Origin of the sequence: Paraburkholderia sp. SG-MS1, assembly GCF_012275575.1 — a bacterium.
Taxonomy (GTDB): domain Bacteria; phylum Pseudomonadota; class Gammaproteobacteria; order Burkholderiales; family Burkholderiaceae; genus Paraburkholderia.
In genome coordinates, this window is sequence record NZ_NPIH01000219.1 from 1 (window position 1) to 43,517 (window position 43,517).

The 43,517-nt window shown below is 62.7% G+C and carries 40 protein-coding genes and 1 tRNA gene; 26 read left to right on the forward strand and 15 right to left on the reverse strand.

The genetic code is table 11. The features are described 5' to 3' along the window. The 9 genes from ftsW to lpxC form a co-directional block, all read left to right on the forward strand. Positions 1-1,219 (forward strand): putative lipid II flippase FtsW (gene ftsW / locus CIC12_RS18810; RefSeq protein ID WP_168665828.1); only part of this gene is annotated, 1,219 nt, incomplete at its 5' end. Beyond that, positions 1,216-2,334, forward strand: coding sequence for an undecaprenyldiphospho-muramoylpentapeptide beta-N-acetylglucosaminyltransferase (gene murG, locus CIC12_RS18815; RefSeq protein WP_168665830.1), 1,119 nt, complete (start codon positions 1,216-1,218; stop codon positions 2,332-2,334). The genes ftsW and murG, both read left to right, overlap by 4 nt. Continuing rightward, on the forward strand, positions 2,331-3,734 hold the full coding sequence (murC, locus tag CIC12_RS18820; protein WP_168665832.1) for a UDP-N-acetylmuramate--L-alanine ligase: 1,404 nt from the start codon (positions 2,331-2,333) through the stop codon (positions 3,732-3,734). Before murG ends, murC begins: the two co-directional genes overlap by 4 nt. Position 3,735: 1 nt before the next feature. Further along, positions 3,736-4,677 carry a D-alanine--D-alanine ligase gene (locus CIC12_RS18825; RefSeq protein ID WP_168665834.1) on the forward strand — a complete coding sequence of 314 codons (942 nt, stop codon included), beginning with the start codon at positions 3,736-3,738 and terminating at the stop codon, positions 4,675-4,677. A 24-nt stretch (positions 4,678-4,701) separates the two neighbouring features. Beyond that, positions 4,702-5,454, forward strand: a complete 753-nt coding sequence (locus CIC12_RS18830; RefSeq protein WP_168665836.1) for a cell division protein FtsQ/DivIB — start codon at positions 4,702-4,704, stop codon at positions 5,452-5,454. 27 nt (positions 5,455-5,481) lie between these two features. Then, entirely contained in the window at positions 5,482-6,714 is a 1,233-nt protein-coding gene (gene ftsA / locus CIC12_RS18835) for a cell division protein FtsA (protein WP_168665838.1), read from the forward strand. Between the two features lie 157 nt (positions 6,715-6,871). Beyond that, positions 6,872-8,074 carry a cell division protein FtsZ gene (gene ftsZ / locus CIC12_RS18840; RefSeq protein ID WP_168665840.1) on the forward strand — a complete coding sequence of 401 codons (1,203 nt, stop codon included), beginning with the start codon at positions 6,872-6,874 and terminating at the stop codon, positions 8,072-8,074. 266 nt (positions 8,075-8,340) lie between these two features. Then, entirely contained in the window at positions 8,341-8,844 is a 504-nt protein-coding gene (locus CIC12_RS18845; RefSeq protein ID WP_168665842.1) for a peroxiredoxin, read from the forward strand. 290 nt (positions 8,845-9,134) lie between these two features. Continuing rightward, on the forward strand, positions 9,135-10,052 hold the full coding sequence (gene lpxC / locus CIC12_RS18850; protein WP_168665844.1) for a UDP-3-O-acyl-N-acetylglucosamine deacetylase: 918 nt from the start codon (positions 9,135-9,137) through the stop codon (positions 10,050-10,052). A gap of 64 nt (positions 10,053-10,116) precedes the next feature. On the opposite strand, the gene CIC12_RS18855 is transcribed toward lpxC, so the two are convergent. Continuing rightward, the gene (locus tag CIC12_RS18855; protein WP_168665846.1) at positions 10,117-10,602 is read right to left on the reverse strand and encodes a DciA family protein; all 486 of its coding nucleotides are present in this window, start codon (positions 10,600-10,602) and stop codon (positions 10,117-10,119) included. A 290-nt stretch (positions 10,603-10,892) separates the two neighbouring features. Between CIC12_RS18855 and secA the strand changes: the two genes are divergently transcribed. From secA to CIC12_RS18875, 4 genes are all read left to right on the forward strand, one after another. Continuing rightward, positions 10,893-13,709, forward strand: coding sequence for a preprotein translocase subunit SecA (gene secA, locus CIC12_RS18860; protein WP_168665847.1), 2,817 nt, complete (start codon positions 10,893-10,895; stop codon positions 13,707-13,709). A 150-nt stretch (positions 13,710-13,859) separates the two neighbouring features. Continuing rightward, a complete protein-coding gene (argJ, locus tag CIC12_RS18865; protein ID WP_168665848.1) occupies positions 13,860-15,101 on the forward strand; it encodes a bifunctional glutamate N-acetyltransferase/amino-acid acetyltransferase ArgJ in 1,242 nt (413 codons plus the stop codon). Between the two features lie 53 nt (positions 15,102-15,154). Continuing rightward, the gene (locus tag CIC12_RS18870) at positions 15,155-16,024 is read left to right on the forward strand and encodes an ATP-binding protein (RefSeq protein ID WP_168665849.1); all 870 of its coding nucleotides are present in this window, start codon (positions 15,155-15,157) and stop codon (positions 16,022-16,024) included. Further along, entirely contained in the window at positions 16,021-16,443 is a 423-nt protein-coding gene (locus CIC12_RS18875) for an NUDIX domain-containing protein (protein ID WP_168665850.1), read from the forward strand. The genes CIC12_RS18870 and CIC12_RS18875 overlap by 4 nt, the downstream gene beginning before the upstream one ends. Positions 16,444-16,502: 59 nt before the next feature. On the opposite strand, the gene yacG is transcribed toward CIC12_RS18875, so the two are convergent. The 9 genes from yacG to CIC12_RS18920 form a co-directional block, all read right to left on the reverse strand. Then, positions 16,503-16,700, reverse strand: coding sequence for a DNA gyrase inhibitor YacG (gene yacG / locus CIC12_RS18880; protein ID WP_168665851.1), 198 nt, complete (start codon positions 16,698-16,700; stop codon positions 16,503-16,505). A 125-nt stretch (positions 16,701-16,825) separates the two neighbouring features. After that, positions 16,826-17,581: a cell division protein ZapD gene (gene zapD, locus CIC12_RS18885; protein WP_168665852.1), complete on the reverse strand. Its 756-nt coding sequence runs from the start codon at positions 17,579-17,581 to the stop codon at positions 16,826-16,828. A gap of 239 nt (positions 17,582-17,820) precedes the next feature. Continuing rightward, positions 17,821-18,423 (reverse strand): dephospho-CoA kinase, encoded by a 603-nt coding sequence (coaE, locus tag CIC12_RS18890; protein ID WP_168665853.1) that lies wholly within the window; start codon positions 18,421-18,423, stop codon positions 17,821-17,823. Positions 18,424-18,426: 3 nt separating this feature from the next. Then, a complete protein-coding gene (locus tag CIC12_RS18895) occupies positions 18,427-19,368 on the reverse strand; it encodes a prepilin peptidase (RefSeq protein ID WP_168665855.1) in 942 nt (313 codons plus the stop codon). 28 nt (positions 19,369-19,396) lie between these two features. Then, complete coding sequence (locus CIC12_RS18900) at positions 19,397-20,626, reverse strand: type II secretion system F family protein (protein ID WP_168665857.1); 1,230 nt, start codon at positions 20,624-20,626, stop codon at positions 19,397-19,399. Next, positions 20,623-21,909, reverse strand: a complete 1,287-nt coding sequence (locus tag CIC12_RS18905; RefSeq protein ID WP_168665859.1) for a GspE/PulE family protein — start codon at positions 21,907-21,909, stop codon at positions 20,623-20,625. The genes CIC12_RS18900 and CIC12_RS18905 overlap by 4 nt, the downstream gene beginning before the upstream one ends. A 152-nt stretch (positions 21,910-22,061) precedes the next feature. Further along, positions 22,062-23,360 carry an HlyC/CorC family transporter gene (locus tag CIC12_RS18910; protein ID WP_342030551.1) on the reverse strand — a complete coding sequence of 433 codons (1,299 nt, stop codon included), beginning with the start codon at positions 23,358-23,360 and terminating at the stop codon, positions 22,062-22,064. Between the two features lie 192 nt (positions 23,361-23,552). Continuing rightward, positions 23,553-23,629: transfer RNA gene (locus tag CIC12_RS18915), tRNA-Pro, on the reverse strand. Positions 23,630-23,677: 48 nt separating this feature from the next. Beyond that, positions 23,678-24,670 (reverse strand): polyprenyl synthetase family protein, encoded by a 993-nt coding sequence (locus CIC12_RS18920; protein ID WP_168665861.1) that lies wholly within the window; start codon positions 24,668-24,670, stop codon positions 23,678-23,680. Between CIC12_RS18920 and CIC12_RS18925 the strand changes: the two genes are divergently transcribed. The 5 genes from CIC12_RS18925 to proB all read left to right on the forward strand — a co-directional run bounded on the left by CIC12_RS18925 (position 24,654) and on the right by proB (position 28,051). Next, on the forward strand, positions 24,654-24,902 hold the full coding sequence (locus CIC12_RS18925) for a hypothetical protein (protein WP_168665863.1): 249 nt from the start codon (positions 24,654-24,656) through the stop codon (positions 24,900-24,902). The two genes, CIC12_RS18920 and CIC12_RS18925, sit on opposite strands and share 17 nt — an antisense overlap. An 8-nt stretch (positions 24,903-24,910) precedes the next feature. Beyond that, a complete protein-coding gene (rplU, locus tag CIC12_RS18930) occupies positions 24,911-25,222 on the forward strand; it encodes a 50S ribosomal protein L21 (protein ID WP_007180329.1) in 312 nt (103 codons plus the stop codon). Positions 25,223-25,247: 25 nt separating this feature from the next. After that, a complete protein-coding gene (gene rpmA / locus CIC12_RS18935) occupies positions 25,248-25,511 on the forward strand; it encodes a 50S ribosomal protein L27 (protein WP_020071242.1) in 264 nt (87 codons plus the stop codon). 227 nt (positions 25,512-25,738) lie between these two features. Next, positions 25,739-26,857 (forward strand): Obg family GTPase CgtA, encoded by a 1,119-nt coding sequence (cgtA, locus tag CIC12_RS18940; protein ID WP_168665866.1) that lies wholly within the window; start codon positions 25,739-25,741, stop codon positions 26,855-26,857. A gap of 75 nt (positions 26,858-26,932) precedes the next feature. After that, a complete protein-coding gene (gene proB / locus CIC12_RS18945; RefSeq protein WP_168665868.1) occupies positions 26,933-28,051 on the forward strand; it encodes a glutamate 5-kinase in 1,119 nt (372 codons plus the stop codon). A gap of 122 nt (positions 28,052-28,173) precedes the next feature. Here the strand turns inward: proB and CIC12_RS18950 are convergent, their stop codons facing one another. Together CIC12_RS18950 and CIC12_RS18955 are read right to left on the reverse strand one after the other, a co-directional pair. Beyond that, entirely contained in the window at positions 28,174-28,731 is a 558-nt protein-coding gene (locus CIC12_RS18950) for a CNP1-like family protein (protein WP_168665870.1), read from the reverse strand. A gap of 76 nt (positions 28,732-28,807) precedes the next feature. Next, the gene (locus tag CIC12_RS18955) at positions 28,808-29,548 is read right to left on the reverse strand and encodes an RNA pyrophosphohydrolase (protein WP_168665872.1); all 741 of its coding nucleotides are present in this window, start codon (positions 29,546-29,548) and stop codon (positions 28,808-28,810) included. 292 nt (positions 29,549-29,840) lie between these two features. Between CIC12_RS18955 and CIC12_RS18960 the strand changes: the two genes are divergently transcribed. Both CIC12_RS18960 and CIC12_RS18965 read left to right on the forward strand, forming a co-directional pair. Continuing rightward, positions 29,841-31,577: a proline--tRNA ligase gene (locus CIC12_RS18960; protein ID WP_168665874.1), complete on the forward strand. Its 1,737-nt coding sequence runs from the start codon at positions 29,841-29,843 to the stop codon at positions 31,575-31,577. A 12-nt stretch (positions 31,578-31,589) separates the two neighbouring features. Then, a complete protein-coding gene (locus CIC12_RS18965) occupies positions 31,590-32,189 on the forward strand; it encodes a MarC family protein (RefSeq protein ID WP_168665876.1) in 600 nt (199 codons plus the stop codon). Between the two features lie 165 nt (positions 32,190-32,354). Here the strand turns inward: CIC12_RS18965 and CIC12_RS18970 are convergent, their stop codons facing one another. Both CIC12_RS18970 and ffh read right to left on the reverse strand, forming a co-directional pair. Further along, positions 32,355-32,906: a hypoxanthine-guanine phosphoribosyltransferase gene (locus CIC12_RS18970; protein ID WP_042320806.1), complete on the reverse strand. Its 552-nt coding sequence runs from the start codon at positions 32,904-32,906 to the stop codon at positions 32,355-32,357. A gap of 163 nt (positions 32,907-33,069) precedes the next feature. Beyond that, a complete protein-coding gene (gene ffh / locus CIC12_RS18975; protein ID WP_168665878.1) occupies positions 33,070-34,437 on the reverse strand; it encodes a signal recognition particle protein in 1,368 nt (455 codons plus the stop codon). An 81-nt stretch (positions 34,438-34,518) separates the two neighbouring features. Here ffh and CIC12_RS18980 point away from each other — a divergent pair, with 81 nt between their 5' ends. From CIC12_RS18980 to CIC12_RS19005, 6 genes are all read left to right on the forward strand, one after another. After that, entirely contained in the window at positions 34,519-35,445 is a 927-nt protein-coding gene (locus CIC12_RS18980) for a cytochrome C assembly family protein (protein WP_168665880.1), read from the forward strand. Positions 35,446-35,455: 10 nt separating this feature from the next. Further along, positions 35,456-35,770, forward strand: a complete 315-nt coding sequence (locus CIC12_RS18985; protein ID WP_168665882.1) for a PP0621 family protein — start codon at positions 35,456-35,458, stop codon at positions 35,768-35,770. Further along, positions 35,767-36,363 carry a 1,6-anhydro-N-acetylmuramyl-L-alanine amidase AmpD gene (gene ampD / locus CIC12_RS18990; protein ID WP_168665884.1) on the forward strand — a complete coding sequence of 199 codons (597 nt, stop codon included), beginning with the start codon at positions 35,767-35,769 and terminating at the stop codon, positions 36,361-36,363. The genes CIC12_RS18985 and ampD overlap by 4 nt, the downstream gene beginning before the upstream one ends. 526 nt (positions 36,364-36,889) lie before the next feature. After that, complete coding sequence (locus tag CIC12_RS18995) at positions 36,890-39,886, forward strand: ribonucleoside-diphosphate reductase subunit alpha (RefSeq protein WP_168665886.1); 2,997 nt, start codon at positions 36,890-36,892, stop codon at positions 39,884-39,886. Positions 39,887-40,016: 130 nt separating this feature from the next. Further along, entirely contained in the window at positions 40,017-41,291 is a 1,275-nt protein-coding gene (locus CIC12_RS19000; protein ID WP_168665888.1) for a tyrosine-type recombinase/integrase, read from the forward strand. A gap of 85 nt (positions 41,292-41,376) precedes the next feature. Beyond that, positions 41,377-42,213, forward strand: a complete 837-nt coding sequence (locus tag CIC12_RS19005) for a hypothetical protein (protein WP_168665889.1) — start codon at positions 41,377-41,379, stop codon at positions 42,211-42,213. Here CIC12_RS19005 and CIC12_RS19010 read toward each other — a convergent pair. Then, complete coding sequence (locus tag CIC12_RS19010; protein WP_168665893.1) at positions 42,206-43,459, reverse strand: IS256 family transposase; 1,254 nt, start codon at positions 43,457-43,459, stop codon at positions 42,206-42,208. The two genes, CIC12_RS19005 and CIC12_RS19010, sit on opposite strands and share 8 nt — an antisense overlap. Positions 43,460-43,517 lie beyond the last annotated feature (58 nt).

Genomic DNA, 43,517 nt, shown 5'->3' on the forward strand with positions numbered 1-43,517 from the left:
GGGGGGGGCGGCGCGCATGGCGGGCCGCACTGGCGGCAGCGGGCTCGCGAGCGCCGTCAACGGTGTGCGTCCGCTGCGTTCGCGGATGCTCGACTACGATCACTCGCTACTGTGGGTCGTGGTCGCACTGCTCGGACTCGGCGTCGTGATGGTGTACTCGGCGTCGATCGCGATGCCCGATTCGCCAAAGTACGCGTCGTATCGCGATTACGCGTTCCTCGTGCGCCAGATCATTTTCGTGACGATGGGCGCGGTGGTCGGCGTCGTGTCGTTCCGCATCCCGATCTCGACGTGGGACAAGTACGCGCCGAAGCTCTTCCTGATCTCGCTCGTCGCGCTGGTGATCGTGCTGATCCCGCACGTCGGCAAGGGCGTGAACGGTGCGCGCCGCTGGATTCCGCTCGGCATCACGAACATGCAGCCGTCGGAAATCATGAAGCTCGCGGTGACGATCTACGCGGCCAACTACACGGTGCGCAAGCAGGAATACATGCACAGCTTCGCCAAGGGCTTTCTGCCGATGGCGGTCGCGGTCGGTCTCGTCGGCGCGTTGCTGCTGCTCGAACCGGATATGGGCGCGTTCATGGTGATCGCGGCGATCGCGATGGGCGTGCTGTTTCTCGGCGGGGTGAACGGCAAGCTGTTCGGCGGGCTGGTGGCCACTGCGGTGGGCACGTTCAGCTTGCTGGTGTGGGCGTCGCCGTGGCGTCGTGAGCGGATCTTCGCGTACCTCGATCCGTGGGACGACCGTTACGCGCAGGGCAAGGCCTATCAATTGACGCACTCGCTGATCGCGTTCGGACGCGGCGAGTGGTTCGGCGTGGGCCTCGGCGGCAGCGTCGAGAAACTCAACTATCTGCCGGAAGCGCATACCGACTTCATCCTCGCGGTGATCGGCGAGGAACTCGGATTCGTCGGCGTGCTGGTCGTGATCTTGATGTTCTACTGGATCGTGCGCCGCTCGTTCGAGATCGGCCGTCAGGCGCTCGCACTCGATCGCACGTTCGCGGGTCTCGTCGCGAAGGGCGTGGGCATCTGGTTCGGCGCGCAGACGTTCATCAACATGGGTGTGAATCTCGGCTTGCTGCCCACTAAAGGTCTCACGCTGCCGCTCGTCAGCTATGGCGGCTCGGGCATTTTGCTGAACTGTGTCGCGGTCGCTGTGTTGATGCGCGTGGATTACGAGAACCGTGTGCTGATGCGCGGGGGCAAAGTATGACCGCTCTCCACCAACGCACGCTGATGGTGATGGCCGGCGGCACCGGAGGACATGTGTTCCCGGGGCTTGCGGTCGCGCATCTGATGCAGGCGTGGGGCTGGAAGGTGGTATGGCTCGGCAACCCCGCGGGCATGGAAGCGACGCTGGTGCCGAAGCACGGCATCCCGATGGAATACGTGCGCTTCGGCGGACTGCGCGGTAAAGGTCTGAAGACCAAGCTGATGCTGCCGCTGAATCTGCTGCGCGCGTGCACGCAGAGCCTCTCCGTGCTGCGTCGCGTGAAGCCGGACGTGGTGCTCGGCATGGGCGGCTATATCACGTTCCCGGCCGGATTGATGACCGCGTTGAGCGGCCGTCCGCTGGTGCTGCATGAACAGAATTCGATCGCGGGTCTCGCCAACAAGGTGCTCGCGAAACTCGCCAAACGCGTGCTGGTTGCGTTTCCGAATGCGCTGCCGCACGGTGAATGGACCGGCAATCCGATTCGTGAGGAACTTGCGCGCGCGATTGCACCCAAAGCACGCTACGCGCAACGCACGGGTCCGCTGAATCTGCTGGTGGTGGGCGGCAGTCTCGGTGCGGCGGCGTTGAACGAAGTGGTGCCGCGCGCGGTCGCGCTGCTTGGCTCCAACGAACGGCCGCGCATCGTGCATCAGGCGGGTGCGAAGCATATCGAAGCGCTGCGCGAGAACTACGCGGCAGCGGGTCTCCAAAGCGGAGCCGAAGTCGAACTCGTGCCGTTCATCGACGACATGACGAGCGCGTACGCGAAGGCCGACCTCGTGATTTGCCGCTCCGGCGCGATGACGGTGTCGGAGATTTCGGCGGTGGGCGTGGCGGCGTTTTTCGTGCCGTTCCCCTATGCAGTAGACGATCACCAGACCACCAATGCAGCGTTTCTCGCCGATAACGGCGCGGCGCTAGTCGTGCAGCAACGCGATCTGTCGGCGGACACCCTCGCCGACTGGTTGCGCAGCCAGACGCGGGAAAGTCTCGCGGAAATGGCGGAGCGTTCGCGCTCGCTCGCGAAACCCGACGCCACGGAGCAGGTCGCGCAGATTTGCGCGACCGTGGCGGGTTCGATTTCGGGCGCGAGCCCAGAAGGAAAGCAATGAAACATATCGTCAAACACATTCACTTTGTCGGCATCGGCGGTGTCGGCATGAGCGGCATCGCGGAGGTGCTGGTCAACCTGGGCTATCTGGTAAGCGGCTCGGATCTGTCGAGCAACGCGGTCACGGATCGCCTCGCCGCGCTCGGCGCGCGTATCGCGATCGGCCACGCGGCGGAGAACATCGAAGGCGCGAACGCGGTAGTGGTTTCCACGGCGGTGCGCAGCGACAACCCCGAGGTGCTGGCCGCGCGTCATCGCCGCATTCCGATCGTGCCGCGCGCGGTGATGCTCGCGGAACTGATGCGCCTGAAGCAGGGCATTGCGATTGCCGGCACGCACGGCAAGACGACGACCACGTCGCTGGTGGCGAGCGTGCTGGCCGCGGGCGGGCTCGATCCGACCTTCGTGATCGGTGGGCGGCTCATCAGCGCAGGCGCGAATGCGCGACTCGGCACGGGCGACTTCATCGTCGCCGAAGCGGACGAATCAGACGCGTCGTTCCTGAACCTGTTTCCGGTGATCGAGGTCATCACGAACATCGACGCCGATCACATGGACACCTACGGTCACGACTTCGCGCGGCTCAAGCAGGCGTTCATCGAATTCACGCACCGTCTGCCGTTTTACGGCATCGCGGTGCTGTGCGTCGACGATCCGAACGTGAAGGAGATTCTGCCGTTCGTGTCGAAGCCGATCATCCGCTACGGTCTCGCACCGGACGCGCAGGTCCGCGCGGTGAACGTAGAGGCGCGCGACGGCAAGATGCATTTCACGGCGATGCGCGAAGACGCGGCGCCGCTCGACATCGTGTTGAACCTGCCGGGCGAGCACAACGTGCAGAACGCGCTGGCCGCGATTGCGATTGCGACTGAACTTGAAGTGAAAGATGCCGATATCCAGCGAGCGCTCGCGGATTTCAACGGCGTGGGCCGGCGCTTCCAGCGCTATGGCGAAGTACCGGTTGCAGCCGAGGGCAAGGTCGCGGGCGCTTACACGCTGGTCGATGACTACGGTCACCACCCGGTCGAGATGGCGGCCACGGTGGCGGCGGCGCGCGGCGCATTCCCGGGCCGCCGTCTGGTGCTCGCATTCCAGCCGCACCGCTTCACGCGCACGCGCGATTGCTTCGAGGATTTCGTGAAGGTGTTGTCGACCGTCGATGCGCTCGTGCTGACCGAAGTCTATTCAGCCGGCGAGTCGCCGATCGTCGCCGCGGACGGCCGTGCGTTGGCGCGCGCGCTGCGAGTGGCGGGCAAGGTCGAACCGGTGTTCGTCGATACGGTGGATGAAGTGCCGGGCGCGCTCGCAGCAGTGGTGCGCGACGGGGATGTGGTGATTACGATGGGCGCGGGTTCGATCGGCGGTGTGCCGGGTCGCCTCGCGCAGGAACCGAAGGTGTGAGATGAGCAGTATCGACCCTAAACAATTCGGCAAAGTGGCAGTGCTGCTCGGTGGAGATTCCGCCGAGCGCGAGGTATCGCTCAACTCCGGACGTCTCGTGTTGCAGGGCCTGCGCGACGCCGGCGTCGACGCGCATGCGTTCGATCCGGCCGAGCGTCCGCTCGCCGCGTTGAAAGAAGAAGGCTTCGTGCGCGCGTTCAACGCGCTGCATGGCGGCTACGGCGAGAACGGCCAGATTCAGGGCGCACTCGACTTCTACGGCATCAAGTACACCGGCAGCGGCGTGCTCGGCTCGGCGCTGGGTCTCGACAAGTTCCGCACCAAGCTCGTGTGGCAGCAGCTCGGCATTCCGACGCCGCCGTTCGAAGCGGTGCTGCGCGGTGACGACTACGCAGCGCGCGCGAAGGATATCGTCGCGAAGCTCGGCTTGCCGCTCTTCGTGAAACCGGCGAGCGAAGGGTCGAGCGTCGCGGTGATCAAGGTGAAGAGCGCGGACGCATTGCCCGCCGCGCTGATCGAAGCGGTCAGGTACGACAAGATCGTCGTGGTCGAAAAGAGCATCGAAGGCGGCGGCGAATACACCGCGTGCATTGCCGGGGACCTGGACCTGCCGGTGATCCGCATCGTGCCGGCCGGCGAGTTCTACGACTACCACGCGAAGTACATCGCCAACGACACGCAGTATCTGATTCCGTGCGGTCTGGCGGCGGACGAGGAAGCGCGTTTGAAAGTGCTGGCGCGCCGTGCGTTCGACGTGCTCGGCTGCACCGATTGGGGCCGCGCCGATTTCATGCTCGACGGCGACGGCAATCCGTACTTTCTGGAAGTGAACACGGCGCCTGGCATGACCGATCATTCGCTGCCGCCGAAAGCGGCGCGCGCGGTGGGCATCAGCTATCAGGAACTGGTTGTCGGCGTGTTGGCGCTGACGCTGCAGGATTAACCGGGGCGACCCGAAAGCAACACCATGTGGAACAACGTTCGCCAGCTCAATCTCGCCACCAATGCATTGCATGTGTTGCTGGTGCTCGTGCTGCTGGCGGCGGGCGGTTACTGGCTGATCCAGCGCCCGAATTTCGCGCTGCGCGAAATCCAGATCGACGGCGACACCGAGCACATCAATTCGCCGACGGTGCGCGCCGGTGTAGTGGGGCGGTTGAAGGGCAACTTTTTCACGGTCGATCTCGACGTCGCGCGGCAGGCGTTCGAGCAGATGCCGTGGGTGCGTCACGCGAGCGTGCGGCGGGTCTGGCCCAATGCGCTGGCTGTCACGCTCGAGGAGTACAAACCGCTGGGAACGTGGGGCAGCGATCAGCTGGTCAGCGTCGACGGCGAGCTGTTCACCGCGAACCAGGGCGAGCTCGAAGAAGATCTGCCCGCGTTCGATGGCCCGGACGGCACGGCAAAAGAGGTGGTCGCGCGTTATCACGACTTCCAGAAGTGGTTTGCGCCGCTGGGCGCGACGCCGGACGAAGTGACACTGTCGCCGCGCTACGCGTGGACGGTGAAGCTGTCGAACGGCACGCAGGTTGAACTTGGACGCGAACGCAATCAGGACACGCTGCTCGATCGCAGCAAGCGCCTGACGGCGGCGTGGAGCGCGGTGACGCAACGTTGGGGAAAGGATATCGAGTATGCGGACTTGCGCTATCCGAACGGTTTCGCGATTCGCGCGGCTGGCATGCGCTTTATCAGCGAACCCGACAAGGGCAAGAAGTAAACGGACATCACACGCAATGAGCACGCTATGAGTAAAGACTATAAAGATCTGCTGGTCGCCCTCGACATCGGGACGTCGAAGGTCGTGGCCATCGTCGCCGAGTTGAAGGGCGAGGGTCACTACGAGGTGATCGGCCTCGGCCAGAGCGAATCGAAGGGGCTCAAGAAAGGCGTCGTGGTGAATATCGAGGCCACCGTGCAGTCGATTCAGCGCGCGCTCGAAGAAGCCGAGCTGATGGCCGACTGCAAGATCACGAATGTGTTCACCGGGATCGCTGGCAGCCATATCCGCAGCTTCAATTCGAGCGGCATGGTGGCGATCAAGGAGAAGGAAGTCACGCAGACGGACGTCGCGCGCGTGATCGAAACGGCGAAGGCGATCAATATCCCGACCGATCAGCAGGTGCTGCATATCCTGACGCAGGAATTCATCATCGACGGTCAGGAAGATGTGCGCGAGCCGATCGGCATGAGCGGCATCCGCCTCGAAGTGAAAGTGCACATCGTCACGGGCGCGGTGAGCGCGGCGCAGAACATCGTCAAGTGTGTGCGCCGCTGCGGGCTCGAAGTGAACGATCTGATTCTGCAGCCGCTCGCGTCGTCGCTCGCGGTGCTGACGGAAGACGAGAAGGAACTCGGCGTGGTGCTGGTCGATATCGGCGGCGGTACGACGGACATTGCGATTTTCAGCGAAGGCGCGATCCGTCATACGGCCGTGATTCCGATCGCCGGCGACCAGATCACGAGCGACATCGCGATGGCCTTGCGCACGCCGACGCCGGACGCCGAAGACATCAAGGTCGATTACGGCATCGCCAAGCAGGCACTCGCCGAACCGGACGAGATGATCGAAGTGCCGGGTCTCGGCGAGCGCGGTCCGCGCACGCTGTCGCGCCAGGCGCTGGCCGCGGTGGTCGAGCCGCGCGTCGAAGAACTGTTTTCGCTCGTGCAGCAGGTGGTGCGCGAGTCGGGTTACGAGGAACTGCTGAGCTCCGGCGTCGTGCTGACCGGCGGCGCGTCGATGATGCTCGGCATGGTCGAACTGGGTGAAGACATTTTCCTGAAGCCGGTGCGCATCGGCGTGCCGGAATACGCGGGCGGTCTCGCCGACGTCGTGCGCAATCCGCGCTATTCGACGGCGATGGGCTTGCTCGTCGAAGGACGCTCGCAACGCATGCGCGGCCGCAAGGTCGCGGTGCAGTCGGGCTCGATGGGACAGGTGTTCACGCGCATGAAGGACTGGTTCCTCGGAAACTTCTGACGCAACGGTTTTGCTGCACAGATTTAGCTGAACGGGTTTCGAACGGGTTCTAAAAAATACGCGCTGGTGCCGGCGGCCGGCGCGCGACAGGCGGTTGCCCGATCTCCTGCCGAATAACGGCCGAGTGGCTGTAATTTTTTATCTTGACGGAGGCAACATGGAATTCCAGATGCTGGAAACCGAAACGAACGGCACCATCATCAAGGTGGTCGGAGTAGGTGGCGCTGGCGGCAATGCCGTTCAGCACATGATCAACAAAGGCGTGCAAGGCGTCGACTTCATCGTAATGAACACGGACGCGCAGGCACTGTCGCGTTCGCGCGCTACCGCGGTGATCCAGCTCGGCAACACGGGTCTGGGCGCAGGCGCCAAGCCGGAAATGGGCCGCGCCGCAGCGGAAGAAGCCCGTGAGCGCATCGCCGACGCACTGCGCGGCGCACACATGGTCTTCATCACGGCCGGCATGGGCGGCGGCACGGGCACGGGTGCAGCACCGGTGGTCGCGCAGATCGCCAAGGAAATGGGCATCCTGACCGTCGGTGTGGTCAGCAAGCCGTTCGAGTTCGAAGGCGGCAAGCGTATGCGCGTCGCTGAAGCCGGTTCGCAGCAACTGGAGGATCACGTCGATTCGCTGATCGTCGTTCTGAACGACAAGCTGTTCGAGGTGATGGGCGACGACGCCGAGATGGACAAGTGCTTCCAGTGCGCTGACGACGTTCTGAACAACGCTGTGGCCGGCATCGCGGAAATCATCAACGTCGACGGTCTGGTGAACGTTGACTTCGAAGACGTCAAGACGGTGATGGGCGAGCAGGGCAAAGCGATGATGGGCACGGCGACGGTGGCCGGCGTCGATCGCGCGCGTCTGGCCGCCGAACAGGCTGTCGCCAGCCCGCTGCTGGAAGGTGTGGATCTGTCGGGCGCGCGTGGCGTGCTGGTCAACATCACGTCGAGCCGTTCGCTGCGTCTGTCGGAAACGCGCGAAGTGATGAACACCATCAAGAGCTATGCTGCTGAAGACGCGACCGTGATTTTCGGCGCGGTGTACGACGATGCGATGGGCGACGCGCTGCGCGTGACGGTCGTGGCAACGGGTCTGGGCCGCGCGGCGAAGAAGCAGCAATCGGCACCGATGACGCTGCTGCGCACCGGCACCGACAACCAGCCGATCGGCGCGATGCAGCACACAGCGTATGCCCCGTCGGCGTCACACGCGAGCACGGCCGATTACGGCGCGCTGGACACGCCGGCAGTGTGGCGCACCTCGCGCGATACAGCCGCTTCGCACGTGCAGGCGCTGCAGGAAAAGGGCGTCGACACGTACGACATTCCGGCATTCCTGCGCAAGCAGGCGGACTGAGCGCGCGAGCAGGCTTTCGTTGCCGCGCTGCGGGTGGTGTCGCAGTGCAGCGTTGGCCGACGAATGCACGAGCGTGGCGGGTGAACGGCGAACAGGCCGCGTATCGTTCAGATTCGCGGCAGGAAAAGTGCCCTCTTCGGATTCGCGAAGCGGATTGGGCGACTGTCGCCGAACGGTGGAGCCAGTAGTACGTTAAGGCCCAGCCGAATTTCACTGCGACACGAGAACGTGCGAGCGATGCTTCGCATCGATGCAAAGGACTGAGCATGATTCAAGCAGGTGACAAGCTGCCCGACGCAACGCTTTTCGAGTTTATCGAAGACGAGCGGGCGGGCTGCACGTTGGGGCCGAACAGCTTCAGCGTGCGCGAACAGACGGCGGGCAAGCGCGTGGTGATCTTCGGATTGCCGGGCGCGTTCACGCCGACCTGTTCGGCCAAACATGTACCGGGTTATGTCGAGCACGCCGGGCAGTTGCGCGCTCTTGGCATCGACGAGATCTGGTGTGTGTCCGTCAACGACGCGTTCGTAATGGGCGCGTGGGGACGCGATCAGCACGCCTCGGGCAAGGTGCGCATGATGGCGGACGGCAGTGCGGCTTTCACACGGGCGCTCGGTCTCGAGCAGGATTTGTCGGCGCGCGGCATGGGAATTCGTTCCCAGCGCTACGCGATGGTGGTCGACGACGGCGTGGTCAAGACGTTGAACGTCGAGGCTGCCGGCAAATTCGAAGTCAGCGATGCAGGGAGTATTCTCGCCACGTTGAGCTAGTTGCGCGGCGTCGCGCCTTCGCCTCTCCCCCTGCGCGGATGTGCCGCGTTGTGGCAGGGCAACGGCGAGCAAGACGCTTTTGTGACAGGCCGTTACGCGGGCCGATGACCGGAAACGCCTCCGTTCCGGACATCGGCCCGTCACGCTTTCCCTGACGGGCGCCCAGTGAGTAATGCAGCGAAACAGATTGATACGTTCCGCGCAACGACGCTCCTTAGGGTATTGGAGTATACTTCGCGCTATGGAATAAAAAGTCCCGATTGGGATTTTCAATCGAATAGAAGATCACCATGTTGAAGCAGCGCACTATCAAATCAATCGTCAAGACAGTTGGCATCGGCCTGCACTCCGGCCGTAAGGTCAACCTGACGCTCCGCCCGGCGGTGCCGGACACTGGCATCGTGTTTTCGCGCGTGGATCTGCCCACGCCGGTAGACATTCCGGCGTCGGCGATGGCGATTGGCGATACGCGTCTCGCTTCCGTGTTGCAGAAAGACGGCGCACGCGTGTCGACCATCGAGCACCTGATGTCCGCCTGCGCCGGTCTCGGCATTGACAATCTTTATGTCGACGTCACCGCCGAAGAAATTCCGATCATGGACGGCAGTGCCGGTTCGTTCGTGTTCCTGATCCAGTCGGCGGGTATCGAAGAGCAGAACGCGGCGAAGAAATTCATCAAGGTCACCAAGCCGGTCGAAATACGCGACGGCGACAAGTTTGCGCGCCTCGATCCGTACTTCGGTTTCAAGCTGAAGTTCACGATCGACTTCCGTCACCCGGCCGTTGACAAGACCGGCCAGGCGCTGGAAGTGGATTTTGCCAACACGTCGTACGTGCGCGAAATCGCGCGTGCCCGCACGTTCGGTTTTGCGCATGAAGTGGAAATGATGCGCGAACTGGGTCTGGCACGCGGCGGCAGCATGGACAACGCGATCGTGCTCGACGAATACCGCATTCTGAACAACGACGGCCTGCGCTACGACGACGAGTTCGTGAAGCACAAGATGCTCGACGCGATCGGCGACCTGTATGTTGTCGGCCATCCGTTGCTGGCATCGTACAACGCGTACAAGTCGGGTCACGGCCTGAACAATGCACTGCTGCGCGAGTTGCTGGCGCATGAGGACTCGTACGAAATCGTCACGTTCGAGGACACGCAAAAAGCGCCACGCGGCTTCGCGTACGAAACGCAAACGGCATTTGCATGACGCCTTTGTTTCATCGCGGAAGCAAGCGCATAAAAAACGGCCCACACGGGCCGTTTTTTTTCGTTCAGCGATTTCTCCGATGCCGGGCCGCCATTCTCGCCAGCGCTTGCTGGAGCGGCGACGGCGCGAGCGACTCGGAGAGCGCATGCAGTGCGTCGGCGCGGGTCGGCGTCATGCGCGCCTGTTTGACCGGCGGGGGCGCTTGGACCGGCTGCGGCCGCACGCGAATTATCAGCGCATTGACGGGCCAGCCGCGCTGCTGCAGATCCGCCAGTAGCCGCGGCTCCAGATGCCGCAGCCGCGCGGCGAGCGCATTGTGCGCGGCAAAGAGGGCCAGCACGCCGTCCTTGATGAAGCCCGGTTCGACGCTCGTCGCCAGATAATCGGGCAGCAGCGCGCGCAGATCCTTTTCCAGCGCGGCAATCTGCTCGACGCCCGCACGCAGAGCCGCGAAGGCGTCCGTGCGATTGAGCACCTCGGCGACAGGCTGGGGGCGGCGCGCCTTGAACTGCTGGGGCGGCGGCCTTGAAAAGGACGGAAAACGGCTCATATTTGACGGTAGCGGCGTGTTCGCACCCGATGTGCGTTCACGCTGCGATTGTACCGTGCGGGATGCCCGCGAGCCCGTCTCGATGCGCACTGTCAAAGGTCGCTGCGGCGGGCTTCGGATGCCTTGCCGCCGACGCGCCTCCGACACAGGCGCTGCCGGGGGCGCGTGCTAAAATGCCCGATTCGAATTCACTCTTGGACTAAGCCGCCGAGGCCCTTCCGACCCCGGAGCGCACGTGCCCGAACAGCACGCCGCGACCCAGCCGAAGCCGCGACGCAGACACCGATCCGATGACCACCGGTTTTCTACAAAAGATTTTTGGCAGCCGCAACCAGCGGTTAGTCAAGCAATATCAAAAGACCGTCGCGGCGATCAATGCGCTCGAACCGCAGATCGAGCAATTGACGGACGATCAACTGCGCGCCAAAACGGGTGAATTCCGCCAGCGCGTCGCGAGTGGCGAATCGCTCGACAAGCTGCTGCCCGAGGCGTTCGCCGTGTGCCGCGAGGCCAGCAAGCGGGTGCTGAAAATGCGCCACTTCGACGTGCAGCTGATCGGCGGCATGGTCCTGCACTACGGCAAGATCGGCGAAATGCGCACCGGCGAAGGCAAGACGCTCGTCGCCACGCTGCCGGTGTACCTGAACGCGCTGTCGGGCCGCGGCGTCCACGTGGTCACGGTCAACGACTACCTCGCACAGCGCGACGCCGAATGGATGGCACGGCTGTACAACTTCCTCGGTTTGTCGGTCGGCATCAACCTGTCGCAGATGGACCACGAAGCGAAGCAGGCAGCTTACGCCGCCGACATCACGTACGGCACGAACAACGAATTCGGCTTCGACTACCTGCGTGACAACATGGTCTACGAGACCGATGCGCGCGTGCAGCGGGCCCTCAACTTCGCGGTGGTCGACGAGGTCGACTCGATCCTGATCGACGAAGCGCGTACGCCGCTTATCATCTCCGGCCAGGCCGAAGATCATACCGAACTCTACGTGCGCATGAACGCGCTGCCGCCCCTGCTCGAACGCCAGATCGGCGAAGAAAAGGCGGACGGCACCGGCGTCGAAAAACCGGGCGACTATACGCTGGACGAGAAGGGCCGTCAGGTGTTTCTGACCGAATCTGGCCACGAAAAGGCCGAGCGCCTGCTCGCCGAGTGGGGCCTGATTGGCGAGGGCGAAAGCCTGTACGCGCCGCAGAACATCACGCTGATGCACCATGTGTACGCGGCCTTGCGCGCACACACGCTGTTCTTCAAGGACCAGCATTACGTCGTGCAGAACGGCGAAGTCGTGATCGTCGATGAATTCACCGGCCGGCTGATGGCGGGCCGCCGCTGGTCGGACGGCTTGCATCAGGCAGTGGAAGCGAAGGAACACGTGAAGATCCAGAGCGAGAATCAGACGCTCGCATCGATCACGTTCCAGAACTACTTCCGTATGTACGCGAAGCTGGCCGGCATGACCGGCACGGCCGATACCGAAGCGTACGAATTCAACGAGATCTACGGCCTCGAAACGGTCGTGATCCCCACCAACCGTCCGCCCAAGCGGATCGACAAGCAGGATCAGATTTACAAGACCGCCAAGGAACGTTACGACGCGGTGATTCGCGACATCCGCGAGTGTTACGAGCGCGGTCAGCCGGTGCTGGTCGGCACGACATCGATCGAAAACTCCGAGCTGCTCTCGCATTTGCTGAAGCAGGCCGGTCTGCAGCACGAAGTGCTGAACGCCAAGCAGCACGCGCGTGAAGCCGAGATCGTCGCCGAAGCGGGCCGTCCGAAGCGCATCACGATCGCCACCCACATGGCCGGCCGTGGTACCGACATCGTGCTCGGCGGCAATGCGGAAAAGCAGGCGTCGTTCATCGAGCAGGACGAAACGCTGTCCGACGACGAGAAGCAGCGCCGCATCCAGAAGTTGCACGACGAGTGGCAGGCGCTGCACGATCAGGTGAAGGCCGCGGGCGGTCTGCACATCATCGGCACCGAGCGTCACGAATCGCGCCGGATCGACAATCAGTTGCGCGGCCGTGCGGGCCGTCAGGGTGACCCGGGTTCGTCGCGCTTCTATCTGTCGCTGGAAGATCCGCTGCTGCGCATTTTCGCGGGCGACCGTGTGCGCGCGATCATGGATCGCCTGAAGATGCCGGAAGGCGAGGCGATCGAAGCGGGCATCGTGTCGCGCTCGATCGAATCGGCGCAGCGCAAGGTCGAAGCGCGCAACTTCGACGTGCGCAAGCAATTGCTCGAATACGACGATGTGTCGAACGATCAGCGCAAGGTGATCTACCAGCAGCGCAATGAGTTGCTCGAAGCGAACGACATCACCGAGACCATCGGCGCGATGCGTCATGGCGTGATCGCCGACATCGTTCACCAGTTCGTGCCGGCGGGCAGCATCGAAGAGCAGTGGGACGTGCCCGAACTGGAGGAAGTGCTGCGCAACGAATGGCAGCTCGACCTCGCGATTCAGGAGATGATCAACGAGTCGAACTCGATTAACGCGGACGAGATTCTCGAAGCGGTCGAAGCCGCCGCCGACGAAGCGTACGAGGCGAAGGTCGAGCTGGTCGGCCGCGAATCGTTCAGCGCGTTCGAACGCTCGATCATGCTGCAAACGCTGGACCGTAGTTGGCGCGAACATCTGGCCGCGCTCGACCATCTGCGCCAGGGCATCCATCTGCGCGGCTATGCGCAGAAGAACCCGAAGCAGGAATACAAGCGCGAAGCGTTCGAACTGTTCGCCGCGATGCTCGACGCAGTGAAGCTCGAAGTCACCCGTGTGGTGATGAACGTGCAGATCCAGTCGCCCGAACAGTTGGAAGAGGCCGCCGACCAACTGGAAGAGCAGGGCAGCCACCTCGAGAACGTCGAGTTTCGCCACGCCGAGTTTGCCGAAGCCGCGGCCGCAGCGCCGATCGCCGCCGAAGCAGCCACTGCCGCGATGATCGGCGACGCGATGAGCCACGGCCACGGTGCGGCGTCGCAAGCGACGGTGAATGTCGGCGCGGACAACGTGCCGAAGGTCGGCCGCAACGACCCCTGCCCGTGCGGCAGCGGCAAGAAGTACAAGCAGTGCCACGGCAAGATCGTCTGATGCCGAAAGCGGCGCGCTCCTGAGCGCGCCGCGTCGTTTTGCGCAGTGCTTTGCTATTGATTTCGCGGTGGCCCGGCAACCTGCCCGAGCCATCAGTTCCGTTTCCTTGATGCCGGCGCCTGCCGGCATTTTCTTCGACAGGTCCCGACCATGGCTGTCAATTTCCCCTCGATCGATCCCGCTCAACTCCACCCCGTTGCCGGCGTTACGCTCGGCTGGGCCGAGGCGAACATCCGCAAGCCGAACCGTAAAGACGTGCTTGTCCTCTCCGTCGACGAAACTGCGACGGTGGGCGGTGTGTTCACGCAAAACCGTTTCTGCGCGGCACCCGTCACGGTGTGCCGTGAGAATCTTGAGCGCGTGCGCGCTGGTGGCAAGCCGATCCGCGCGCTGGTGATCAACACGGGCAACGCGAACGCGGGCACGGGTGAACCGGGTCTCGTGGCGGCGCGCGAAACGTGCGCCGAACTCGCGCGTCTCGCCGACATCGCACCTGAACAGGTGCTGCCGTTTTCGACCGGCGTGATTCTCGAACCGCTGCCGGTTGGTCGTCTGAAGGCCGGTTTGCCGGCCGCGCTGGCCAACCGTAAGGAAGCGAACTGGTACGACGCCGCGCAGGCGATCATGACCACCGACACGCTGCCGAAAGCCGCCTCGCGCCAGGTCACGATCGACGGCCACACGGTCACGCTGACCGGCATCAGCAAGGGCGCCGGCATGATCAAGCCGAACATGGCGACCATGCTCGGCTTCCTCGCGTTCGACGCAGCGCTGGCGCAGCCGGTGCTGGACGCGCTGGTCAAACATGTCGCGGACCGCTCGTTCAACTGCATCACGATCGATGGCGATACGTCGACCAACGATTCGTTCATCCTGATCGCGTCGGGCAAATCGAGCCTGCCGGCGATCACGTCCACCGGTTCGCCCGCTTATGAAGCGCTGCGCGACGCGGTGACCGAAGTCGCCCAGACCCTCGCGCAACTGATCGTGCGCGACGGCGAAGGCGCGACCAAGTTCATGACCGTGCATGTCGAAGGCGGCTCGAGCGCCGGCGAATGCCGCCAGATCGCGTATGCGATCGGCCACTCGCCGCTCGTGAAGACAGCCTTCTATGCATCGGACCCGAACCTCGGCCGCATTCTGGCGGCCATCGGCTATGCCGGCGTGGACGATCTCGACGTCGGCAAGATCGATCTGTATCTGGACGACGTGCTGGTCGCGACTGCCGGCGGCCGCAACCCGGCCTACCGTGAAGAAGACGGCCAGCGCGTCATGAAGAAGAGCGAGATCGGCATTCGCGTCGTACTCGGCCGCGGCGATGCGCAAGCCACGATCTGGACTTGCGATCTGTCGCACGAGTACGTAAGCATTAACGCCGACTATCGCTCGTAACCAGGTTCATTGCGCGGCCTGCCGCCGCGCAATAGGCCGCTTACTTCACCGTCATGGACAAACTCGAACAGTTTTTGACCCGGGCCGAAGCCGTGCTCGTCCGTCTGGAGGCGATGCTTCCGCCCGCCGCGCCTGAGATCGACTGGTCGGCCGCGGTCGCTTTTCGCTGGCGCAAGCGCCAGGGGCGCGGCTACCTGCAGCCGGTGCCCGCTATCTCGTCGATCACGCTCGACGACTTGCAAAACATCGATCGCCAGAAAGGGCTGATCGAGCAGAACACGCGCCAGTTCGTGCACAAGCAGCCAGCCAATAACGTGCTGCTGACGGGCGCGCGCGGCACCGGCAAATCGTCGCTGATCAAGGCGTGCCTGAACGCGTACGCGAAAGACGGTCTCCGTCTGATCGAAGTGGACAAGGACGATCTGCACGATCTCGGCGATATCGTCGACCTGATCGCGAAGCGGCCGGAGCGCTTCGTGGTGTTCTGCGACGACCTGTCGTTCGAAGACGGCGAGTCCGGCTACAAGGCGCTGAAGGTCGCGCTCGACGGTTCGATCGCCGCCCAGTCGGACAATGTGCTGATCTATGCGACATCGAACCGCCGTCATCTGTTGCCCGAGTACATGAGCGACAACGAGACGTACAAGCACACGTCCGACGGCGAGATTCATCCGGGTGAGCTGGTGGAAGAAAAGATTTCGCTGTCAGAGCGTTTTGGGCTGTGGGTCAGCTTCTATCCGTTCAAGCAGGATGACTACCTGTCAATCATTGGCCACTGGCTGCGGCATTTCGGTTGCGACGACGCTGAAGTCGAGGCCGCGCGCGGCGACGCGCTGGTTTGGGCGCTCGAACGCGGCTCTCGCTCCGGACGCGTCGCGTGGCAATTCGCTCGCGACTGGTCCGGCCGGAAAAGCGCGGCATGAGCGACGCGCAAAAGAATGCCGCGGGCCGTCCGGTGACGGAAGTCGCCGTCGGCGTGCTGATTCAGCCGGACGGGCGCTATCTGCTGGCGCAGCGTCCGGCGGGCAAACCGTATGAGGGCTACTGGGAGTTTCCGGGCGGCAAGCTGGAGGCGGGCGAGTCGGTCGAGGCCGCGCTTGCGCGCGAGCTGCACGAGGAATTGGGGATCGACGTAGAGGCAAGCCATCTCTGGCATACGCTCGAACACGATTACCCCCACGCCTACGTGCGGCTCTTCTTCTGCAAGGTGACGCGGTGGTCCGGCGAGCCGCACGGCCGCGAAGGCCAGGCGTTCGTCTGGCAGGCGTTGCCTGCCGACGTCGCGCCGCTGTTGCCGGCGACCATTCCGGTACTCGAATGGCTCGCGGCGGAAAAGAACTGATAGACGGAAGCGTACGGCGGGCGCAGTGCTAGCAGCGTCCGCCGACACAGCGAGCCCGCTCAATGCGGGTGGTAGTCCCCGCCGGGTGTCTCATCCGACGACGCTTCCTGATCGGTTCCACCGATCTTGTACTTCTCAGCGGCCCAGGCGCCGAGATCGATCTGCTTGCAGCGATCGGAGCAGAACGGACGGTAGCGGCTTTCAGGGGTCCAACGGACATCCTTGCCGCAAGTGGGGCATTTGACGACGGTAGGCATACGGTCAGGCAGTCAATCGCAAACGGAACAAGTAACGAATATAGGGGCATTTTGTGCCACTTTAAAGGCGCATCCCTCTATCCGGATCTGGCGGGCGAACGTCGCGCGGCAGGTTGCGGGCCTGTTTACAGGCTGCAAAGCGTGAGCTGGAACGGCACGTCGACATCTACGGCACGCGGACGCAAATCGCCGTCCTGCACCGTGAAACGCACCCACAGCATGTACTTGTTGGCACTCGCCTCGGGAATCACCCGCAATTCAGGTGCCACCCGAACCTGCATCAATTGATACGACCGCCCCGACAGCATCTGCTGATAGCTGCCTTGCATCGCCATCACCTTGGATGCCTGGCCCGATTCGCGCGCGAGCCGCAGAACGATGGTGGCTGCGTCGCGCAGCGGCAGTAGCGGCGTGACCCACTTGGCGATGTCCTGGCGGCGCTGATCGGGATGAAGCTGCTGCCACGCGTAGTAGGACGGCAGGTCGAATTTGCACGTGCCACCAGGGATGATCGCGCGACTGCGAATGCTGGCGAGCCACTCGTTGTCTGCAAGATGCTGGCCGGTCTTACCCTGCATCTGCCCGAGTCCCGCGAGAGTTTGTTCGATTTCGCCGAGCACGGCTTCCAGCGCGTTCTGTTCGATTCCCGGGTTGCCGCGAAACGGCGCCAGCGTTTGCCGTTGACGCTCGAGTTCCTTCATCAGATCAGACTTCAGATCCGCGCGACCCGCAACTTCTGAGATTTCGAACAACGTTGTCAGTGCGACGTGATGTTCCTTGGCGTCTTCCTGAGTTAGAAAAAACGTGAAGCGCTCGAACAGATCTTCGAGGCGCAACAGCGTCCGGATTCGCTCGTTGAAGGGATACTCGTAAAGGATCAAGCGGGCTCGCCTCGGGCGTGGTCGGTGACGGGAATGCAGAACATTCTAATGCCGTGGGACTACCCTAGCAATCACGCACTTTTTGAGCGCGCTTTCGCAACTTTTTTCACGTGTTTTGGGCGCTTTCCGCGTGCTTTGGCTTGCACGCTGCCGCAAAGTTCAACGAGAAGGGCATGCAGCGGCGCGCGGTTTTCATGTGTCGTGCGCGCTTTTTGCTTCGCCGATGGTACGGTTTCGGCTCATGCGTCCGCGAGGGACAGATATGCGCGATGCTGCTTGTCGACTTGCGCCTTCAGCGCGCTGAGCGGCGCATTGTCATTGTCGATCACGTCGTCGGCTGCTGCGAGGCGTGCTTCGCGCGTGGCCTGACGGGCGATGATCGCCAGGACCTGGTCGCGACTGAAGCCGTTGCGGCACATGACGCGGGCGATCTGCGTCTCGACGCTGCAATCGACGGTCAGCACACGATTCGCGCGATGCTTCCAGCTCCCCGACTCGACCAGCAGCGGCACCACAACGATCACGTAAGGGCCCTGCGCTTCACGCTGCTCGCGCCTCGTCTCCGCACGAATCAACGGATGCGTGATGGCTTCGAGACGTTTGCGGGCGCCCTCGTCGCTGAATACGAGTTCCCGCATGCGCGCGCGGTCGAGTGAGCCGTCGGCGGCGACGAACGCGGCGCCGAATTCCGCCGCAATCGGCGGCATCGCGATGCCGTGCGGCGCGGTGATGCGATGCGCGATCAGGTCCGTGTCGACGAGCGGCACGCCGTGCGCGGCGAACAGATCGGCGACGGTCGATTTACCACTGCCGATGCCGCCGGTGAGTCCTACGACAAACATGCTTCAGCCTCCCAGAGCCAGATAGAGCGGTGTGCCGAGAAACAGCGTAAGCGCGCCACCCGCTGCGAGAAACGGCCCGAACGGCAGCGGCTCTTCGAAGCGCATGCGGCCGCGCCACGTCGCCGCGAGCCCGACCACTGCGCCCGTCACCGCCGCGATCAGCACGATCTGCGGCAGGGCGGCCCAGCCGAGCCACGCGCCGAGCGCCGCGAGCAGCTTGAAATCACCGTAGCCCATCCCTTCGACGCCGCGCACCAGCCGGAACAGCCAATGCACGGCCCACAGCACAAGGTAACCGAAGATGGCGCCGAGCACCGCATCGTGCAGGCTCGCAAACATGCCGTTGAAATTGACGATGAGGCCTGTCCACAGAAGCGGCAGCGTCATCGAATCGGGCAGCAGATGCGTGTCGATGTCGATCGCGCTCATCGCGAGCAGCGCCGCGCACAAGCCGAAGGCGGCGAGCGCCGTAATCGTCGGGCCGAACAGCGCGAGGGCGCCCGCCGCGAACGCGGCGCTGGCAATTTCGAGCAGTGGATAGCGCAGGCTCACGTGTGCGTCGCAGGCGGAGCAGCGCCCGCGCAGCAGCACATAGCTCAGCACCGGCAGATTCTCCCACGCGCGCAGCACGTGCCCGCAATGCGGACACGCACTACGCGGCACCCACAGGTTATAGCGCGCAGGCAGGCCGTCTTCGGGCGGCGGCTGGTCACTGGCGTCGCTGATTTCCGCATGCCACGCACGTTCCAGCATGATCGGCAGCCGATGCACGACCACGTTCAGGAAGCTGCCGATCACGAGGCCGAACGCGATCGCCAACGCCATCTGCAGACCGGCGGGCAAGCTGCCGAACGCGACGCCGAAATCGGTCGCGACGTGGCTGGGCAGCAAGCCCGAGAGCAGACTGGAAGAAGTTTCTGACACGAGTGGAAAAGGCGCCTGCATGGGTAAGGGATGGGATTCGGCTGCGATCCTACACCACGTTGCCGAGTTGAATAATGGGAAGATACATCGCGATCACGAGGCCGCCGACCAGCGTCCCCAGCACGATGATCACAAGCGGCTCGCACAGGCTCGACAGCGTGCCGATTTTCTCGTCTACCTGACGATCCGCGAGCGACGCCACGTCGATCAGCATGGTGTCGAGCGCGCCGGACTCCTCGGCTACTGCCACCGGCTGCACGACCTCGGGCGGAAAGCAGCGTGCCGCGCGCATGGCCTTCGCAAGTCGCTCGCCGCGCCGCAGCCGTGCGGCGATGTCGAGCGTGGCCCGGTCGAAGAAAGCGTTGCCGGTCGCGTGAGTCAATGAATCGAACGCGTCGGCGAGGGGTGTGCCTGCCGATAGCAAGGTGCCGAGCGCGCGGCTCCAACGTGCCGCACACAGCGTACGCAGCAACGGCCCGACGACCGGCATTCTCAGCGACAGACGTGCGAACCGGATGCGGGCAACTTCGGAACGTCGTAGCAGGAAAGTCACAGCTGAAGTCAACACGAAGATCAACGCGATGACGGGCAAGCTCCAGCGCGCCGCGCCCGACGACAACGCGAGCACGAACTGTGTCGGTGCGGGCAGTTTCGCGCCGAAGCCGTCGAAGATCTGTTTGAAGGTCGGCACGACCCACACCAGCAAGGCAGCGGTGATCGCCGTGGCCAGCAGCAGGATCGCGACCGGATAGGTCAGTGCCGCGCGCACTTTCGCGCGCTGCGCGGCGGAGCGCTCGCGGTCATCGGCGATTCTCGCGAGGACGGCGGCAAGCGCGCCGGCCGCCTCGCCGACTTCGACGAGTTGACAGTACAGCGCATTGAATTGCACCGGGTGCCGCTGCAACGCCCCGGAAAAGCGCAGGCCCGCGGTGATGTCGCGCGCCAGTGTGCCGATGATCCGCGGCATGCCCTGACGGTTCGAGACGTGCCCTTGCGCCAACAATTCCAGCGCCGGCGCGAGTGGCAAACCGGCACGCAGCAGACTGGCGAGTTGTCGGGTGAATAGCGTGACGTCCGCGGCGCGCGCCTTGGGGCGCGGCGCCGCTCCATGTGCGGCGAGTTCGATGATGAACAGATCTTCGCGCTTGAGCATGGCGCGAGCCGTGCCCGCGTCCGGCGCGATCAGCGTGCCGTTCTTGTGTAGGCCGGCGACGTTGACGCCGCGCCACCTGAAGCGTGTGTCGGCCGCAGGAGGTGGATGGGTCGTGGCTGTGTTCATGCGATTTCGGTGGCAGCCAGTGCTTCAGCGAGACTGGTGGTGCCGTCTCGTACACGTGCCAACGCCGCGTCGCGCAATGTGGCCACCTGTTCGGTTTGCGCGAGCCGTGCGAGTTCGTGCGTGCCGGCGCTCGCGACGATCAGTTCGCGCATCGCATCGGAGACCGGCATCACTTGATGGACTCCGACGCGGCCTCTGTAACCGATGCCGTGACAAGCCGCGCATCCGGTTGCCGCATACGGCTGCCAGCCGTCGAGCTGACGATCCTCGAAGCCAGCGGCCCGCAGCGCCGTCCCCGATTGCGGCGCCGGCGTACGGCACGCGACGCACAGACGCCGCACCAGCCGCTGTGCCGTCACCATTCGCAACGCTGCTGCGAGGTTGTACGGCTCGACGCCGATATCGATCAGGCGCGCGATCGCGGCAGGCGCATCGTTCGTGTGCAGGGTCGACAGAACGAGGTGGCCCGTTTGTGCGGCTTTCACGGCGACATCGGCGGTTTCATCGTCGCGAATTTCGCCGACCATAATCACATCGGGGTCCTGCCGAAGGAATGCGCGCAGCGCCACTGCGAAAGTGAGCCCGGCCTTTTCACGCACGCTGACCTGATTGATGCCTGCCAGCTGGATTTCCGCCGGGTCTTCCACCGAGCACAGATTGCGCGCCTCGCCGTTCAGCAGATTCAGGAAGCAGTACAGCGACAGCGTCTTGCCGCTGCCCGTCGGCCCCGTGACGAGCACGAGACCGTGCGGCGCGCGAATCGCGGCGTCGAGCGCCTCGCGTTGGCGCGAATCGAGCCCCAGCGAGTCGAGCGAAAGATCGGTGGGCAATGCGTCGAGCCGGCGTAAGACCAGCTTTTCGCCGAACAGCGTTGGCAACGAATTGACGCGATAGTCCTCGATCCGCCCGGGCGACGTCGCGATACGCAGGCGACCGTCCTGCGGCACGCGGCGCTCGGCGATGTCCATGCGCGCCAGCACCTTCACCCGCGTAATGAAAGCGTCGCGCAAATGAGCGGGCGGCTGCGGGATCTCATGCAGCACGCCGTCGATCCGCAATCGCACGCGCCAGCCGTGCTCGGCCGGCTCGATGTGAAGGTCCGACGCGTTGCGCCGGGTCGCTTCCTGCAATGTGTCGGTCAACAGACGTACGGCAGGCGCGTTGTCGGGATCGCTGAGCTGGACCGCGCCAGCTTCGGTGGCGAATGGAGTGCGCGGCGTGCGGTCGTTATCGAAAGCGGTGGGCCGCGGCGACGTTGCCGCAACCTGAAAAGATGCTTGCATGGGAAACCGGTGATGAGCCGCCTGTAGAAGATGACGGCTTCATCTTCCGGTAACGCGGCTCGCGCCGCCATTCAGCCAAACGGCCAATGGCGCGCGCCGCAGGAGCGTGCGATGCTGCCTGCGGCACGTCGGACACGGCGCCATGAAGGACCTCAGCCCAGCAGCGCTTTGCCGCCCTTCGTGCGCGTCGGCGGCTTGAACAGCTTGACGGTGCGAATCGCCTGATCGTCGCTGCGCATGACTTCGAGTTTGATTTCGCCGATCTGCACGCACACGTCGCCATCGGGAATGTCCTCGAGAATCTCGAGGATCAGGCCGTTGAGCGTCTTGGGGCCGTCGGTGGGCAGTGTGAGTTGCAGCCAGCGGTTCAGCTCGCGCAACGGCATGCTGCCCGCGACGATGCATTCGCCATTCTCATTCCAGCCGCCGCGCGAATTGGCGCTACGCGGAATCGACGTGGTGAATTCGCCGATCAGTTCCTCGATGATGTCTTCCGGCGTGACGAGGCCTTGCAGTTCGCCGTACTCGTTGACGACCAGCGCCGTGCGGTGACGGCTCTCCTGGAAATATTGCAATTGCTGGAACACGGGTGTGCCGCTCGGCACGAAGTACGGCTCGGCCAGCAGTTCGCGCAGCGTTTCGCGTTCGAGCTCCTGGTTGTGCAGGGCCGCGAGCGTCTTGCGAACATGCAGCACGCCCAGCACCCGGTCGATGTCGCCCTGGTAGACGATCAGCTTGTTGTGATAGCAGGTTTCCAGTTGGTGCAGAATCTCTTCGAACGGTGCATCGAAGTCGAGCGCTTCGATCCGGCGGCGCGGGATCATCACGTCGTCGACAGAAATGTTTTCGAGGTCGAACAGGTTTAGCAGGATACTGCGGTGCTTGGTCGGCATGAAGCTGCCCGACTCCAGCACGATGGTGCGCAGTTCCTCGGTGGACAGACGCTGGTCGTGCGCGCCTTTCGTATTGATGTGCAGCACGCGCAAGATGCCGTTGGCGAACAGGTTCACGAACCAGACGAGCGGCTTCGCGGCGCGCATCAGCGGCGCGATCACCAGGCTCGCGGGCAGCGCGATCTTTTCGGGAAACGTCGCGCCGACGATTTTCGGCGTGATCTCCGCGAACACGATGATGAGGAACGCGACGATGCCGGTTGCGATCGACAGCACCAGGTTGTTGCGGCCGAACGTGTGCAAGGCGATCGAGGTGGTGAGCACCGGGATGATCGTGTTGAACAGGTTGTTGCCGATCAGCACGACGCTCAACAGTTGATCGGTGTGGGCGAGCAGACCCTGAGTGGTCCTTGCGCCGAGCGCGTTCTGGCCGGCGAGGTGTTTCAGGCGATGGCGATTGATTGCCATCATCGCCGTTTCGGAAATCGAAAAGAAGCTGGAGCAGATGAGCAGCAGAAAGACGGCGCCAATCTGCGCCCATAAGGGAAGTTGTTCCACGCGTCGTGAAGAATAGGGGAGAGGATGGAGAGAATATAGCAGAGGGGGCCCGGCGGCCCGTCCGGGCGGAGGGTGCTCTAATCACGCATATGCGGCGAGTGTCGCGCGGGATGCAGGAAAATCGCGCGTAAAACAAAAAACCGCCCAGCAAGCTGCGGCGGTTTTTCGAGCCTCGAACTAACAAGGCAAATCTGGTCGGGGTGAGAGGATTCGAACCTCCGGCCTCTACGTCCCGAACGTAGCGCTCTACCAGGCTAAGCTACACCCCGATGTGTACTGCGAACTCGATTCGGACTAACCCGGCGTTTCGGTCTCGTTCAAGACTGTCTTGCCGTCGAGTAAGAACATAATTCTAGCAGGCTATCTTTGAAAATGGAACTAGGAAACGCAGAAATTGCGGCTGCGGCCGCCTGAGCTTCCTGTTTCGCGCACTCGAGCGTGTGGTCCAGCGCGCCTGAACGCGTGATAGCTTCGAAAATCGTGTCGAAACGGTCAGTGCCGCCTTGTTCGATCGCTTCGCGCGCCAATGCCGATTGCTCGGGTGTGCCGCGCTCGATCAGATAGATCAGGGGCAGCGTGGGTTTCCCTTCGCGCAGATCGTCGCCGGCGTTCTTGCCCATCGACTCGGCCGTGCCGGTATAGTCGAGCCAGTCGTCCATGATCTGGAAAGCGGTGCCGATGCGGCGGCCGAATTCCGCGGCGGCCGCTTCGGTTTTCGCGTCCGAGCCGGCCAGCACCGCGCCCAGCTGGGCGGCGGCTTCGAACAGCTTGGCGGTTTTGTAGCGGATCACCTGCATATAGCGGGCTTCGTCGACGTCCGCGTCGTGCATGTTCAGCAGCTGCAGCACTTCGCCCTCGGAGATGATGTTGGTCGCCTCCGAGAGAATCTCCATCACGCGCATCTTGCCCACGCCCACCATCATCTGGAACGAGCGCGAGTACAGAAAGTCGCCGACCAGCACGCTCGCGGCATTGCCGAACAGCGCATTGGCGGTCTGGCGACCGCGCCGCAGATCGGATTCGTCGACCACGTCGTCGTGCAGCAGCGTCGCGGTGTGGATGAATTCGACGACCGCCGCCAGTTCATGCCGGTGTCCCGTGGTCTCGCCCAACGCGCCCGCCACCAGCAACAGTAGCGCGGGCCGCAGCCGCTTGCCGCCGGCGCCGATGATGTACTCGGAAATCTGGTTGATCAGCATCACGTCGGACGCAAGACGGTGCCGGATGACGCGATTGACCTGCTGCATGTCTTCGGCGATCGGAGCGAGCAGGCTGGCGGCGTTGGAGGAGGGGGTGGCAGTCGACGACATGATGGCTGAATTGGGTAGTGCCGCGAATTATAAGGCGAATCGCGACAGTTCCGGGTCGCAGGCTGCGGCGCGGCGCACTCGGGGCGACATTCAGGACCGCGCGCTGGGGCAGTCCGGCAAGGCGCCGGGCTTCGCGCGCGGCGGCTTTCAACGAGTTTTGACCGAGCAGCTAACTCTATGTATAATCACGGGTTTCCGCGCGCGGTGCGTGGGAAAAATGAACACAGAGTGAGGTTCTCAATGTACGCGGTCATAAAAACCGGTGGCAAGCAGTATAAAGTTGCTGTCGGCGAAAAACTTAAAGTAGAACAGATACCGGCAGACATTGACGCTGAAATCACGCTCGACCAGGTTCTCGCAGTGGGCGAAGGCGAATCGATTAAGTTCGGTACGCCGCTGGTCAGTGGGGCTTCCGTCAAGGCTACCGTCGTGTCGCAAGGTCGTCACGCAAAAGTGACCATCTTCAAGATGCGTCGCCGGAAGCACTACCAGAAGCATGGCGGCCACCGCCAGAACTATACCGAACTGCGCATCGACGCGATCAACGCGTAAGCGCACCGGTTAAGGAGCAAATCAAATGGCACACAAAAAGGCAGGCGGATCATCCCGCAACGGCCGCGACTCTGAATCGAAGCGCCTCGGCGTGAAGGTTTACGGCGGCCAGGCTATCAACGCTGGTGGCATCATCGTGCGTCAACGCGGTACGCGTATGCACGCTGGTGAAAACGTCGGCATCGGCAAGGATCACACCTTGTTCGCACTGACAGACGGCCACGTCCAGTTCTCGACGAAAGGCGCAGCGAAGAAGCACATGGTCAACGTCGTCCCGGCAGCAGTCTGAGTTTATTCAGGCACGGGCTTCAGGACCGGAAAAAGGCCCCGCGAAGTTAGCGGGGCTTTTTTTATTGCGGCGCTTTCGGCTGATTCGCGAGATCGATCGTGCATGCCGAGACGGCTATGCCGTTCGGTCGATTGATCAACCTGCGGCGGGCGCGGCAAAATAGCAGCATCCGATAGCAACAAACCTAGCAGCACCATCTGGCAGTACACCACGGGACGGAGTTACGCATGAAGTTCATTGACGAAGCGAGGATTGAAGTCATCGCCGGCGACGGAGGGGATGGCAGCGCGTCGATGCGCCGCGAGAAATTCGTTCCGTTCGGCGGCCCGGATGGCGGCGACGGCGGGCGGGGCGGCAGCGTGATCGCGGTCGCAGACCGCAACATCAACACGCTGATCGACTACCGCTACGCAAAAAAACACCTGGCGCGCAACGGCGAAAATGGCCGTGGCGCGGACTGCTACGGCAAGGGCGGCGACGACATCACGTTGCGCATGCCGGTTGGCACTACGATTACCGACATGGAAACCGGCGAGCTGATCGCCGATCTGACCGAGCACAACCAAAGCGTGCAGATCGCGCAGGGCGGCGCGGGCGGCCTCGGCAATCTGCATTTCAAATCCAGTACGAACCGCGCGCCGCGTCAGAAGACCGACGGCAAGCCGGGCGAGCGCCGCATGGTGCGCCTCGAATTGAAGGTGTTGGCCGACGTCGGCCTGCTCGGCATGCCGAACGCGGGCAAGTCGACCTTCATCTCGTCGGTGTCGAACGCGAAGCCGAAGATCGCCGACTACCCTTTCACCACGCTCGCGCCGAATCTCGGCGTGGTGCGTGTCGGGCCGAGCCGCAGCTTCGTCATCGCCGACATCCCCGGTCTGATCGAGGGCGCGGCTGAAGGTGCGGGTCTCGGTCACCAGTTCCTGCGTCACCTGCAACGCACCGGCTTGCTGCTGCACATCGTCGACCTCGCACCGTTTGACGATGCAGTCGATCCGGTCGCGGAAGCCAAGGCGATCGTCAACGAGCTGCGCAAGTACGACGAACTGCTTTACGAAAAAACGCGCTGGCTGGTGTTGAACAAGCTCGACATGGTGCCCGAAGACGAGCGTGAAGCGCGCGTTTCGGCATTCCTCGAAGGCTTCGGCTGGGAAGGACCGGTGTTCGAAATCTCGGCGCTGACCGGTCAGGGCTGCGAAAACCTCTGCTACGCGGTGTTCGATCACATCGCTGCGCATTCGGACGCGCAACGTGCGGCGGAAGCCGAAGATCTCGCCGCCGACGTGCGTTTCCGCGAGAAGCCGGAGGCACCGGCTGCCGCTGACGAATCCAGCGCCGATCCGCAGTAATGAAAAGATCGAGCGCCGGCAGGCTTGGGCGGGCTGCCGGCATGCATCATGCGTCATCTTGGGAGACCGCGCACAATGCGTTCCGTCATCGCAGATTCACGGCGATTGGTAGTGAAAGTTGGGTCGAGCCTCGTCACGAATGACGGGCGTGGCCTCGATCATGCAGCAATCGGCCGCTGGGCCGCGCAGATTGCCGCGCTGCGAGCGCAAGGCAAGGAAGTGGTGCTGGTCAGTTCGGGCGCCATCGCCGAGGGAATGCAGCGGCTCGGCTGGACCAAACGACCACGCGAAATCGACGAGTTGCAGGCGGCTGCGGCCGTCGGTCAAATGGGCCTTGCACAGGTGTACGAGAGCCGCTTTGCCGAGCACTCCATTCAGACCGCGCAGATTCTGCTTACTCACGCGGACCTGGCCGATCGCGAGCGCTATCTGAACGCGCGCTCCACGTTGCTCACGCTGCTGCGTCTGGGCGTGGTGCCGATCATCAATGAGAACGACACGGTCGTTACCGACGAAATCAAATTCGGCGACAACGACACGCTGGGTGCGCTGGTCGCCAACCTGATCGAAGGCGATGCGCTCGTCATCCTCACCGATCAGCAAGGTCTCTTCACCGCCGACCCCCGCAAGGACCCGAGCGCCACGCTCGTTCAGCAAGCCGATGCGGGCGCGGCGGAACTCGAAGCAATGGCCGGCGGCGCGGGCTCGAGTCTGGGTCGCGGCGGCATGTTGACCAAGATTCTCGCTGCGAAGCGCGCGGCTCACAGCGGCGCGAATACGGTGATCGCGAGTGGACGCGAAGCGGATGTGCTCTCGCGGCTGGCATTGGGTGAGGCGATCGGCACGCAGCTGATCGCGCGCACTGCACGGATGGCAGCACGCAAGCAATGGATGGCCGATCATCTACAGGTGCGCGGCCATGTCGTGATCGACGACGGTGCGGTCGAAAAGCTGACGGCGGGTGGCAAGAGCTTGCTGCCTATCGGCATCGTCGGGGTGCAGGGCGCTTTTGCGCGCGGCGAGGTGATCGCTTGCGTGAGTCCTGCAGGGCACGAAGTGGCGCGCGGCCTGACGAACTACAGCAGCGCGGAAACCAAGCTGATTCAACGGCGTCCGAGCGGCGACATCGAATCGGTGCTCGGCTACATGCTGGAGCCCGAGTTGATCCATCGCGACAACCTGGTGCTGGTCTGACCCACTGACCGGCACACGTGCACGGCCGATAAAAAAGCCGTTCCAAGCGGAAGCTGGAACGGCTTTTTTCATGTCCACGACGCGCCGCATGATTCATGCTCACAGCGCTGAAAAATCGCGCCTCAGTGAATCAACGAGGTCGCGGTACGCTTGTAGCGAATATTGTCGATGATCTGCGCGGCCTTCCCCGTAGGCATCTTGTTCGCGCACATATAGTCCTGATACAGCGCCGCGTGATAGGCGTTCAGTGCGCCGTTCTCGATGCGCGAAAAGTCGTTGGCGACCGTTCGGTCCCAGCCGTCATGATCGGCATTCAGGCCCGCATACAGACGCCACTCGTAAGTGTCGCAGCGGATTCCTTCGTAGTTCACATTGCGAGCGCCGCTCGGGCTCGTCACGACCACGGTATAACGCACTACGCCGTCGGTGCCTACGCTCAGTGAATTCCGGTCGATTGCGAACTGCAGCGGTGTATTGCCCGACACCTCAAACGGCAGCAGATTCGACTCTTGGGGCAGCGGCGGCAGCGTGTCCACCTGGTTTTCAACCCAGTTGCCTTTGCGGTCAAGCAGGTAGACGAACGCGCTGTCGTCTTTATCGGTGGGTTTGCCGGCGCTCGAGCAGCCAGCCAGCAGGGCGCCGGTGGCGACACACGCCACGACGAGTGCAAGTGCTTTCAATATGGTTTCCTCGAAACACTGGCACGGCTCGAGGAGCCGCGCCAGCAGAGGCGGCATGGGCAGCCGCACAGAGTTGTTAATTGCGCACGCCCGGGCGGAACAGCGAGCCGGCGGTTTCGTCGGCCGGTTCTTCCTGGCGCTCCGGATCGGCGCCCACCTCGGCCGCTGATCTGGAATCCTGACCGCAATCGGACGCGATCGTGACGTGAACCGATGTTTCGATACTGACGGACGTTACGGAAGTCACCGTCATTACCGTGGAATCCGGTGGACTTTCCATCGACGACGCTATCCGGGGATAGCGCGGCCCATGGTGCCCGCCAGGTTTTTCCGCACGCGGCGCAGGCCGGCGCATGAAACGGGATAGCTCCGTCAGCGCCAACTGATACACATCCCGCTTGAACTCGATTACACAGTCGAGCGGCACCCAGTACTCGTTCCAGCGCCACGCATCGAACTCAGGATGGTCAGTGGCGCGCAAGCAGATGTCGCAGTCGCGTCCTACCATCCGGAGCAAGAACCAGATTTGCTTCTGGCCGCGGTAATGACCGCGGACTTCGCGCTTGATGAACTTGTCAGGCACCTCATAACGCAACCAGTCGCGCGTGCGACCGATCACCTTGACGTGCTCAGGAAGCAGTCCGGTTTCTTCGTGTAACTCCCGATACATCGCTTGCACGGGGGTCTCTCCGTACTTGATGCCCCCTTGCGGAAACTGCCAGGAATGTTCACGGAGCCGTTTGCCCCAAAACACCTCGTTGTGCGCGTTCAAGAGGATGATGCCGACGTTCGGGCGAAAGCCTTCACGATCCAGCATACAACCACCTTCGAATCCTTTAAAATTGCTTTGATTATAAACAGATAACGGACCCGACGCACCGAATCGCACCAGAATGGAACGAATCGCCGCAAAAGCCCCGCATTTGCGGTAGCCTGTCAATCTTTCCGGGCCTTATCCCTTGTGCATAAGCTCTGCGCGCGGCTTCGGCGCCGCGTCCGGGCAGCGTCGTTGCCGGTGTCAGGCGTACCGTGCCGGATCCGTACGATTTTCCCTACCGTTTTCACCTTTCGGGCGGTCCCTCCGGAGCCGCCGCTTTTGGATAATCTGAATGAAAGCTTCCCGTTTCTTTATCGGCACTTTGAAAGAAGCTCCCGCCGACGCCGAGATCATCAGCCACAAGCTCATGGTGCGCGCCGGCATGATCCGCCGCGTCGCCGGCGGCATCTACAACTACCTGCCGGTCGGCCTGCGTTCGATTCGCAAGGTAGAAGCCATCGTGCGCGAAGAAATGAACCGGGCAGGCGGGATTGAATTGCTGATGCCGTCGGTGCAACCGGCCGAGTTGTGGCAGGAATCGGGCCGCTGGGAAAAGTATGGCCCCGAGTTGCTGCGCTTCAAGGATCGCAAGCAGTCCGACTTCGTGCTCGGCCCGACGCACGAAGAAGTGGTCACGGACATTGCGCGCAATCAGATCAAGAGCTATCGCCAGTTGCCGGTCAACTTCTATCAGGTCCAGACGAAGTTCCGCGACGAGATCCGTCCGCGTTTCGGCGTGATGCGTGGCCGCGAGTTCATCATGAAAGACGCGTACTCGTTCGACAAGGACGCGGAAGGTCTGCGCGAGTCGTATCGCAAGATGTACGACGCGTACGTGCGCATCTTTACGCGCCTCGGTCTGGACTTCCGCGCGGTGGCCGCGGACAACGGGTCGATCGGCGGTAGCGGCTCGCACGAGTTTCACGTAATCGCCGAGACCGGCGAAGACGCGATCGCCTATTGCCCGACCTCGGACTTCGCTGCGAACGTCGAAGCGGCCGAAGCGGTGCCGCTCTACGCGCAACGCGCCGCCCCGGCCGAAGACATGAAGAAGACCGCGACGCCCGGCAAGGCGAAGTGCGAGGCCGTCGCCGAACTGCTGAACATTCCGCTTGAACGCACGATCAAGTCGATCGTGCTGGCAACGGAAAACGAAGGCGCCGAGCCGACCATCTGGCTGCTGATGCTGCGCGGCGATCACGATCTGAACGAGATCAAGGCGAGCAAGCTGCCGGGTCTCGCCGATTTCCGCATGGCAACCGAAGCCGAAATCATTGCAACATTCGGCACACCGCCGGGTTACCTCGGTCCGATCAACACGAAGAAGCCGGTCAAGGTCGTCGCGGACCGTACGGTCGCGAACATGAGCGACTTCGTGGTCGGCGCGAACGAGGTGGATTACCACATCGCCGGGGTGAATTGGGGCCGCGATCTGCCGGAGCCGGTCGTCGCCGACATCCGCAATGTGAAGAAGGGCGATCCGTCGCCGGACGGCAAGGGCGAGATCGACATCTGCCGCGGTATCGAAGTGGGCCACGTGTTCCAGCTCGGCACCAAGTATTCGGAAGCGATGAACGCGAATTGCCTCGACGAGACCGGCAAGCCGCAGCCGATGGAAATGGGCTGCTACGGTATCGGCATCACGCGTATTCTCGGCGCCGCGATCGAACAGAATTTCGACGACAAAGGCATCATCTGGCCGGAATCGATCGCTCCGTTCGAAGTCGTGTTGTGCCCGATGGGCTATGACCGTAGCGAGGCCGTGCGCGAGCAGGCCGACAAGTTGTATGCGACTCTGGTCGAAGCGGGCATCGACGTGATTCTCGACGACCGTGGCGAGCGCCCCGGCGTGATGTTCGCCGACTGGGAGCTGATCGGCGTGCCGCATCGTCTCGTGATCGGTGACCGTGGTCTGAAGGAGGGCAAGCTCGAATACCAGGGCCGCCGCGACACCGAAGCGACGCTGCTGCCGGTCGAGGATGCCGCCCAGACGGTCATCGGGAAAGTGCGCGCGGCGTTAGCGCGCTAAGCGGAGCGGACGGTGCAGTACACCTTCCTCTCTGCCACCGTCCTGCTGATCCTGATCACCGATCCGCTTGGCAATATTCCGCTCTTCATCAGTTGTCTGCGCGGAGTGGCGCCTGAGCGTCGCACGATCGTCATTCTGCGCGAGGTGGCGATCGCCTTCGCGATCTTGCTGATCTTCATGGTGCTGGGTCAGGGCTTTTTGCGCATGATGAGCCTAAGCGACCAGTCCTTGCGCATCGGCGGCGGGATCGTGCTGTTTCTGATCGCGCTGAGAATGGTGTTCCCGCATCCGGACGGTCCGTTCGGCGGCGACGCGCGCGGCGGCGAGCCGCTCATCGTACCGCTCGCGATTCCGGCGCTGGCGGGCCCATCGGCGCTGGCGACGGTCATGCTGCTGACGTCGCAGGCGCCCGGCAAGATGTTCGAGTGGATCGGCGCGCTGACCGTCACGATGATCGTCTGCGCGATCGTGCTGATGCTGGCCGAGCGTATTCAGATCCTGCTCGGCGAGCGTACGATGGCGGCCTTCGAGCGGCTGATGGGTCTCGTGCTGGTGGCGATCTCGGTCGAAATGATGCTCGGTGGTATCCGGTCTTTCGTGCAGCATCTATGAGGCTGCGCCGCACGAGAACCGTTTTGCACGAGCATCGAGTGCGCTCACGTTGTGCTTGCGGCGCACTGACAAAAAAGCGGCCCACCCGGGCCGCTTTTTTACGCCATCCATTTGCAGGGATCGACCCATGCGGCCATGACCGCGGCGCTGTCGACCACGCCTCGATCAAGCCCCTTCGGTCAGCGCGCGAATTGTCGGCAGGTTGCGCCAGTAGCCCTTTGCGTCCATCCCGCAGCCGAACACGTAGCGGTCGGGCACTTCAAAGCCGCAGTAGTCGGGGCGCAGCGGCTTGGCCTTCGGAATGATCTTCTCGCACAGCACCGCGCTCAGGAAGCGCTTCGCGCCCATCGCGAGGATGCGGTCGCGGATCGCGGCCATCGTCTCGCCTTCGTCGAGGATGTCGTCCAGCACCAGCACGACGCGGTCCTTCACCGACTCGGCCGGTGCGACGCGCCACTGCATCTCGTTGCCGCCCTTGGTGGTGTTGCGGTAGCGGGTCAGATGGATGTAGTCGAACTCGAGCGGGAAATCGAGGTGCGGCAGCAGCATGCCGGTGAATACCGCGGCGCCGCCCATCACCGACAGCACGAGCGGGAAGTCCTCGCTCATCTCGTCGCGAATGGCGGCCGCCATGCCGCTGATCGACGCGTTGACGTCGCTGGCCGAAACGATTTCTTCGGAGTGGCTAAAAATGTGGAGGGCTTCTTCGCGGTTCATGACGTCTGGCGGGCGGTAACTGTATACATAGGGTGAGAGAGCGCCCCGCAGGAAGCTCCCTTGGGCAACGGCGGCCTGCGGGACGGAATAAACTCGCATGAGCCTGGAGTCAGCCGCGCGCGCCGTGCTTCGTGTACTGGCGCGCCCACCGTTTTTCTAAAGCTTAGCGCATGCCGGGCAACATGCCCTTCATGCCGCGCATCATCTTCTGCAGATTGCCGCCCTTGAGCTTTTTCATCATCGTGCGCATCTGGTCGTACTGGTTCAACATGCGGTTGACTTCCTGCACCTGCACGCCCGCGCCCGCGGCAATGCGGCGCTTGCGGGTGGCCTTGATCAGATCGGGCTTCGCGCGCTCCAGCGGGGTCATCGAGTTGATGATGCCTTCCATGCGGCGCATCTGCTTTTCGGCCTGGCCCATGTCGGCGCCGGCGGCGGCCTGCTGGAACTGCGCGGGCAGTTTGTCCATCAGTGACGACAGGCCGCCCATGCCCTTCATTTGCGTGAGCTGCGCGCGGAAATCGTTGAGGTCGAAGTCGCCGCCTTTCTTGACCTTGTCGGCGAGCTTCTGCGCGGCTTGAACATCCACGCCGCGTTGCGCTTCTTCGACGAGAGCGAGAATGTCGCCCATGCCGAGAATCCGGTTCGCCATCCGATCCGGGTAGAAGATTTCGAGGCCGTCGAGCTTTTCCGCGACACCGACGAACTTGATCGGTTTGCCCGTCACGTGACGCACGGAGAGCGCCGCGCCACCGCGCGAGTCGCCGTCGAGCTTGGTGAGGACCACGCCGGTGAGCGGCAGTGCGTCGCTGAACGCCTTGGCGGTGTTCACTGCGTCCTGGCCGAGCATTGCGTCGACGACGAAGAGCGTTTCCGCCGGTTTCAGTTCACGGTGAAGCGCAGCGATTTCCTGCATCATCGCTTCGTCGATACCCAGACGGCCGGCCGTGTCGACCAGCAGCACGTCGTGATAGTGGCGCTTGGCCCAGTCCACGGCGGCGCGTGCGATGTCGACCGGCTTCTGGTCCGGTTCCGACGGGAAGAAATCCGCGCCGACCTGCTCGGTCACGGTCTTCAACTGCGCGATAGCGGCAGGGCGGTAGACGTCGCACGAAACCGTCAGCACCTTCTTCTTGTACTTCTCGCGCAGCAGCTTGGCGAGCTTGCCGACCGTGGTCGTCTTACCCGCGCCCTGCAGACCCGCCATCAGAATGACGGCCGGCGGCGTGACGGCGAGATTGAGCTCGACCGCCTTGCCTTCGTAGTCGCCGCCGATGATCGCGGTGAGCTCGCGCTGCACCACGCCGACCAGCGCCTGACCCGGCGACAGACTGCTGATGACCTCTTCGCCGAGCGCCTTTTCCTTCACCTTGGCGATGAACTCGCGCACGACGGGCAGCGCCACGTCGGCCTCGAGGAGCGCGAGGCGAACTTCGCGCAGCATTTCCTGGGTGTTCGCCTCGGTAAGCCGGGCTTCGCCGCGCAGCGTCTTGACGACGCGCGCCATCCGTTGAGTCAGATTGTCGAGCATGGGGAGCGATGAACAGTGCGGCCCGCGCAGCACGCGACGTGGAAGACGTCGCGGAGTAGGGGCCTAGTGTAAACTTCGAATATGGATATTGTACTGTATGCCCTCACTGCGCTCCTCTACGGCGGTCTTGCCGTGGCGGGCTGGCGCTCGCACCGGCACGCCGCCGCGCGTCCCATGCTGGAGAGCGTGCCGCCGATGCCCGCTGCCGCGGGTGTTCCGGACGCTTCTGTCGCATCGGGCATGAGCACGCCGGGCCGTGCGCTGCTGTTCGTCGCGCTGCTCGCGCATGGCGTGCTGCTGCATACCACCATTTTCCCGCAGAACGCGATGGTGTTCGGCTTCGCGTTCGCACTGTCGGCCATGTTCTGGCTCGGCGCCGGCATTTACTGGATCGAGAGTTTTTTCTTTCCGCTCGACGGCCTGCGTCTGCTCGTGCTGCCGCTTGCGTGCATCGCGTCGCTGTTGCCGCTGGCGTTTAACGGCGTGCGCGTGTTGCCGTATTCGGCCGCGCCGATGTTCAAGCTGCACTTCCTGATCGCCAACATCGCGTATGGTCTCTTTGCGATCGCGGCGCTGCACGCCATTCTGATGCTGCTCGTGGAGCGGCGTCTGCATGCGATGCGCGGCGGTCTCGCACAACGGAATGCGGCCGCCGCGGGCAACGGCTGGCTGTCGAGCTGGCTCGATACGCTGCCGCCGCTGCTGACGCTGGAGAAGCTGCTGTTCCGTCTGATCGGCGCGGGCTTCGTGCTGCTGACGCTCACGCTCGTCTCGGGCATCCTGTTCAGCGAGCAACTGGTCGACCGCGCGCTGCGGCTCGATCACAAGACCGTCTTCGCGATTCTTTCCTGGGTGATGTTCGGCGCGTTGCTGACCGCGCGCAAGGTATCCGGCTGGCGCGGCCGTGCGGCATTGCGCTGGGTGCTGGCGTCGTTCGTCGCGCTGTTGCTGGCATATGTCGGCAGCCGTTTTGTTTTCGAGGTGCTGTTGCACCGTGCCGTAGTGTGAGCGTGTCCCCATGCGACAAATTTTTTTGCTGATCCTGCTGTTCATCGTCGGGCAATGGCTGGTGAAGGCGGTGCGCCGTCATGATGCGCAAACGGCCCGCCGCACGGGCGCGCAGGGCGCGGGCGCCAGAAGTGCCAATGGCGCTGCCGGCGGCGGAGCGCATCCCAGCGCCGCGCCGCAACTCGCCGAGCCGATGATCCGCTGCGTCGAATGCGGCGTGCACGCGCCGAAGAGCGACTCGGTCGTGGTGGCGGGGCAGCCGTTCTGCAGCGCCGCGCACGCGCAGCGTCACGGCGCGCGTCCCTCGGGGCGCGACGCTCGATGAGCGTCGAGTTCGCCGTCGATGCAGACGGCTGGGTCGCCGCCGCTCGCCAACTGCCCTCGCCGAATTTCGAAGCGCGGCCCGCCGGCGCCGTGCCGACGCTGATCGTCGTCCACAACATCAGCCTGCCGCCCGACGAGTTCGGCGGCACGGCGATCGCCGAACTGTTCCTGAACACGCTCGATTGCGATGCGCACCCGTACTACGACTCGCACCTGCGCGGCGTGCGGGTGTCGGCGCATTTCGTGATTCATCGCGACGGCGTGCTCGAACAGTTTGTGTCGTGCAACGAGCGCGCGTGGCACGCGGGGCCGTCGAATTTTTTCGGCCGCGAGCGCTGCAATGATTTCTCGATCGGCATCGAACTGGAGGGCAGCGACACGACTGCTTTCGAGGCGGCGCAATACCGCACGCTCGGTGCCCTGGTGAGCGCGCTGAAGGCGCGTTATCCGGTCGACGCGCTGGCCGGTCACTCGGACATCGCCCCCGGTCGCAAGACCGATCCAGGGCCGCATTTCGAGTGGCAGCGGCTGCAAAAAGAGACGGCGCTTGCGGATCAGTACTTCCCCTATCTCAAGTTTTCCAAAACGCTGTAACACCCCCTCGCACGAGTTCGCGTGACGCGAGGAGAGCAAGGCGCAGCCTCGTTCTCCCGGCGACGGCTTCGCAGCGCGCGATGCAAAAAGTCAACCCCGGCGGCTTAAATAAAACGATTTGACCTGTCTTGAATCTCCACTATACTTGGTGCCGTAGATTCAGTTGCACACTATATCTTGTGTCGAGTGTGCATAACTGTGTGGATAACCCAGTGCATAAATCAGCGGCGCCCCGTTCGGTGGAACATGGCGCCGCAAGCATTCCAGCAGAGAAAAATTTCGGGGCACAGCCGGTAGAGACCTCCGGCCGCACCCGGAAGCATTCAGGAAAAGGGCACAGCAAGTGATCGCGACACATCCGGTGAAGACCGTTACGAATTCGAATCAGGCTTCATCGCAGTCGCATCCCGGCAACCGGCCCGGCCGGCCTTTTTCCTACCCCTCAGCGCTGCCGCTCGCGGCGGCGCAGCGTTCGATTTAATCCGCGGCACTCGCCGCACCATTTCCAGGACCAGGAGCTTTGCACATGCAAACCACCGACAACGTGACGACCCGGTACGAGGGTTCACCGACTGGCCAGGCCTTTGGCCAGGCACAAGGCGCTCAGGCGCTCGCGCCGCAGACGACCTATGCCGACTACAAGGTGATCCGTCGCAATGGCAGCGTGGTGTCGTTCGAACCGTCGAAGATCGCCATCGCCGTGACGAAGGCGTTCCTCGCCGTCAACGGTGGTCAGGGCGCGGCATCGGCGCGCGTGCGCGAACTGGTCGAGCAACTCACGCAGAGCGTGGTGCGCGCGCTCGTGCGCAGCCGCCCGAACGGCGGCACGTTCCATATCGAAGACATTCAGGATCAGGTCGAACTGGCGCTGATGCGCGGCGGCGAACATAACGTCGCGCGTGCTTACGTGCTGTATCGCGAGAAGCGCACGCAGGCGCGCGGTCACGACGAGCAGGTCGCTGCGAGCGCGCCGGGTCTGAACGTCACCGACAACGGCGTCACGCGTCCGCTCGATCTGGTCGCGCTGCGCGGCATCATCGAATCCGCTTGCGCGAACCTGGGCGACGCCGTGAGCGCCGACCCGATCATCGCGGAAACGGTGAAGAACCTGTACGACGGCGTGCCGATGAGCCAGGTCTACGACTCGGCCATTCTCGCTGCGCGCACAATGATCGAAAAAGATCCGGCGTACAGCCAGGTCACGGCGCGCATCCTGCTGCACACGATCCGCCGCGAGATCCTCGAAGAAGAAGTCACGCAAGCCGAAATGGGCGAGCGTTACGCCGAATACTTCCCGCAGTTCATCAAGCGCGGCGTGCAAGCCGAGCTGCTCGACGACAAGCTGCTGCAGTTCGACCTGAAGCGCCTCGGCGCCGCGCTCGACAACAACCGCGACCTGCAATTCGGCTACCTCGGTCTGCAAACGCTGTATGACCGCTACTTCCTGCATCACGACAACGTGCGCATCGAAATGCCGCAGGCATTCTTTATGCGTGTCGCGATGGGCCTGTCGCTGAACGAGATCGACCGCGAAGCGCGCGCGATCGAGTTCTACAACGTGCTGTCGAGCTTCGACTTCATGTCGTCCACGCCCACTTTGTTCAACTCGGGCACGCGCCGCTCGCAACTGTCGTCGTGCTACCTGACGACGGTCGACGACGACCTCGACGGCATCTACGAAGCGCTGAAGGAAAACGCGCTGCTCTCGAAGTTCGCCGGCGGTCTGGGCAACGACTGGACGCGCGTGCGTGCGCTCGGTTCGCACATCAAGGGCACCAACGGCAAGTCGCAAGGCGTCGTGCCGTTCCTGAAGGTCGTCAACGACACGGCGGTCGCCGTGAACCAGGGCGGCAAGCGCAAGGGCGCGGTGTGCGCGTACCTGGAAACGTGGCACCTGGACATCGAAGAATTCCTCGAGCTGCGCAAGAACACCGGTGACGACCGTCGCCGCACGCACGACATGAACACGGCGAACTGGATTCCCGACCTGTTCATGAAGCGCGTGATGGAAGGCGGCGACTGGACGCTATTCTCGCCGTCCACCTGCCCGGACTTGCACGACCTGTTCGGCGCCGAGTTCGAAGCGGCTTACACGGCTTACGAAGACAAGGTCGCACGCGGCGAGATCAAGCTGTTCAAGAAGATTCCCGCGGCGCAACTGTGGCGCAAGATGCTGGGCATGCTGTTCGAAACCGGCCATCCGTGGATCACGTTCAAGGATCCGTGCAATGTGCGCTCGCCGCAACAGCACGTCGGCGTCGTCCACTCGTCGAACCTGTGCACGGAAATCACGCTGAACACCAGCGACGCCGAAATCGCAGTCTGCAACCTCGGCTCGGTGAACCTCGTCGCGCACCTGAAGGAACAGGCCGACGGCACGCTCGCGCTCGACCACGACAAGCTCAAGCGCACCGTCAGCGTGGCGATGCGCATGCTCGACAACGTGATCGACATCAACTACTACGCGGTCGCCAAGGCGCGTAACTCGAACCTGAAGCACCGTCCGGTCGGCATGGGCATCATGGGCTTCCAGGACTGTCTGCACCTGCTGCGCACGCCGTACGCGTCGCAAGAGGCGGTTCAGTTCGCCGACACGTCGATGGAAGCGGTCTGCTACTACGCTTACTACGCGTCGACCGAACTGGCGCAGGAGCGCGGCCGTTACTCGAGCTACCGTGGCTCGCTGTGGGATCGCGGCATCCTCCCGCAAGACTCGGTGAAGCTGCTCGCCGAAGCGCGCGGCGGTTATGTCGAAGTCGATTCGAGCGAATCGATGGACTGGACCGAATTGCGTTCGCGCATCGCCACCTACGGCATGCGCAACTCGAACTGCGTCGCGATCGCGCCGACGGCGACGATCTCGAACATCATCGGCGTGTCGGCCTGTATCGAACCGACGTTCCAGAACCTGTATGTCAAGTCGAACCTGTCGGGCGAATTCACGGTGGTCAACGACTACCTGGTGCGCGACCTGAAGGCACGCGGCCTGTGGGACGAAGTGATGGTCGCCGACCTGAAGTACTTCGACGGCACGCTCTCGCGCATCGACCGTATCCCGGCCGACCTGCGCGCGATCTACGCGACCGCGTTCGAACTCGATCCGGTGTGGCTCGTCGAAGCGGCCTCGCGTCGTCAGAAGTGGATCGACCAGGCGCAGTCGCTGAACATTTACATGGGCGGCGCATCGGGTAAGAAGCTCGACGAAATCTACAAGCTTGCCTGGGTGCGCGGTCTGAAGACGACCTACTATCTGCGCACGATGGCGGCGACGCACGTCGAGAAGTCGACGGTCGCGCACGGCGCCCTGAACGCGGTGAGCTCGGGTGGCGGCGAAGGTTCGGGCGGGGCGGCAGGTGGCGCAGCGGGCGGCTTTGGCATGAGCGGCGGTGCAGCGTCGGGCGGCATTCAGGCCGCTGCGGCAGCCCCGGCGGTCGCGGTCGAAGCAGCGCCGGAAGCGGACGGTCCGGTATGCATGATGCGTCCGGGCGACCCTGGCTTTGAAGAGTGCGAGGCTTGCCAGTAGAGACGAGTCTTCTGGAAAGGTAAAGTTATTCTGTATAAGTAGTTGTTTTATAAAGATTTGTTTGATGAATATGTAAACTGGTGGTTGTAGGGGGGATGTGCTGCATTCTGCGGTTTGCCAGAATGTAAACATGAATCCCACCTACATCACACGTGAACTTCGGGCCAGTAGCGGAGAGCGGTTTGCCATCCTGCTTTATGCAGATGGCGGCCACCCTCTGTACTGGCCCAATCTTTTTGCCCTGACGCAGCTTCGCGCTTGTTCGCTTGCTACGAACACAATTTGTCGAGCGCTTCAGAACATAGGCTTTCTTCACCAGTGGGCCGCGGCACGCGAGATCGATATTGATCACCGCCTGGTCCATGGCGACTTTCTTACTCTTGATGAGGTGGAATCGCTCGCGAACGAGCTGAGGTATTCTCGACGCTATCTCGTCCGCAAGGGGAAGGCAGGCGGTCATCCCAAGCGCCACAGCCTGGAAGCCGTTCGCCGGAAGTTGCGGACGCATACTGCGCGTACCGTCGGTACATATGAAGCCTCGATCAGGATCGCGGATATTGCTCTCTATCTTGAATGGCACGCCACTCGCAGAACTACCAAGCTGGTAGACGCCGCCGCAGGGTCGCATTTACGCGCCCTTACCCAATCAGTCATTAACCACCTGCGAAGCCTGAAACCCAAGTCGAAGTCCTCCGATTCCGATGTGGGGCGGACCGGACTTCTGCCGACTCAGCGTAGCGTTCTCCTTGGGGCGATTCGTCCTGATAGCGAAGCAAATCCATTCCGTGGTGAGTTTCAGCGGCTTCGTAACTATCTCTACATTTCCTTGGCTTACCAGGTTGGGTATCGCAGAGGTGAGTCGCTGCAACTGAAGGTGGAGGACATTGACGTTCATCTCAGGCTTCTCCGAATACACAGAAGCGCAGATGACAAGAGCGATCTTCGATCCGTACAACCGCGCACCAAGACGCTGGCCCGTACGGTTCCGCTTTCGGCAGAGCTTGCAGAGGAACTCTACGACTATATCGACAGAGTTTGGTCCAAGATTCCTGTCTCGCAACGACGCCATGGGTTTGTCTGGACGACGGTCAATGGCCACCCGCTGGCGCTGTCAACAGTGAATGACATGTTTCGCCGGTTACGCAAGGCTGTACCCGACCTACCACCCGACCTCACACCCCACACGTTGAGACATGACTGGAATGAGCGGTTCAGTGAAGCTATTGACGCCTTACCCCCAGAACGAAAGCCAGGAGACGACAAGGAATCCAGAACCCGTTGTCACATGATGGGATGGACAGCAGGGAGCTCCATGGCTGGGAACTACACACGTCGGTATGTCCGCGAGAAGGCTGCGGAGATTGCCGAAGAAATGACTCGGCGTCTCACAGATCAGCCTGACTAATCGCCGCGCTTCCGCTTATTAGTTTCAATTGCACAGTTGTTGGTAAATGCGGTCAATTGACACCATACCAAGATCCCCACTCACGATGACTTCACCTAAGGCCACTGGTTTTCATAAGCGTGAATCTACCGACCTGTTTCCTCTGACCGAGATACTTACGCGTGACGGAATTTCGGTAGTCACCAGTGAAAAATTTTCTGTGCGTGATCCCGATTCGAATGCGACCTATTCATTCGCATTTTCAACGATGCCGGTATCGAAGGACATCGCCGCAGCGACCTATCGGGGGGCCCGAAAATATCTGATGACAAAGTCGCTAAGCTACGCCTGTCGATCTCTGAACTTGTTTCAAGACATGATGCAAGCTGGTGCTGATTCGGTTGGCGGAATCCTCCAATCTATTGACCTCTCTGGGATCAACAGCTGGAAAATAGCCAGGGAAGCCCGCAGTGCCAAATTTGACGTAGCGTTAGCCTTTGTCATCCCGTGGTTACGGCGATGGGTGGAGGCTGGCGAGGGAGGCGTCAGCGAGGAGGTATCGGCGTATTTGCTTGACCAGGTTGGTACCACCAAAAACCAAGCATACATCGCCCTTCAAACGAACGATCCGGAACGGGGTGCCTTAACGCGCCATGAGATGGGCGCGCTAACGGCTGAACTGAACTTGCAGTTCGCAGGCGGAAGAATCTCGCTGGAGACGTACGCGTTGTTGTGGCTGCTTATCGGTACAGGGATGCGCCCAGTACAGGTGGCGCGGATGCGAGTCGCTGACGTTGCCCAAGACAAGGTTGAAGGATCGACGGATGTATATCTTTCAATCTCGCTGGCAAAGGGCGAGGGGGCGTATGAAGGGCACCGATGGGGACTGCGGGACGTGTCAGGAATTTCGTGTGCTGAGGTCGCTGTAAAAAGTCTCAGCTGATGGCGTTGGTGAAGCGCTCGCCGAACAGAATGGCGAACTGATTGACCGCTTGCCGCCAGGTGATAGGCGGCATCTTCCAATCCTTTTCGATGTTGCGCAAGGCCAGATACAGCAGCTTGCTGGCGGCTTCGTCGCTGGGGAAGTGGCCGCGGTTCTTGACGATCTTGCACAGTTGCATGTGCATGCTCTCGATGGCGTTGGTCGTATATATAATCCGACGCACTTCGGGCGGATAGGCGAAGAACGGGATCACCTGCTCCCATTGACGCTGCCACATCGCCGCCACGGTGGGGAATTTGCGGCCCCAGTCGCTTTGAGCGAAGGCTTCGAGCGCGGCTGCCGCCGCTTCGGCCGTGGCGGCCTGATAGATCGGCTTGAGCGCGGCAGCCAACGGCTTGCGGTCTTTCCAGCTCGCCAGATTCAGCGAATTGCGGATCAAATGCACGATGCAAGTCTGGATCTGCGCGGCCGGATAAACCGCCTCGATCGCTTCGGGAAAGCCGCGCAAGCCATCGACCACCGCAATCAGGATGTCGTGCAAACCGCGGTTCTTCAGCTCGTTGAAGACCTTTAGCCAGAACTTGGCGCCTTCGGTCTGTTCGATCCATAGGCCCAGCACTTCCTTGCGGCCATCGGCGCGGATACCCAGCGCCAGGTACACCGCCTTGTTTTTGACCGTGCCTTCGTCGCGAATCTTCAGCCGCAGAGCGTCGAAATACACGATCGGATACATCGCCTCAAGCGGTCGTTGCTGCCATTGCTCGACTTCAGCCAGCACTTCATCGGTGACGGTGGAGATCAGGTCGGGCGACACTTGCAGTCCGTACAGCTCCAGCAAGTGGCCCTGGATCTCGCGCACGCTCATACCGCGCGCGTACATGCTGATCACATGGTCGTCGAATCCCGGCAATCGACGTTGGTATTTGCCGACCAGTTGCGGCTCGAACGTCGCCTGCCTGTCACGCGGGATATCCAGATTCAACTCGCCATTGGGCGTGATGACCGTCTTCGGGCTCGTGCCGTTGCGGTGGTTGCCGGCGTTGCCCTGCTCGGCCTCAGCCGTCAGGTGATGCGTCAGTTCGGCCGCCAGCATGCGCTCGGCGAGTTGCTTCTTGAGCAGGCCGGCCAAGCCCGATTCACCGAGAATCGACTCGGCATCCTTGTTCTGCACCTGGGCCAGCAGTTGATCAATCAGTTCATCCGGAAACAGCTTCGGCGTGCTCGGTTTCTTGCTCTTCTTTGTCATGCTTGTTGTTTCGGTCATAAGGGCGTTCCTTTCGGTATCGTCTCATGACCTCGGCACA

Coding starts and splice junctions, on each gene's coding strand:
- murG (WP_168665830.1), top strand. CDS start 1,216: ATGACCGCTCTCCACCAACGCACGCTGATGGTGATGGCCGGCGGCACC.
- murC (WP_168665832.1), top strand. CDS start 2,331: ATGAAACATATCGTCAAACACATTCACTTTGTCGGCATCGGCGGTGTC.
- CIC12_RS18825 (WP_168665834.1), top strand. CDS start 3,736: ATGAGCAGTATCGACCCTAAACAATTCGGCAAAGTGGCAGTGCTGCTC.
- CIC12_RS18830 (WP_168665836.1), top strand. CDS start 4,702: ATGTGGAACAACGTTCGCCAGCTCAATCTCGCCACCAATGCATTGCAT.
- ftsA (WP_168665838.1), top strand. CDS start 5,482: ATGAGTAAAGACTATAAAGATCTGCTGGTCGCCCTCGACATCGGGACG.
- ftsZ (WP_168665840.1), top strand. CDS start 6,872: ATGGAATTCCAGATGCTGGAAACCGAAACGAACGGCACCATCATCAAG.
- CIC12_RS18845 (WP_168665842.1), top strand. CDS start 8,341: ATGATTCAAGCAGGTGACAAGCTGCCCGACGCAACGCTTTTCGAGTTT.
- lpxC (WP_168665844.1), top strand. CDS start 9,135: ATGTTGAAGCAGCGCACTATCAAATCAATCGTCAAGACAGTTGGCATC.
- CIC12_RS18855 (WP_168665846.1), bottom strand. CDS start 10,602: ATGAGCCGTTTTCCGTCCTTTTCAAGGCCGCCGCCCCAGCAGTTCAAG.
- secA (WP_168665847.1), top strand. CDS start 10,893: ATGACCACCGGTTTTCTACAAAAGATTTTTGGCAGCCGCAACCAGCGG.
- argJ (WP_168665848.1), top strand. CDS start 13,860: ATGGCTGTCAATTTCCCCTCGATCGATCCCGCTCAACTCCACCCCGTT.
- CIC12_RS18870 (WP_168665849.1), top strand. CDS start 15,155: ATGGACAAACTCGAACAGTTTTTGACCCGGGCCGAAGCCGTGCTCGTC.
- CIC12_RS18875 (WP_168665850.1), top strand. CDS start 16,021: ATGAGCGACGCGCAAAAGAATGCCGCGGGCCGTCCGGTGACGGAAGTC.
- yacG (WP_168665851.1), bottom strand. CDS start 16,700: ATGCCTACCGTCGTCAAATGCCCCACTTGCGGCAAGGATGTCCGTTGG.
- coaE (WP_168665853.1), bottom strand. CDS start 18,423: ATGTTTGTCGTAGGACTCACCGGCGGCATCGGCAGTGGTAAATCGACC.
- CIC12_RS18895 (WP_168665855.1), bottom strand. CDS start 19,368: ATGCAGGCGCCTTTTCCACTCGTGTCAGAAACTTCTTCCAGTCTGCTC.
- CIC12_RS18900 (WP_168665857.1), bottom strand. CDS start 20,626: ATGAACACAGCCACGACCCATCCACCTCCTGCGGCCGACACACGCTTC.
- CIC12_RS18905 (WP_168665859.1), bottom strand. CDS start 21,909: ATGCAAGCATCTTTTCAGGTTGCGGCAACGTCGCCGCGGCCCACCGCT.
- CIC12_RS18920 (WP_168665861.1), bottom strand. CDS start 24,670: ATGTCGTCGACTGCCACCCCCTCCTCCAACGCCGCCAGCCTGCTCGCT.
- rplU (WP_007180329.1), top strand. CDS start 24,911: ATGTACGCGGTCATAAAAACCGGTGGCAAGCAGTATAAAGTTGCTGTC.
- rpmA (WP_020071242.1), top strand. CDS start 25,248: ATGGCACACAAAAAGGCAGGCGGATCATCCCGCAACGGCCGCGACTCT.
- cgtA (WP_168665866.1), top strand. CDS start 25,739: ATGAAGTTCATTGACGAAGCGAGGATTGAAGTCATCGCCGGCGACGGA.
- proB (WP_168665868.1), top strand. CDS start 26,933: ATGCGTTCCGTCATCGCAGATTCACGGCGATTGGTAGTGAAAGTTGGG.
- CIC12_RS18955 (WP_168665872.1), bottom strand. CDS start 29,548: ATGCTGGATCGTGAAGGCTTTCGCCCGAACGTCGGCATCATCCTCTTG.
- CIC12_RS18960 (WP_168665874.1), top strand. CDS start 29,841: ATGAAAGCTTCCCGTTTCTTTATCGGCACTTTGAAAGAAGCTCCCGCC.
- CIC12_RS18970 (WP_042320806.1), bottom strand. CDS start 32,906: ATGAACCGCGAAGAAGCCCTCCACATTTTTAGCCACTCCGAAGAAATC.
- ffh (WP_168665878.1), bottom strand. CDS start 34,437: ATGCTCGACAATCTGACTCAACGGATGGCGCGCGTCGTCAAGACGCTG.
- CIC12_RS18980 (WP_168665880.1), top strand. CDS start 34,519: ATGGATATTGTACTGTATGCCCTCACTGCGCTCCTCTACGGCGGTCTT.
- CIC12_RS18985 (WP_168665882.1), top strand. CDS start 35,456: ATGCGACAAATTTTTTTGCTGATCCTGCTGTTCATCGTCGGGCAATGG.
- ampD (WP_168665884.1), top strand. CDS start 35,767: ATGAGCGTCGAGTTCGCCGTCGATGCAGACGGCTGGGTCGCCGCCGCT.
- CIC12_RS18995 (WP_168665886.1), top strand. CDS start 36,890: ATGCAAACCACCGACAACGTGACGACCCGGTACGAGGGTTCACCGACT.
- CIC12_RS19000 (WP_168665888.1), top strand. CDS start 40,017: ATGAATCCCACCTACATCACACGTGAACTTCGGGCCAGTAGCGGAGAG.
- CIC12_RS19005 (WP_168665889.1), top strand. CDS start 41,377: ATGACTTCACCTAAGGCCACTGGTTTTCATAAGCGTGAATCTACCGAC.
- CIC12_RS19010 (WP_168665893.1), bottom strand. CDS start 43,459: ATGACAAAGAAGAGCAAGAAACCGAGCACGCCGAAGCTGTTTCCGGAT.